The organism is Microbacterium sorbitolivorans, assembly GCF_003327285.1.
Taxonomy (GTDB): Bacteria; Actinomycetota; Actinomycetes; order Actinomycetales; family Microbacteriaceae; genus Microbacterium; species Microbacterium sorbitolivorans.
The window spans coordinates 507339-565009 of sequence record NZ_KZ848475.1 but is presented as its reverse complement, the minus strand read 5'-3'; the positions used below and the strand labels follow the sequence as shown (position 1 = coordinate 565009).

Annotated in this window: 42 protein-coding genes (1 of these 42 only partly in view); 20 read left to right on the top strand and 22 right to left on the bottom strand. The window is 69.5% G+C overall.

All coding sequences use genetic code 11. The features are described 5' to 3' along the window. On the top strand, nucleotides 1-3567 hold the 3' portion of the coding sequence (gene pulA, locus DTO57_RS11420) for a pullulanase-type alpha-1,6-glucosidase (protein ID WP_222843262.1). It extends 2856 nt beyond the left edge of the window; the window shows 3567 of its 6423 coding nt (coding positions 2857-6423); its start codon lies beyond the left edge, outside the window; the stop codon is at nucleotides 3565-3567. Between the two features lie 99 nt (nucleotides 3568-3666). On the opposite strand, the gene DTO57_RS11415 is transcribed toward pulA, so the two are convergent. After that, the gene (locus tag DTO57_RS11415; RefSeq protein WP_114118345.1) at nucleotides 3667-4014 is read right to left on the bottom strand and encodes a hypothetical protein; all 348 of its coding nucleotides are present in this window, start codon (nucleotides 4012-4014) and stop codon (nucleotides 3667-3669) included. A 102-nt stretch (nucleotides 4015-4116) separates the two neighbouring features. Between DTO57_RS11415 and dcd the strand changes: the two genes are divergently transcribed. The 4 genes from dcd to DTO57_RS11395 all read left to right on the top strand — a co-directional run bounded on the left by dcd (nucleotide 4117) and on the right by DTO57_RS11395 (nucleotide 6878). Then, nucleotides 4117-4716: a dCTP deaminase gene (gene dcd, locus DTO57_RS11410; RefSeq protein ID WP_114118344.1), complete on the top strand. Its 600-nt coding sequence runs from the start codon at nucleotides 4117-4119 to the stop codon at nucleotides 4714-4716. Between the two features lie 125 nt (nucleotides 4717-4841). After that, on the top strand, nucleotides 4842-5150 hold the full coding sequence (locus tag DTO57_RS11405) for a TfoX/Sxy family protein (protein WP_114118343.1): 309 nt from the start codon (nucleotides 4842-4844) through the stop codon (nucleotides 5148-5150). A 46-nt stretch (nucleotides 5151-5196) separates the two neighbouring features. Beyond that, entirely contained in the window at nucleotides 5197-5979 is a 783-nt protein-coding gene (locus tag DTO57_RS11400) for a siderophore-interacting protein (RefSeq protein WP_114118342.1), read from the top strand. A 77-nt stretch (nucleotides 5980-6056) separates the two neighbouring features. Further along, entirely contained in the window at nucleotides 6057-6878 is an 822-nt protein-coding gene (locus DTO57_RS11395; RefSeq protein WP_114118341.1) for a PhzF family phenazine biosynthesis protein, read from the top strand. A 74-nt stretch (nucleotides 6879-6952) separates the two neighbouring features. On the opposite strand, the gene DTO57_RS11390 is transcribed toward DTO57_RS11395, so the two are convergent. Continuing rightward, nucleotides 6953-8323, bottom strand: a complete 1371-nt coding sequence (locus DTO57_RS11390; RefSeq protein ID WP_114118340.1) for an LLM class flavin-dependent oxidoreductase — start codon at nucleotides 8321-8323, stop codon at nucleotides 6953-6955. 148 nt (nucleotides 8324-8471) lie between these two features. Here DTO57_RS11390 and DTO57_RS11385 point away from each other — a divergent pair, with 148 nt between their 5' ends. The 3 genes from DTO57_RS11385 (at nucleotide 8472) to DTO57_RS11375 (ending at nucleotide 14994) form a co-directional block, all read left to right on the top strand. After that, complete coding sequence (locus DTO57_RS11385) at nucleotides 8472-9416, top strand: aldo/keto reductase (protein ID WP_114118339.1); 945 nt, start codon at nucleotides 8472-8474, stop codon at nucleotides 9414-9416. Next, nucleotides 9413-12367, top strand: coding sequence for a glycoside hydrolase family 2 TIM barrel-domain containing protein (locus DTO57_RS11380; RefSeq protein ID WP_114118338.1), 2955 nt, complete (start codon nucleotides 9413-9415; stop codon nucleotides 12365-12367). The genes DTO57_RS11385 and DTO57_RS11380 overlap by 4 nt, the downstream gene beginning before the upstream one ends. Nucleotides 12368-12504: 137 nt before the next feature. Then, nucleotides 12505-14994 carry a glycosyl hydrolase gene (locus DTO57_RS11375; RefSeq protein WP_114118337.1) on the top strand — a complete coding sequence of 830 codons (2490 nt, stop codon included), beginning with the start codon at nucleotides 12505-12507 and terminating at the stop codon, nucleotides 14992-14994. A gap of 54 nt (nucleotides 14995-15048) precedes the next feature. Here DTO57_RS11375 and DTO57_RS11370 read toward each other — a convergent pair whose 3' ends face one another. The 3 genes from DTO57_RS11370 to DTO57_RS11360 are packed head-to-tail and all read right to left on the bottom strand — an operon-like array spanning nucleotide 15049 to nucleotide 19872. Then, on the bottom strand, nucleotides 15049-16641 hold the full coding sequence (locus DTO57_RS11370; RefSeq protein ID WP_162785758.1) for a four-carbon acid sugar kinase family protein: 1593 nt from the start codon (nucleotides 16639-16641) through the stop codon (nucleotides 15049-15051). Beyond that, nucleotides 16634-17896, bottom strand: a complete 1263-nt coding sequence (locus DTO57_RS11365; protein ID WP_114118383.1) for a RuBisCO large subunit C-terminal-like domain-containing protein — start codon at nucleotides 17894-17896, stop codon at nucleotides 16634-16636. The genes DTO57_RS11370 and DTO57_RS11365 overlap by 8 nt, the downstream gene beginning before the upstream one ends. Further along, nucleotides 17896-19872: a glycoside hydrolase family 127 protein gene (locus DTO57_RS11360; RefSeq protein WP_114118335.1), complete on the bottom strand. Its 1977-nt coding sequence runs from the start codon at nucleotides 19870-19872 to the stop codon at nucleotides 17896-17898. Before DTO57_RS11360 ends, DTO57_RS11365 begins: the two co-directional genes overlap by 1 nt. A 107-nt stretch (nucleotides 19873-19979) precedes the next feature. Here DTO57_RS11360 and DTO57_RS11355 point away from each other — a divergent pair, with 107 nt between their 5' ends. The 4 genes from DTO57_RS11355 to DTO57_RS11340 all read left to right on the top strand — a co-directional run bounded on the left by DTO57_RS11355 (nucleotide 19980) and on the right by DTO57_RS11340 (nucleotide 23795). Continuing rightward, nucleotides 19980-21302 carry an ABC transporter substrate-binding protein gene (locus tag DTO57_RS11355; RefSeq protein ID WP_114118334.1) on the top strand — a complete coding sequence of 441 codons (1323 nt, stop codon included), beginning with the start codon at nucleotides 19980-19982 and terminating at the stop codon, nucleotides 21300-21302. Between the two features lie 63 nt (nucleotides 21303-21365). Then, nucleotides 21366-22247: a carbohydrate ABC transporter permease gene (locus DTO57_RS11350; RefSeq protein ID WP_114118333.1), complete on the top strand. Its 882-nt coding sequence runs from the start codon at nucleotides 21366-21368 to the stop codon at nucleotides 22245-22247. 1 nt (nucleotide 22248) lies between these two features. Then, nucleotides 22249-23151 carry a carbohydrate ABC transporter permease gene (locus tag DTO57_RS11345; RefSeq protein ID WP_229730409.1) on the top strand — a complete coding sequence of 301 codons (903 nt, stop codon included), beginning with the start codon at nucleotides 22249-22251 and terminating at the stop codon, nucleotides 23149-23151. 2 nt (nucleotides 23152-23153) lie between these two features. After that, nucleotides 23154-23795: an aspartate/glutamate racemase family protein gene (locus DTO57_RS11340; RefSeq protein ID WP_114118332.1), complete on the top strand. Its 642-nt coding sequence runs from the start codon at nucleotides 23154-23156 to the stop codon at nucleotides 23793-23795. A gap of 136 nt (nucleotides 23796-23931) precedes the next feature. Here the strand turns inward: DTO57_RS11340 and DTO57_RS11335 are convergent, their stop codons facing one another. Continuing rightward, complete coding sequence (locus tag DTO57_RS11335; RefSeq protein ID WP_229730408.1) at nucleotides 23932-24906, bottom strand: sugar-binding transcriptional regulator; 975 nt, start codon at nucleotides 24904-24906, stop codon at nucleotides 23932-23934. A 163-nt stretch (nucleotides 24907-25069) separates the two neighbouring features. On the opposite strand from DTO57_RS11335, the gene DTO57_RS11330 reads away from it, so the two are divergent. The 3 genes from DTO57_RS11330 (at nucleotide 25070) to DTO57_RS11320 (ending at nucleotide 29240) form a co-directional block, all read left to right on the top strand. After that, nucleotides 25070-26746, top strand: coding sequence for an acyltransferase (locus DTO57_RS11330; protein ID WP_114118331.1), 1677 nt, complete (start codon nucleotides 25070-25072; stop codon nucleotides 26744-26746). Between the two features lie 140 nt (nucleotides 26747-26886). Beyond that, entirely contained in the window at nucleotides 26887-27714 is an 828-nt protein-coding gene (locus DTO57_RS11325; protein WP_114118330.1) for an NAD-dependent epimerase/dehydratase family protein, read from the top strand. 20 nt (nucleotides 27715-27734) lie between these two features. Then, complete coding sequence (locus tag DTO57_RS11320; protein WP_114118329.1) at nucleotides 27735-29240, top strand: apiosidase-like domain-containing protein; 1506 nt, start codon at nucleotides 27735-27737, stop codon at nucleotides 29238-29240. 101 nt (nucleotides 29241-29341) lie between these two features. Here DTO57_RS11320 and DTO57_RS11315 read toward each other — a convergent pair whose 3' ends face one another. The 4 genes from DTO57_RS11315 to DTO57_RS11300 all read right to left on the bottom strand — a co-directional run bounded on the left by DTO57_RS11315 (nucleotide 29342) and on the right by DTO57_RS11300 (nucleotide 35103). After that, nucleotides 29342-31900, bottom strand: coding sequence for an alpha-L-rhamnosidase (locus tag DTO57_RS11315; protein ID WP_114118328.1), 2559 nt, complete (start codon nucleotides 31898-31900; stop codon nucleotides 29342-29344). 5 nt (nucleotides 31901-31905) lie between these two features. Further along, nucleotides 31906-32808 (bottom strand): carbohydrate ABC transporter permease, encoded by a 903-nt coding sequence (locus tag DTO57_RS11310; RefSeq protein WP_114118327.1) that lies wholly within the window; start codon nucleotides 32806-32808, stop codon nucleotides 31906-31908. Continuing rightward, nucleotides 32805-33704 (bottom strand): carbohydrate ABC transporter permease, encoded by a 900-nt coding sequence (locus tag DTO57_RS11305; RefSeq protein ID WP_114118326.1) that lies wholly within the window; start codon nucleotides 33702-33704, stop codon nucleotides 32805-32807. Before DTO57_RS11305 ends, DTO57_RS11310 begins: the two co-directional genes overlap by 4 nt. 73 nt (nucleotides 33705-33777) lie before the next feature. Further along, nucleotides 33778-35103 (bottom strand): ABC transporter substrate-binding protein, encoded by a 1326-nt coding sequence (locus tag DTO57_RS11300; protein WP_114118325.1) that lies wholly within the window; start codon nucleotides 35101-35103, stop codon nucleotides 33778-33780. Nucleotides 35104-35283: 180 nt separating this feature from the next. Here DTO57_RS11300 and DTO57_RS11295 point away from each other — a divergent pair, with 180 nt between their 5' ends. Together DTO57_RS11295 and DTO57_RS11290 are read left to right on the top strand one after the other, a co-directional pair. Then, on the top strand, nucleotides 35284-37908 hold the full coding sequence (locus DTO57_RS11295) for an alpha-L-rhamnosidase (RefSeq protein WP_114118324.1): 2625 nt from the start codon (nucleotides 35284-35286) through the stop codon (nucleotides 37906-37908). Nucleotides 37909-38039: 131 nt separating this feature from the next. Continuing rightward, a complete protein-coding gene (locus DTO57_RS11290) occupies nucleotides 38040-39092 on the top strand; it encodes a LacI family DNA-binding transcriptional regulator (RefSeq protein WP_114118323.1) in 1053 nt (350 codons plus the stop codon). A gap of 235 nt (nucleotides 39093-39327) precedes the next feature. On the opposite strand, the gene DTO57_RS11285 is transcribed toward DTO57_RS11290, so the two are convergent. From DTO57_RS11285 to DTO57_RS11245, 8 genes are all read right to left on the bottom strand, one after another. After that, nucleotides 39328-40212: a nucleoside hydrolase gene (locus DTO57_RS11285; RefSeq protein ID WP_114118322.1), complete on the bottom strand. Its 885-nt coding sequence runs from the start codon at nucleotides 40210-40212 to the stop codon at nucleotides 39328-39330. A 223-nt stretch (nucleotides 40213-40435) separates the two neighbouring features. Further along, nucleotides 40436-42133, bottom strand: a complete 1698-nt coding sequence (locus tag DTO57_RS11275) for a D-apionate lactonase family protein (RefSeq protein ID WP_114118321.1) — start codon at nucleotides 42131-42133, stop codon at nucleotides 40436-40438. 159 nt (nucleotides 42134-42292) lie between these two features. Beyond that, entirely contained in the window at nucleotides 42293-43048 is a 756-nt protein-coding gene (locus DTO57_RS11270) for an SDR family NAD(P)-dependent oxidoreductase (protein WP_114118320.1), read from the bottom strand. Further along, nucleotides 43048-43902 carry a phosphogluconate dehydrogenase C-terminal domain-containing protein gene (locus DTO57_RS11265; protein WP_114118319.1) on the bottom strand — a complete coding sequence of 285 codons (855 nt, stop codon included), beginning with the start codon at nucleotides 43900-43902 and terminating at the stop codon, nucleotides 43048-43050. The genes DTO57_RS11270 and DTO57_RS11265 overlap by 1 nt, the downstream gene beginning before the upstream one ends. Next, nucleotides 43899-44669 (bottom strand): sugar phosphate isomerase/epimerase family protein, encoded by a 771-nt coding sequence (locus tag DTO57_RS11260; protein ID WP_114118318.1) that lies wholly within the window; start codon nucleotides 44667-44669, stop codon nucleotides 43899-43901. Before DTO57_RS11260 ends, DTO57_RS11265 begins: the two co-directional genes overlap by 4 nt. Beyond that, entirely contained in the window at nucleotides 44666-45403 is a 738-nt protein-coding gene (locus DTO57_RS11255; RefSeq protein WP_114118317.1) for a triose-phosphate isomerase family protein, read from the bottom strand. The genes DTO57_RS11260 and DTO57_RS11255 overlap by 4 nt, the downstream gene beginning before the upstream one ends. Beyond that, nucleotides 45403-45873: a ribose-5-phosphate isomerase gene (locus DTO57_RS11250; RefSeq protein ID WP_114118316.1), complete on the bottom strand. Its 471-nt coding sequence runs from the start codon at nucleotides 45871-45873 to the stop codon at nucleotides 45403-45405. The genes DTO57_RS11255 and DTO57_RS11250 overlap by 1 nt, the downstream gene beginning before the upstream one ends. Then, the gene (locus DTO57_RS11245; protein ID WP_114118315.1) at nucleotides 45866-47587 is read right to left on the bottom strand and encodes a dihydroxyacetone kinase family protein; all 1722 of its coding nucleotides are present in this window, start codon (nucleotides 47585-47587) and stop codon (nucleotides 45866-45868) included. Before DTO57_RS11245 ends, DTO57_RS11250 begins: the two co-directional genes overlap by 8 nt. Before the next feature lie 84 nt (nucleotides 47588-47671). Between DTO57_RS11245 and DTO57_RS11240 the strand changes: the two genes are divergently transcribed. After that, nucleotides 47672-48406: a FadR/GntR family transcriptional regulator gene (locus tag DTO57_RS11240; RefSeq protein WP_114118314.1), complete on the top strand. Its 735-nt coding sequence runs from the start codon at nucleotides 47672-47674 to the stop codon at nucleotides 48404-48406. Nucleotides 48407-48979: 573 nt separating this feature from the next. On the opposite strand, the gene DTO57_RS11235 is transcribed toward DTO57_RS11240, so the two are convergent. The 4 genes from DTO57_RS11235 to DTO57_RS11220 form a co-directional block, all read right to left on the bottom strand. Continuing rightward, nucleotides 48980-50395 carry an NAD-dependent succinate-semialdehyde dehydrogenase gene (locus DTO57_RS11235; protein WP_114118313.1) on the bottom strand — a complete coding sequence of 472 codons (1416 nt, stop codon included), beginning with the start codon at nucleotides 50393-50395 and terminating at the stop codon, nucleotides 48980-48982. A 27-nt stretch (nucleotides 50396-50422) separates the two neighbouring features. After that, complete coding sequence (locus DTO57_RS11230; protein WP_114118312.1) at nucleotides 50423-52843, bottom strand: LuxR C-terminal-related transcriptional regulator; 2421 nt, start codon at nucleotides 52841-52843, stop codon at nucleotides 50423-50425. Between the two features lie 280 nt (nucleotides 52844-53123). Beyond that, a complete protein-coding gene (locus DTO57_RS11225; RefSeq protein ID WP_114118311.1) occupies nucleotides 53124-53960 on the bottom strand; it encodes an HAD family hydrolase in 837 nt (278 codons plus the stop codon). 30 nt (nucleotides 53961-53990) lie between these two features. Next, nucleotides 53991-55385 (bottom strand): MFS transporter, encoded by a 1395-nt coding sequence (locus DTO57_RS11220; RefSeq protein WP_114118310.1) that lies wholly within the window; start codon nucleotides 55383-55385, stop codon nucleotides 53991-53993. 57 nt (nucleotides 55386-55442) lie between these two features. On the opposite strand from DTO57_RS11220, the gene DTO57_RS11215 reads away from it, so the two are divergent. Further along, on the top strand, nucleotides 55443-56633 hold the full coding sequence (locus tag DTO57_RS11215; RefSeq protein WP_222843261.1) for an MFS transporter: 1191 nt from the start codon (nucleotides 55443-55445) through the stop codon (nucleotides 56631-56633). After that, nucleotides 56630-57568, top strand: a complete 939-nt coding sequence (locus DTO57_RS11210; RefSeq protein WP_114118309.1) for an NAD(P)-dependent oxidoreductase — start codon at nucleotides 56630-56632, stop codon at nucleotides 57566-57568. The genes DTO57_RS11215 and DTO57_RS11210 overlap by 4 nt, the downstream gene beginning before the upstream one ends. Nucleotides 57569-57671: the final 103 nt, after the last annotated feature.

Sequence of the window (57671 nt, the reverse complement as noted above, 5' to 3'; positions counted from 1 at the left end):
ACGCTCATGCATGACGGCGACCACGATGGCGTGTACGAGTTCACGACCGACCGGATCCCCGCCGGAAGCTACGAGGGGAAGGTTGCTCACGGGCTGAGCTGGACCGAAAACTACGGCGTGGATGGCGCGCTGGACGGCGCGAACTACGCCTTCTCGGTGGCCGACGGCGAGCCCGTCGCGTTCCGCTACACCCTCGAGACGCACATGCTCGAGATCGCCGCCGAGGGTCCCGCTGTCGCGGGCTTCGGCGAGCTGAGGGCGCACTGGATCGACGAACAGACGTTCGCCTGGCCCGCCGGCTTCGGAACCGACGACGAGGGCGCGCGGTGGGAGCTCCTCGCGAGCGACGACGCGCAGATCGCTCTCGACGAGGGTGCCGTGTCGGGCGGATCCGCGACCGAACTGACGCTCGTCGACGGCGGGCTGACCGACGCTCAGCTCGCGCGGTTCCCCGCGCTCGGCGGATCCACCGCCCTGCGCGTCGACGCGGGTGACGGCGTCGCCGACCTCCTGCGCGGCCAGCTGGCCGTCGCGGAGTACGACGCCGACGGCACGCTCGTCGCCCTCACGGGCGTGCAGCTGCCGGGCGTGCTCGATGACCTCTATGCCGACGAGGCTGCGGACGCCGAGCTCGGCCTGACGTTCGACGATGAGCAGCCGACGTTCCGACTGTGGGCGCCGACGGCGCAGAGCGTCACCCTGCTCACGTGGGGCGAGGGGTCTGCGGATCCGGCCCGCCACGAGGCCGTGCGAGATGATGCCTCCGGCGCGTGGGCGGTCGAAACCCCCGATGGCGTCGCCGTGGGTGACGAGTACCTGTGGGAGGTGCGCGTCTATGCGCACGACACCGGCAAGATCGAGACGAACCTCGTGACGGATCCGTATGCCGCCGCGCTGACGACGAACTCCGAGCGATCGGTCGTCGTCGACCTCTCGGACGCGTCGCTGCAACCCGAGCTATGGCGCGAGGCGGAGGCGCCGGAGGTGGAGCGGTCGGTTGACCGTGCCATCTACGAGCTCCACATTCGCGACTTCTCGATCTCGGACGAGACCGTGCCCGAGGCCGCGCGGGGAACCTACCTCGCCTTCGCCGAGGACAGCGACGGCACCCGCCAGCTGCAGGAACTCGCCGACGCGGGCATCACCAGCGTGCACCTGCTGCCATCGTTCGACATCGCCACGATCGAGGAGGACCGTGCGGCGCAGGCCCGCACCGAGTGCGACCTCGAGCAGATGGCCCCCGATTCCGACGAGCAGCAGGCCTGCGTCGCCGAGATCGCGGCCGGCGACGGCTTCAACTGGGGCTACGACCCGTACCACTTCTTCGCGCCCGAGGGCTCGTATGCGACGGATCCCGAGGGCGGATCCCGCGTCGCGGAGTTCCGCACGATGGTGGGCGCACTGCACGACACCGGCCTCGAGGTGATCCTCGACCAGGTCTACAACCACACCGCGGCATCCGGCCAGGCCGAGCGCAGCGTGCTCGACAAGGTCGTGCCCGGCTACTACCACCGCCTCGACGCGAAGGGCGTCGTCGAGACGTCGACCTGCTGCGATAACGTCGCCACCGAGCACGCCCTCGCGGGAAAGCTCATGGTCGACGCGGTCGTCTGGTGGGCGAAGGAATACCACGTCGACGGCTTCCGCTTCGACCTCATGGGGCACCACTCGCGCGAGAACATGCTCGATGTGCGCGCCGCGCTCGACGAGCTGACGCTCGAAGACGACGGCGTCGACGGATCCGGCATCTTCCTCTACGGCGAGGGCTGGAACTTCGGCGAGGTCGCCGATAACGCGCTCTTCGAGCAGGCCACTCAGGGCCAGCTCGGCGGCACGGGCATCGCGACCTTCAACGACCGCCTTCGCGACGCCGTGCACGGCGGCAGCCCCGTCGACTCGTCGTCGACGCGGGTGCAGGGCTTCGGAACCGGGCTCGGCACGGATCCGAACGGGGATCCGTCGAACGGCACCGACGAGGAGGCGCTCGCCGACCTCGCGCACCAGACCGACCTTGTGCGGCTCGGCCTCGTGGGTAACCTGCGCGACTACACGTTCGTCACCTCCGACGGCGAGATGACGCGCGGCGAAGACATCGACTACCGCGGCGCGCCCGCGGGCTACGCCGACGAGCCCGACGAGGTCATCAACTACGTCGACGCTCACGACAACGAGACCCTCTATGACATCGGCGTGCTGAAGCTGCCCGTCGACACGTCGATGGCCGATCGCGTGCGCATGAACACGCTCTCGCAGGCGACCGTGACGCTGTCGCAGGGCGTGCCGTTCTGGCACGCCGGCACCGAGCTGCTGCGCTCGAAGTCGCTCGACCGCAACAGCTACGATTCGGGCGACTGGTTCAACCGCATCGATTGGTCGGGCCAGGAGTCGACCTTCGGATCAGGCCTGCCGCCTGCCGCCGATAACAGCGAGAAGTGGGACATCATGGGGCCGCTCCTGGCGGATCCGGCGCTGAAGCCCGACGCCGACGCGATCGCGACCGCGGAATCGTCGGCGATGGATCTCTTGCGGATCCGTAACGAGGTCGACCTGCTGCGGCTCGGCAGCGCGGAGCTGATAACCGAGAAGGTATCGTTCCCGAACAGCGGGCCGGACGAGGCCCCCGGCGTGATCGCGATGCTCATCGACGACCAGAAGGGCGAGTCGTTCTCGGAGGAGTTCGACGGCGCGCTCGTCGTCTTCAATGCCAGCCCCGACGCTATCACCGAGCAGGTCGCCGGCCTCGAGGGGCGCGAGTTCCACCTGACGCAGGCGCAGCAGGACGGCGCGGACGACGTCGTGCGCTCGACGAGCTACGACGCCTCGACGGGGACGGTGAGTGTGCCGGCGCGTACCGTTGCAGTGCTCGTGGAGGACGCGCCGGAGGTTGATGGCGGGGACGATGGTGGCTCTGACGAGGGGGCGCAGGGGGACTCCGATGACGCGTCGCAGGGTGGCTCTGACGACGGATCGCAGGGTTCCGAGGGTGACACCGATGGTGGTTCCGATGACGGTGCCGGTTCCGACGGTGGTGCCGATTCGGAGGACGGTTCCGACGACGGCGCCGGACCCGACGATGGTGCGGACTCCGAGGGCGGTTCGCAGGGCGGGTCCGAGGGTGACACCGATGGTGGTTCCGACGATGGTGCGGATTCGGAGGACGGTTCGCAGGGTGGACCCGAGGGCGATACCGATGGTGGCTCCGACGACGGCGCCGACTCCGAGGGCGGTTCGCAGGGCGGGTCCGAGGGTGACACCGATGGTGGTTCCGACGATGGTGCGGATTCGGAGGACGGTTCGCAGGGTGGACCCGAGGGTGACACCGATGGCGGTTCCGACGACGGCGCTGGATCCGACGACGGTGCGGACTCCGAGGACGGATCGCAGGGCGGATCCGAGGGCGACACCGATGGCGGATCCAACGCGGATCCGGGCGACGGCGCCGAAGAGCAGGACGGGTTGAACCCGACCGGCGGATCCACGCCCGTGCCGACCGCGATCGCGCTCGCGGCGCTCGTTGCGGGCGCGGGGATCCTGGTGATCCGGCGCCGCGCGCGCTCGGACGCCTAACGAGAGACGACGCCGCGGATCCTCGGGAAATTCCCGGGAATCCGCGGCGCCATCGTGCCCGGCAAGCGCGGACGACTTGCGGGATCCGCCAGAGAGTTTTTACGATTGGTGCCAGGTGACGACGCCGTACCAGAGGTTGCGATCGTTTGCGCCGACGCCCCGGGCACACGACGACTTCACGTTAGTGCCGCCGCTCTTGATCACGTGTGCCTTCTTGGCGGAGACAGCCTTAGAGCAGACCGTAAAGTACCGCGTCGCTCCGGTGCCCCAGAACTTGTCGGAGGCAGTGTAGCCGCCGATGGCCGTGTTTCCGTTGGCAGAGGTGGTCGGGGCCGCGTGAGCGGCGGAACTCGTGGCGACGCTGCCGCCAATGATCAGAGCGGCCGCGAACGCGACGCTGGCGAGCTTCTGTGTGAACTTCTTCTTTGTATGGGTCTGGCTAGTCATCGTATTTCCTTTCGTTCTCGTCAGTGCGTGGCCAGGATTGCGAACCCGCAGGCGGAAGTCAACCGTGCGGTGCTTTCGGAGTGGCGCCCGTAGAATCATTACGTGCTGCTCTCCGACCGCGATATTCATGCCGAGCTCGATGCCGAACGGATCGGGCTGGATCCGCTTGATCGCGCGATGGTGCAGCCGTCGAGCGTCGACGTGCGCATCGACCGCTACTTCCGGTTGTTCAGCAACCACAAGTACCCGTTCATCGACCCGGCCGAGGATCAGCCCGATCTGACGCACCTCATTGAGGTCGAGCCCGACGAGGCGTTCGTGCTGCACCCCGGCGAGTTCGTGCTCGCGAGCACATTCGAGAAGGTCACGCTGCCCGACGACGTCGCTGCGCGCCTCGAGGGCAAGTCATCGCTCGGCCGCCTGGGCCTGCTGACGCACTCGACGGCGGGCTTCATCGACCCCGGATTCTCGGGGCACGTGACGCTCGAGCTGTCGAACATGGCGACGCTGCCGATCAAGTTGTGGCCGGGCATGAAGATCGGTCAGCTCTGCTTCTTCCGCCTCTCGTCGCCGGCCGAGAAGACTTACGGCGCGTACGGCAACCGTTACCAGGGTCAGCGCGGCCCGACCGCGAGCCGCTCGCACCTGCGCTTCGCCCGCGCTGACGTCTCGACGACCGACGCCGGCTCGGCGGGGGAGTAACCCCGCCCGTCGCTGTCCCGGTCGCCGCCTCCTACCCGGCGGCCACTCGGTTCCGGTCGCGCAATCTGCTGTTCCCCGGCGCGGGGAAGCGCAGATTGCGCGACCGGAACGCGGATAATGGGGGCATGGCGTACAACCCCGAGCTTGCCGATCGCGTGCGCGCGATCATCGAGGTCATGGGCGACGTCGACGAGAAGCGCATGATGGGCTCGCTCGCGTTCATGGTTAACGGCAAGATGGCTGTCGGAGTCTCGGGCGACGAGGTGTTCTTCCCGATGGGCGGCGGCGAGGCGCTCGAGGTCGCGCTGCAGCAGGGTGCGCACCGGCTCGCGCTCGCGAGCGGGCGCTCGGTGCCGTTTGCGGCGCTGACGGATCCGGATGACGACCTGCTCGCCGACTGGATCGGCGACGCGGTCGAGCGCGCGCTCGGCTGATCCGCGCGCCGCTTTAGGGTAGCCTTACCTGAAAAGGGGGAGGGCTGTGTCGAACATCACTGTCACGCACGCCGAGTCGGGCCTGGTTCACGCCGAGGTCGTGCGGAGTGCACGCGTCACGCCGAACATGGTGCGCGTCACCCTCGGCGGCGAAGACCTGCGGCGCTTCACGTACCGCGGTTTCGACCAGTGGTTCCGGCTGGCCCTGCCGGTGACGGCCGACGCCGACCTCTCGCGCATGCCGCAGAAGTTCGGCATCGGCGGGTACCTCTCGTACCTGCGGATCCCCAAGGGGCACCGCCCCGTCGTGCGCAACTATACGGTGCGCGACTTCCGCGGCGACGAGCTCGATATCGACTTCGTATCGCACGGCACCGAGGGCGTCGCGGGGCCGTGGGCGGCCTCGGCCGCCGCCGGCGATCCCGTCGCGTTCATCGACCAGGGCTGTGGCTGGCTCGGGAAGCCCGCCGACTCGAACCTTATCGTGGCCGACGAGAGCGCGCTGCCCGCCGCCCTCGGGATCCTGCGCGACATGCCGCGCGACGCCGTCGGTCACGCGGTCATCGAGCTGTTCGACGAGCGCGACCGGCAGGACATCGACGCACCCGCGGGCATGGAGATCCACTGGCTGACCCGCGAGGGCAACCCCGGATCTGCGGCCCTGCCGAAGCTTCGTGAACTGCAGTTCACGGGCACGCCGTACGCGTTCGCGGTGGGGGAGCAGGCGCTCGCCGCGGGCGCGCGCCGCTACCTTGTGAAGGAACGCGCCGTGCCGAAGGACTTCATCACGTTCTCGGGCTACTGGCGCATGGGGCGGGCGGCGGGCTAAATCTGCAATTCTCCGCGCGGTCGTATGCGAATCGCATACGACCGCGCGGAGAATTGATGACTTGGTAGCGTCGGGGGATGACGCGCACCTTCCGCCAAGTCGATGTATTCAGCTCCGAGCCGCTGCTCGGTAACCCCGTCGCCGTCGTCCACGACGCCGACGGCCTCACGGAAGACCAGATGGCGGCGTTCGCCCGCTGGACGAACCTTTCCGAGACCACCTTCCTCCTGTCGCCGACGGATCCGGCCGCCGACTACCGCCTGCGCATCTTCACCCCGGGCGGCGAGCTGCCCTTCGCGGGCCACCCGACGCTCGGATCCGCGCACGCGTGGATCGAGGCCGGCGGATCCGCGGGCGACGAGGTGATCCAGGAGTGCGCGATCGGGCTCGTCACGATCCGCCGCGGCGCCGGCGGGCTCTCGTTCCGTGCGCCCGAGCGGATCCGCGCCGGCGCCGTCGACGAGAGCGTCGTCGCCGAGGCGGCCGCCGCCCTCGGCGTCGCGCGCGCCGACGTGATCGACGCGGAATGGTGCGACAACGGGCCGGGATGGCTCGGGATCCAGCTCGCCGACGCCGCGAGCGTGCTCGCGCTGCGCCCCGACCAGGCGGCGCTCCCGACGAAGATCGGCGTCGTCGGCGCCTACGCCGACGGCGAGTGCGCGATCGAGGTGCGCGCGTTCTGCCGCCCGGAGCAGGGGGTGTTCGAGGATCCGGTGACCGGATCGCTCAACGCCGCCCTCGGCCAGTGGCTCGCGGGCACGAAGCTGCCCGACGAATACGTCGCGAGCCAGGGCACCGCGCTCGGCCGCCGCGGCCGCGTGAGCGTGCGCCGGATCGGCGACGAGGTGTGGGTCGGCGGCGCGACGAACACCACGATCGTGGGCGAGGTCGGGCTCTAACCCGCGCAAAACTGCAATTCTCCGCGCGGTCATCTGCGAATTGCAGATGACCGCGCGGAGAATTGCAGAGTTAGTTACGCGTTGTACTTGTACTGAGCCGCGCGGTGCGTCGACTTCACGCGGTCGCCCTCGCCGGAGAGCTTGTGGCGCAGGGTGCCGGGCACGTACTCCGTCGGGTAGATGCCGCGCTCGCGCAGAACCGGGATGACGTACTTGATGACGTCTTCCCACGTCTCGTGCGCGACGGCGTACGCGAGGTTGAAGCCGTCGACGTCGGCCTCCTCCTGCCAGCGCTGCAGTTCGTCGGCGATCTGCTCACCGGATCCGACGATCGTGGGGCCGAGGCCGCCGATCGCGTTCTTGCGGGCGAGGTCGCCGACGGTCCACTCGCGGCCGAGGTCGGCCTCCTCCTGCAGGTGCTGCAGGGTCGACTGGATCGCGTTCGATTTGACGTTGCCGAGCGGCTCGTCCCAGTCGTAGGTCGAGAGGTCGACGCCCATCCAGCCCGACGTGAAGACCAGCGCGCCCTCGGTCGAGGCGTACTGGTCGTACTCGGCCTTCTTCGCGAGGGCCTCCTCCTCCGTGGCTCCCGTCACGATCGTGAGGAGGGTGTAGATCTTGGCGTCGTAACGGTCGCGACCCGCGGCCTCGAGGCCGTCGCGGATCCGCTTCACGGTCTTCGCGAGCACCTCGGTCGACGGGGCGCCGACGAAGATCGCCTCGGCGTTACCGGCGGCGAACGCGACGCCGCGGGGCGATGCACCCGCCTGGTAGATGACCGGCGTGCGCTGCGGCGACGGCTCGGAGATGTGGATACCGGGCACGTCGAACCACTTGCCGTGGTGGCCGATCTCGTGAACCTTCGACGGATCCGTGAAGATGCCCGCCTCGCGGTCTTCGATGACGGCGTCGTCTTCCCACGAGCCCTCCCACAGCTTGTAGAGCACCTCGAGGTACTCGTCGGCGTGGTCGTAGCGCTCGTCGTGCTCCATCTGGTCTTCCGCACCCATGTTGCGGGCGGCGCTCGGTAGGTAGCCCGTCACGACGTTCCAGCCGATGCGGCCGTTCGTGAGGTGGTCGAGCGTCGACAGGCGGCGCGCGAAGGGGTAGGGGTGCTCGAACGCGGTGCCGGCGGTGATGCCGAAGCCGAGGTTCTCGGTGACCGCCGCCATGGCGCTCGCGAGCAGGATCGGGTCGTTCACGGGAACCTGCGCGCCGTTGCGGAGGGCCGCCTCGTTCGTTCCGCCGTACACGTCGTACGTGCCGAGCACGTCGGCGATGAACAGGCCATCGAAGGTGCCCGACTCGAGGAGCTGCGCGAGATCCGTCCAGTACTTGATGGTGTTGTACTCGCGCGAGCGGTCCCGCGGGTGGCGCCACATGCCCGAGGCCTGGTGCGCGACGCAGTTCATGTCGAAGGCGTTGAAGCGGATCTGACGTGTCATGGAATGAGACAACCGTAACGCGCGCGTGCGCGCAAGGCGGCGCGACATGAACGGTCATCTGACTAGCCTGGACGCGTGGCTCACGTGCCATAATGAGAGTGCATTCGTCTTTGCATGAATATGCACGCCGATTCAACGGAGAATTCACATGACCAGCGCGCACATCCCGGACCTCACGCCCCTCACGCTCGGAACCTCGCCCCTCGGGCAGGGGACGACCCCCGGATCCGCGGAGGAGGCGGCCGCGGTCGAAACCGCGATCGCGCTGCTGCGTTCCGGGCACTTCGTCGACACCGCGAACATGTACGCGGACGGGCGCTCCGAAGAGGTCATCGGCATCGCGCTCGGCGAGCTGAGCGCCGAGGAGCGCGAGGACGCCGCGGGCCGCCTCATCACGAAGGTCGACCGCGACCTCGAGACGGGCATCCTCGACGGCGACCGCGTGCGCCGCTCGTACGAGGAGAGCCTCACGAGGCTCGGCCTCGACCGCGTGCGCTACCTGCACCTGCACGACCCGTACCGCACCCCGTTCGCGGAGGCGAGCGCGCCCGGCGGATCCATCGAGGCGATGGTCGCGCTCCGCGAGGCGGGCGCGACCGACGTCATCGGCATCGCGGCGGGCAAGGTGCCCGTCGTCTCGCAGTACGTCGCGACCGGAGCCTTCGACCTGCTCCTGCTCCACAACCGCCTGACCCTCGTCGACCAGAGCGCGACCGGGCTCATGACCGAGGCGAAGAACCGCGGCATGACCGTCTTCAACGCGGCCCCGTTCGGCGGCGACCTGCTGGCGAAGGGATCCGCCGCCGGCACCTCGTACGCGTACCGGCCCGTGACCGACGAGCTACGCGCGTGGACGGCGCGCGCCGAGGAGGTCTGCGCGCGCCACGGCGTCGCGCTGAACGCCGTCGCGCTGCAGTTCTCGCTGCGCTCGCTGCTCGTCGACTCGACCGTCGTCGGGATCAGCTCACCCGCCCGCCTCGAGGAGGCCCGCGCGCTCGCCGCGGCCGCGATCCCGGACGCCGTGTGGGGCGAGATCGAGGCCCTGGGCGCCGCGCCCACGACGGTGAGGGATGAGTGGGAAGAGGTCTTGTGAGCGACTATTGGCAGTCGTTCGCCCCGGGCGAGGGACGCCGTGCCCCGCGCGCCGATGCCGTGACCGACGCGCGCACGATCTCGCTTAACGGCACGTGGGCGTTCCGGCTCTCGCCGACCGCGGCCGGCACGGGCGAGGCGTTCCTTTCTGACGACTTCGACGCTGCCGGCTGGGACTCGATGCGCGTGCCGAGCCACTGGGTGCTCGAGGAATTCACGCCGCTCGCGGGCGGCGCGGCCCGGTCGATGCGCGGCACCGCCGAGGGGCCGCTCTACACGAATACGGCCTACCCGATCCCGATCGATCCGCCGTACGTACAGCGCGAGAACCCCACGGGCGACTACCGCCTCGAGTTCGACGTGCCCGCTGACTTCGGCGACGCCGTGTTGCGATTCCAGGGCGTCGACTCGTGCGCGAAGGTGTGGCTCAACGGGGTCGAGCTCGGATGGTCCACCGGATCCCGCCTGCCCTTCGAGTTCGACGCACCCGTGCGGCCCGGCCGCAACGTGCTCGCCGTGCGCGTGCACCGATTCTCGGCGGGCACGTATCTCGAAGACCAAGACATGTGGTGGCTGCCCGGCATCTTCCGCGACGTCGAGCTCATCGAGCGGCCCGAAGCGTCCATCGACGACCACTTCGTGCACGCCGACTACGACCACGTCACCGGCGTCGGCACGCTCCGCGTCGACGCGACCTGCGCGGCCGTCGTCGAGATCCCCGAGCTCGGGATCCGGATCCCGGCCGGGGACACCTGGTCCGGATCCGTGGATCCGTGGAGCGCGGAAAGCCCGCGGCTGTATCGCGGGACGCTGCGCTCGGCGGGCGAGGCGATCTCGCTCGCCGTCGGCTTCCGCCGCGTCTCGATCGACGACGGCGTCTTCCGCGTCAACGGGCGCCCCGTGAAGCTGCGCGGCGTGAACCGGCACGAGCACGACGCCGACCGCGGGCGCACCCTCTCGCTCGACGACATGCGCCGCGATATCGAGCTGATGAAACGTGCAAATGTCGATGCCGTGCGCACGGCGCACTATCCGCCGCACCCCGATTTCTTGCGGCTCTGCGACGAATACGGGCTCTGGGTGCTGCTCGAGAACGACCTCGAGACGCACGGGTTTATCTACTCCGGGTGGGAGGGGAACCCGCCCGCGGTGCCCGAGTGGCGCGACGCGATCATGGACCGCATGCGTCGCACCCTCGAGCGAGACAAGAACCACCCGAGCATCGTCATCTGGTCGATGGCCAACGAGTCGATGACGGGCGACGCGTTCGCCGAGCTGCGCGCCTATATCGACGAGCGCGACGGATCCCGCCCCGTCATCTACGAGCGTGACCCCTCGTATCGCGATAGCGACTTCTACTCGGTGATGTACCCGTCGCTCGAGGTGCTCGATCAGATCGGGCGGCACGAGGAGCCCGCGTCGCGCAAGGTCGGCATGCACGGCATGGAGTTCGACGCTGCGTCCTCCGAGCCGGATCCGTTCGATGAGCGTCGCCGCGGCCTACCGTTCCTGCTCATCGAGTACGCGCACGCGATGGGCAACGGCCCCGGATCGCTCAGCGATTACTGGGAGATCATGGCCCGGCACGACCGCATCTGCGGCGGCTTCGTGTGGGAGTGGATCGACCACGGCTTCCGCGGGCCCGAGGGCGGGTTCCTTCACGGATCCGACATCGACTACGAGCCGAACGGCGGGCGCTTCAACCTCGACGGGCTGCTCTTCTCCGACCGCACGCCGTCGCCTGCGGTCCGCGAACTCGCGAAGGCGTATGCCCCGATCGGCATATCTGTGACTTCCTCGGTCATCACGGTGACGAACACGCGCCACTCGCGCCCCACCGACGACGTGGTGTTCGAGTGGCGGTGGACGAGCGGGGCGACGGTTGTGGCCTCGGGGGCGTTCGATCTGCTCGTCGACGCCGGATCCTCTGGTGTCGTTGACGCGCCGGCCGCGCCCGCGGGCGACGACCTCGTGCTGACGGTGTCGGCCGTGCTCGCTGCGGATGAAGTATGGGCGCCCGCCGGGCATGTTGTGGCGTGGGGGCAGTTTGTTGTGGTGGGCGGTCCGGAACTTCGGAGTTGGCCCCAAACTGCGGACCGCGCCGCGGGGGTGGATCCGCAGTTCGGGACCGTCTCCGCAGGAACGGACCACAGGATCCGGCTCGGCGACGCCCTCTTCGAGGGCGGCCGGCTCGTGTCTCTCGGCGGGATCGACATCGCGGGCCCCGTGCTCGACCTACATCGCGCGCCGACCGAGAACGACCACGGGCAGGGCGGCAACAATAACCTCGCCCGGATGTGGCAACAGGTGGGGCAGAACCGGCTCATCGACACGGTGATGTCGATCGATCCCGGGCCGGACGGCCTCGTCGTGCGGGGCCGAACGGGCGCCGCCACCCGCAATCACGCCGCCGAGTGGGAGATGAGGTGGCGCTGGGTCGACGCGGCGCTCGAGCTCACGACGACGGTCGACTTCGTGGGTCCGTGGGGAGATACCCCCTATCAGCACCACGACGTCTGGATCCCGCGGATCGGGCTGCTGTTCTCCCTCGGATCCGCGGACGAGGCCACCTGGTTCGGGCATGGACCGGACGAGACATATGCCGACTCGCGCATGGGATCTCAGGTCGGCGTGTGGACACGTACGGTCGACGACATGCAGACGCCGCACGAGGTGCCGCAGGAGAACGGCAACCACGTCGACACGCGCTGGCTCGAGATCGGGGGGATCCGCATCGACGGAGGCTTCGACTTCACCGCCCGCCGGTGGACCCCCCTCGACCTCGAGCGCGCCGCGCACCTGCGTGAACTTCGGGATAGCGGTCGCGTGTGGCTCAACATCGACCACGCGCAGATGGGCATCGGCTCGGCCTCGGTCGGGCCCGCGCTCCCCGAGAAGTACCGCGTGCCGCGCGAGCGCACAAGCTGGACGGTGCGGCTGCGCGCGGCGTGACCCGTGCACGAATGTCGGAGAAATCACGGGGATCGGAGGTCTGGCCCGGATTTGTCCGAGTTTCGTGATTTCTCCGAGTCTCGTGCCACGCCGCCCGCCCCACTATCCTGGCTGAAACGTTTCGAAACGAGGATCCCGTGACAGAGCTGTCCGAGAAGTTCCGCACGCCGCCGCGCGAGGCCGCTCCGATGATGCGCTGGTGGTGGTTCGGGCCGGCGCAGACGCCGGAGCGGATCCGGCGCGAGCTCACCGCGATGCGCGACGCGGGGCTGCGGGGCGCCGAGGTCTCCTACGTCTACCCGATGGCGGAGGAGGGCGACCTGTTCCTCAGCGAGCCGTTCCTGCAGAATCTGCGCCACGCCGGAGAGGTCGCCGACGAGCTCGGCCTGCGCCTCGACATCACGCTCGGCAGCGGCTGGTCGTATGGCGGCGCGCACATCGGCCCCGGGCATGCCGCGCGCACGCTGCACTGGGAGAGGTTCGAGATCGCGCCGGGCGCGCAGCGGATCCCGATCCCGGCCGCGTGGCCGGGGGACGAGCTCGTCGGCGCGTACCTCGGCGACGGATCCATCCAGGAGGCCCCCGACGACGTGCGGCCGCTCGCGTGGGACGCGGACGGGATCCGGATCCCCGCGGGCGCGGGCCCGCGGGTCGTGCTGTTCGCGATCTCACGGCTCACCGGGCAAAACGTGAAGCGTGCCGCCCGCGGCATCGAGGGGCCGGTGCTCGATCACTATTCCGAGGCGGCGATCCGGCACCATATCGACGTCGTCGCGGAGCCGCTGGTGAACGCGGTCGCGCGGATCGGATCCGTGTTCTGCGACAGCCTCGAGGTGTATCACGGCGACTGGACGCCGCTCTTTCCGCAGGAGTTCGAGGCGCGGCGCGGGTACCCGCTGCTTCCGGAGCTGTGGAAGCTCGATGTCGACGACGCGGGCAGCGCGAGACTGCGCGCCGACATGGGCCAAACCCGCACCGAGCTTTACGAGGATCGATTCCTCATGCCGCTGCAGGCATGGGCCCGGTCGAAGGGCGTGCCGCTGCGCGTGCAGGGCTATGGCGAGCCGCCCGCCGCCGTGAGCAGCTACCGTTTCGTCGACCAGATCGAGGGCGAGGGCTGGGGCTGGCGCGACATCACGCAGACTCGCTGGGCGTCGTCGGGTGCGCGGGTGTGCGGCGTGACGGTGGTGTCGTCGGAGACGTGGACCTGGAACCACTCGCCCTCCTTCCGCGCCACCCCGCTCGACCTCGCGGGCGAGGTGCACGAGCACATTCTGTGCGGCATCAACCAGTTCTTCGGCCACGGCTGGCCGTCGACGCCGGCCGATGGGCCGGGCGTCGGCAACGTCTTCTACGCCGCGGCCGCGCTCGACGACCGCAACGCGTGGTGGCCCGTCGCCCCGGATCTCTGGAGCTACATCGCGCGCCTGTCGTGGATCATGCGCCAGGGCACCCGCATCGCCCGCGTCGGACTCTACGTGCCGATCCGCGACATCGACGCCTCGCTCGAGGGCCTGGATCTCTCGCGCCGTGCCCGCACCTGGATCGGATCCGCCATCCCCGCCGCGATCCGCGACGCCGGGCACGATTTCGACCTCTTCGACGACGCCTCCACCGCGTTCCTCGCACCCGACGCCTTCGACGTGATCGTGCTGCCGCGGGCGAGCGAGGTGCCGTCGGCAGAGTGGATCCGCCGGGCCCGCGCGGCGGGCGCTCTCGTGATCGCGGTGGATCGCGCGCCGGGTGATGCCATCGCGGACCTCACCGTCCCCGAGGCCGACCTCCGCGCGGCGCTCCAGCGGCGCCTCGCCTCCGACCACCCGCTCGTCGTGCCCGAGCGGCACCGCGCGGCGGTCGGTGTGACCCATCGCCGCTCGGACGACAACGACATATTCTTCGTCGCGAACACGGCAGCGACACCGGCTGTGATCGCGTTCGCGCCGACGGGCGCGCACGAAAACTGGGCGCTCGCGGATCCGCGCACCGGCGACATCCGCGCCCTCGCGGCGGGTGAGATCGAGCTCGCGCCGTACCAGGCCATCGTGATCGTGGGCGGTGTCGAGGGGGATCGGCGGGTTTACAAGGCGGACCGCGAGGTGCGGGCCGAGAGGTGGAGCGTCGCGTTCCCGGGCGAGGTGCAGGAGCCCATCTCGTTCCCGCACCGCTGGGAGGATTCGCGCACGGGCTACTCCGGATCCGCAAGCTACCGTGCCGCATTCACCCTCGACCGCGCGGGCGACGTCGCGCTCGACCTCGGCGGCGTGGAGGCGCTGCCGAGCGAGCTCGCCGACCGCGGGATCCGCGGGCCGTCCTTCCGCGCGAAAATCGTCTACCCGGTGGGCGTCGCGGCGGAGGTGTTCGTCGACGGGCGCAGGGCCGGATCCGCGTGGTCGGCCCCGTTCCGCGTCGAGCTCGGCGCGCTCGCCGCGGGCGACCACGAGATCGAGGTCGTCGTGCACAACACGACGGCGAACCGGCTCGCGGTGGACGAGCACCTGCCCGCCGTCGCGGAGGCGGCCGAGCGCGCGCACGGCCGCCGATTCCGGATCCAGGATCTCGACCTCGCGCTCGAGGGCGTCGAATCGGGCCTGCTGCAGGAACCGCGGCTGCGGGTGCACACCCGGTAGGGTCGCCATGAATTGTCGCGTCGGTGTGGCTTGAGGCGACGTTTTGTGGCGACCCTATAGGGTGCGTAGGGCCTCGAAGAGGTCGTCGTCGCCGACCTGACCTCCCTTGAGGAGAAGCTCGATGCCGTCGATCTGCGGATCCGTGGCGTGGGTTTTGAGTAGCACGACGTTCGCACAGGGGTTCGCCGCGATCGACAGCGATGCCACGCCGAGCAGGCTCGTGACGCGGCTCGACGTGTCGCCGCCGGCCACGATGATCCGGCGCGTGTGGGGGAGGGCGGCGCGGATCGCGTCCGCGCTCGCTGCGGCGATCCGGGGTAGCACATCGGCGGCGCCCGAGGTGTCCGCGTCGTCCGATGTCAGCACGACGCTGCGCCCCGACGCGAGCGCCGCGATCACGTCGTCGAGCGGCCCGCCGGTGAGCGAGAGCGGTCGCACGAGCCACCCCGCGCAGGCGGCGTGGTCGGCCTGGCGTCGCGTCGCCGCCGACCGGCTACCCGAGACGACGAGCACGGGCCCGGTCTCGGATCCGCGGGCCGGGATCGGCGCCGCATCCCGCGGATCCGCGGCTGCAATCGCGTGGCTGAGGCCACCGGATCCGATCGCGAAGACCGGGCGCGGGAGGGCGGAGACCGCGGCCCCGACCGCGAGCAGATGCGACTCGTCGAGCGCGTCGAGCACGACGCCCGCGGCGTCGGACGCGCGGATCAGCGCGGCGAGCGCGTGGCCCGGTTCTTCGGAGTTGGCCCCGTTCTGCGGAGCGCCACCCGGGTCTGGATCCGCAGTTTGGGGCCAAGTCCGTAATTCGGGGTCAGCGCCCTGCGCGGCACCCGCGTGGTCCGTAACTTCGGAGATGACCCCATTCTGCGGAGTGCCTTCGAGGTGGGGATCCGCAAATCTGGGCCAACTCCGCAGTTCGGGCACCGGGTACTGCGTGAATGGCAGGCTCGCGATGGGCAGGGAGGTCTGCTGGCGCAGGTGCTCGGCGAGATCCGACTCGTGCATCGGGGTCGACGGGTGCTGAGACATCGTTGGCTGCCGATCGAGCCGATAGACGGTGCCGCGTTCCGCTGCGAAGTGGTGCCCGAACGCCGTGTATCGCCCGAAGTCGGGCTGCGCGAACAGCATCGGCACCACCCCGGAAAAGCGCGAGCGCGATACCTCGAGCACGCGTCCCAGGCTCCCGACCGTCGGCGACGAGTCGGCGGTCGAGCAGGCCTTGTACTGCACGATGTCCGGATCCACCGACAGCAGCAGGTCGAGCGCGGGGCCGACCTCCGCCTCGATCTGATCCGTCGGTAGCGATCGCGCGACGCCCGCGATGCCGACGACGTCGTTCGTCGCGGCCGCGTCGGCGAGGTCTCGCGGAGTCGGCCTTCCCACGAAGAGCCGTGCCGACCAGCCGCGCCGCGCGAATTGCAACAACACGTCGACGCTGCCCGTGAAGTCGTCGCCATAAAACGCGACGCGCGGCCGCGCGCCCCCCGCACCGGATCCGCTCGCCAAGCCGCCCGAACCCGCGGATCCGCCCGCGGGTCGGCCCGCGCCGGCCCGGCCCACGACGAAGCCCGCGCCGGCCCGGCCCACGACGAAGCCCGCGCCGACCCCGCCCACTACAAAGCCCGCACCAGACCCTCCATCACCCATGCGCACCACGGTAGGCCCCAAACCGCTCGGCCGCGCGGCGCAGGGCCGACGACGAGGCGTACGCCTCGTCGAGGGTCTCGCCCCGCTCGGCCGACGCCCACGCTTCGCGCATGCTCGCGACGCCTCCGGCGGGGCCGTCGGGGTGTCCGTGCACGCCGCCACCCGAGAGCACGAGCAGGTCGGAGGTGCCCGTCGCGGCGTGGGTCGCGTGCGCGAGGCCCGCCCACTGCCCGCTCGAGAGCACGGGCACGGTCGGGATGGTGCCGAGCAGGGGCTCGCGCACATCGGAGATCGCGGCGAGCACCTGCTCGTCCGACTCGTAGAACTTGTTGCTGATGCCGTTCGTGTGCAGGTGATCGGCGCCGGACAGGCGTGCGAGTTTCTGCCACGCGCGGAAGGCGATGCCGACCTGATCGCTGCGCCCGATGGATCCGAACATCGCGCGGTGCCCGTGAATCGGCACCTCCGCGCGGCGGGCGAGGTATTCGAGCCCCGACAGCCCGACCATGTTGATGCACGCCATGACGCAGGTTCCGCCGGCGGCGACGACGAGGTCGTGGTTCGCCTCGAGGCGGTCGATGTCGTCGGTGATGTTGAACGCGTACATCGGCATCTTGCCGGTGCGATCGGCGTGACGCTTCAGCACGGGCATGACCGCGCGAACGCGCTCTTCGAGCGGCGAGGAGGGTCCGTTGCCCTGGAGCTCGTCGTCCTTGATGAAGTCGATGCCGGCCGTCGCGAGCTCGTCGACGACTTCGGCCAGCTCGTGCGGGGCGAGGCCGATGCTGGGCTTGATGATCGTGCCGAGCATCACCCCGCTCGGCGCGTTCATGAGCAGGCGCGTGCCCGAGAGCCCGAAGCGCGGGCCGGGGTATCGCACCGCGAACTCGGCCGGCAGGTCGAGGTCGACGAGGCGGATCGCCGCGAGCTCCTTGATCTCAAAGAGGTTTCCGGCGACCGCGGCGAGAAGGTTCGGGATCGACGGGCCGAAGTTGTCGAGCGGGTACCGGATCACGAGCCGCGCGCGGCGCCGGAGGGCCGGATCCCCGACCGCACCCGGCAGGGGAGCGGATCCGGTCAGCGGCAGCTCGTCGAGGCTCGCGACCTGCGCCGCGAAGCGCGCGCGGACGTCGTCGGTCTCGCGCTCGACGCGCACGAAGGTGCCCGTCGACTGCTCGCCCGCGAGGATCTCGGCCGCCTGCTGCAGCGGCAGCGACGTCTCGATCTCGTAGGTGGCGTGAACGTACGCGGTCATCACCACACCACCGGCATCCACACCGACATCTCGCCGACGCCGCGGTTTCCCCACGCGTAGTAGGGAACGAGGCGCACGGGCGCCGTCTCGAGGTTGCCGTCTTCGAGGTCCTCGTAGAGCCCATCGGATCCGGAGAGCGGCAGCACGGCCGCCTCCGTGTCGAGGGCGAGCAGGCGGGCGCCCTCGATGGCGATCTCGCGGGGCTCGAACGCGGATCCACGGCGCAGCGCGATCTGTTCGAGGCGCGCGCCGGCCGGCAGGTCCATGCTCTCAACGGCATAGACGACCGGGCCGCGTTGCACGGCGACCTGCCCCGTGAGTTCTTCGGCGAGGCGGTGGCCGCGCACGAGGCGCGTCGGCATGGGCAGCTCGAGCACGATCTCGTCGCCCACGGCCCATGCGCGCTCGATCGGGGCGTAGCTCGACGGCGCCGTGACGGCGACCGGCTCGCCGTTAACGGCGAGGGTCGCCCCGCGGGCCCAGCCGGGGATCCGCAGGTGTACGGGGAGGGATCCGGTCGCCGCCGTCACGGTGAAGGCGATGCGGCCATCCCACGGGTAGTCGCTGTCTTCGCGCAGCGAGACGCTCGCGTCGCCGACGTCGACCGAGATCTCGCTGCCGCCGTACTGGTGGATGAACAGGCTCTCGTGCGAGGTCGAGGCGACGCGCGTGTGGAAGCTCGCGAGGGCGCGCGCGATGTTCGGCGGGCAGCAGAAGCACGACATGAACTCCTGGCGCACGCGCTCGTCGGACGGCGGCGGGGCCGGCACGTCGAGCTGGCCGGTATCGCCGGGGCGGCGCAGCTCGTAGGGGAGGCCCCGCACCTGACGCAGCGCGTTCGTGTAGAAGTAGGTGCCGCCGTCGAGGCCGATGCTCGCGAGGAGCACGTTGTAGGCAATGCGCTCGATGACGTCGGCGTACTTCGCGTCGCCCGTGAGGGCGAGCATGCGCTCGCTCCAGAAGATCATGCCGATGTTGGCGCAGGATTCGGCGTGCGCCGTCGTGTTCGGCAGCTGATACGCGTAGCCATAGGCCTGGTGGACCCGGCTGATCTCGCCCTGCCACTGGTGGCCGTAGGGCGAGGCGCCGTCGTAGAGCGCGCCGCAGCCGCCCGTGACGTACAGCTTCGTGTCGTTGACGTCGTCCCAGAGGCGCTCGAGCACGGTGCGCAGCTCGGCGTCGCCGGTCTCGAGCACGAGGTCGGCGAGGCCCGCGTAGAGGTAGTTCGCGCGCACGGCGTGGCCCGCGACGACGACCTGGTCGCGCACCGCGAGGCGATCCTGGTTGTCGTCGCCGCCCTCATCGAACTCGTCGCGCACCCGCAGGAATGCCTGCGCGAGCTCGAGGTACTGGCGATCGCGGGTCACGCGATACAGGTCCATCACCGCCATGTAGTGCGACGGGCAGATCGCGCTGCGGGCGAGCTCGAGCGGCTTGTCGTTCGCGAGGTGGGCGAGGAATCGCGCGGCACCCTTCGCGGGGCCGAGGAGCGCCTCGCTGCCCGTGACTTCGTAGTGGCGCACGCCCGCCGTGATGAGGTGGCCGAGGTTGTACGTCTCGAAGTTGAAGCGGTCGGCGAGCGCGGTCGCCGCCTCGCCGTTCACCTCCGAGATCGTCGTCGGGGTGTGCACGTAGCCGTCGTCGCGCTGCACCTTCGCGATGAGGCCCGCGAGGTGCTCGATGCGCTCCGCGAGCTCCGGATCCGGGCGGGTCTCGAGCGAGTCGATCGCCGCCTCCATCCACTTGTAGAGGTCGCCGTCCATGAACGGCGGGCCGAGGTGCACGCCCTCCTTCTCGCCCGTGGCGATGAGGAAATTCGTGAGGCCCTGGCTGACGGCGGGATCCGCGAGCGACCCCCAGATCTGCGGGATCGTCACGTCGCGCGTGCGGGCGTGGATGCCGCCCCAGAAGCCGTCGGCCCAGCGGGCGCTGGCGGCGGTCACGGGAGCGAGGAGGGCGGAAGATGCAGGGTGCATGTCTCGATTCAGACACAAGTTGCATAAAATTTCAACCCCGAGTGTTGACACAGAGCGAAACTTTTCCTACTGTTCTGGCGTACCCACACCTCGTCAAGGAGGACGACATGACCATCCACAGCACTTCGCGTCGCTGGGCCCTCACCGGCTTCGCGGCGCTGACCGTTGCCGCGCTCGCCGGATGCGCGGGCGGCAACGGCGGATCCACCGACGGATCCACCGGCGGCAGCGACGAGCCGGACAAGTTCACCGTCCTCACCGCCAACGAGAACCAGGCGCTCGAAGACCAGCTGCAGATGCTCGCCGACGGCGCGTGCGCGGAGGAGAACGCGGCGATGCCGATCGAGCATCAGAAGACCGCGCAGGCCGACACCGTGCAGAAGGTGACGCTGCTCGCGAGCCAGAACGCACTGCCGCAGCACTTCATTGCCGGAACCGACATGGTGCGCCCGACGGGCGACCTCGGCGCCGCGGGCCTCGTCGCCGACTACGAGGACGTGCTGGGCGACGCCTTCAGCAACATCCTTCCCGCGGCGGCCTCGACTGTGAAGAACGTCTACGGCCAGATGGTTTCGCTGCCGTACCAGTACAACCTTGAGGGCATTTGGTACAACAAGACGATCTTTGACGAGGTCGGCATCGACGAGCCCCAGACCTACGACGAGCTCCTCGCCGCGGCCGACGCGCTGCAGGCCGCGGGATATCAGCCGCTGACGACCGCCGGCGCCGACGGCTGGCCGATGACGCGCCTCATGGGCATGTACATCTTCCGCAACGCGGGCCCGGACGCGATGGCGAAGATCAAGGACGGATCCGCGAAGCTCACGGATCCGGAATACGTCGCCGGCGCGGCCGCGCTGCAGGATCTCGCGACCGCGGGGTACTTCGGCACCGGCTTCCAGACGATGGACGGCGGCACCTCGACCGCCCAGTTCCTGACCGGTAAAGCCGCCATGAAGTACGACGGCTCGTGGCTGCTCAGCGCCATCAACGACGACAGCCAGGATGAGATCGGCGCCGAGAACATTGGCTTCATGCCGTTCCCCGCCGTCGAGGGCGGCGCGGGCGATATCAACCAATGGGCCGCCAACGCGGGCGCCGCCATGGCCGCGAACGCCAAGACCATCGGCCCCAAGACCGAGGCCTGGTTCAGCTGCATCGCCGAGAACTACGGCACGCAGGCGCTCGAGACCGCTGGCATCGTGTCGGGCTTCCAGGTCAACGGCGACGTGGCCGACGTCGCCCCCGCGACCAAGATGGTCCAGGAGAAGGTCGCCGACATCGACGAGACCGTGCTGTGGTTCGAGGCGCTGTTCGACGCGAAGACGAACTCGCTCGCCTCGACCAACGGAAGCCTCCTCGTCTCGGGCGACATGAGCCCCGAAGACTACATGACCGCGCTCCAGTCGAGCATCGACGCCGCCCAGTAATGCCGTCCGGGCGCCGGCCTTCCGCGGAAGGCCGGCGCCCCTCTTCCGTGTAAAGGGGTCGCGATGTCACGCGTCTTCGGGGACCGCAAGACCGTCCTCATCCTGCTCGTGCCGGTGCTGGCGGTGTACGTTCTGCTAAAGATCGTGCCCGTCCTGTGGTCGTTCGGGCTGTCGTTCTTCCAGGGCAACCTGCTGCGCGGCTTCACCTTCGTCGGCGTCGACAACTTCGCGACCTTCTTCACCGACAAGGACGCGCTCCACGCGCTGTGGATCACGATCCTGTTCGCCGTCATCATGACGGCCGCGCAGGTGACGGTCGGCTACCTGCTGGCGCTGCTGTACGTGTTCGTGCTGCGCAAGGGGAGCGCGTTCATCCGCACCGTCGTGTTCTTCCCGATGGTGCTGCCCACCGTCGCGGTGTCGATGCTGTTCAAGAGCCTCGTCGCCGTCGGCGACAACCAGGGCCCCGTGAACGACATCATCAACCTCTTCGGCGGCGAGAGCGTCGAGTTCCTCGCGACGACGTGGGGCACGATGCTCGTCGCGATCCTCATGACGCTGTGGACCTCGATGGGCTTCTACGCCGTGCTCCTCTACACGGGCCTCCTCGACATCCCCGACGAGGTCATCGAGTCGGCGCGCATCGACGGCGCGAGCGGGTTGCGCCTCGTGCGCCACATCATCCTGCCGCTGTCGGCGCCGATCCTGCTGTCGTCGGTGATCTTCAGCTTCAACGCGACGCTCAAGGTGTTCGACAGCCTGCTCGCCCTCAACAACGGCGGCCCCGGCACCTCGACCTCGCCGCTGACCCTGTACATGTACCGCACCGCGTTCGAATACGCCGAGTACGGCTACGGATCGACCATCGCCGTCATCCTGACCCTGCTCTGCATGGTGTTCACGCTGACGGTGTTCCGCTCGTCGTCGAAGCGCACGGAGGACTGACGTGACCGCCACCCAGACCCTCATCCAGGCCAAGGCACCCTCTCGCAAGGTGCCCACGAAGCGCGGGCGCGCCGCCAAGCGCGCGCTGAAGCGGATCCCCGTGTGGATCGCCGTCGCCCTCTTGCTCATCGTCGTGATGTACCCGATGCTCTGGATGATCCTCGGCTCCTTCAAGACGCAGGGCGAGTTCTTCTCGAACCCGACGTGGGCACTGCCCGAGAGCTTCAACCTCACGAACTACATCGAGGCGTTCACGCGGGGCAACATCCTCGTCAACTATCGCAACAGCCTCATCGTGACGATCCCCTCGGTCGTGCTCATCATCTTCCTCGGCGTCGCCGCCGGTTACGCGCTCGAGGTCATGATCTGGAAGGGGCGTCGCCAGACGCTGCTGCTGATCATGGCGGGCATCATGGTGCCCGGCCAGATGATCCTTGTTCCGCTGTTCACGACCTACTTCAAGCTCGGCATCACCGACAGCCTGTGGCCGCTGATCCTCACCTACACGGCGATGGGCATCCCGCTCACGACCTTCCTGATGGCCGCCTACTTCCGCGCCGTCCCGCGCGAGATGTTCGAGGCCGCCACGATGGACGGATCCAGCCCGCTGCGTTCGTTCTTCATCATCGGTATCCCCATGATGAAGAACGCGATGCTCACGATCGGGCTCGTGCAGTTCTTCAGCGTTTTCAACGACCTGCTGATCGCGCTGACCTTCACGACGCGGCCCGAGCTCGCGACGATTCAGGTCGGGCTGCTGAGCCTGTCCGACCAGTACGGTGGAACCAACTACGGCGCGCTCTTCGCGTCGGTCAGCATCAACATCATCGCGCTGCTGATTGTCTTCATCTTCCTCAACAAGAAGATCATGGCGGGCATGGCCGCCGGATCCGTGAAGGGCTGATCATGACCCGAATCGCATTTCTCCATACGGGAGCGGTCGTCATCCCGCCGGTGATGGCGCTCGCCGGAGAGCTGCTGCCGGATGTCGCGACGGTCAACTACCTCGACGACAAGATCGTCGCCGACCTGCGCGACCCGCGGCTCTCCGGATCCATCGAGGGCCGCCTCGAGAGCCTCGCGCGCGCGGCGAAGGACGGCGGCGCGGACGCCGTGATGTTCACCTGCTCGTCGATCTCTCAGCTCGCGGCGCCGATCGCGGAGCGCGTCGGCATCCCGGTGCTGCGCATCGACGAGGCGATGGCCGACGTCGCGGTCGCGACGGGGCCCCGCATCGCGGTGATCGCGACGCTGCCGACGACGTGCGAGCCGACGACCTCGCTGATCCGCGAGCGCGCGGAGCTCGCGGGTCGGGATCCGCAGATCGTGAGCGAGGTCGTCGAGGGCGCGTTCGAGGCGGTCGCGGGCGGGGATCGCGAGACCCACGACCGGCTCGTCGTGGCGGCGATCGAGCGGCTCGCGCCCGACGCCGACGTGATCGTGCTGGCGCAGGCATCGATGGCGTCGGCCGCTGACGCTGCGACGGTCGACGTGCCGGTGCTCACGAGCCTGCGCCCGGGCATCGAGCGCCTGGCCGCGTCGCTCTAGCCCGTCTTAAGGGTCGCCACAAAACGTCGCCCGAGCGCACGCGCAGGCGACATTTTGTGGCGACCCATTCCTCCATACTGGGTCGCCATGAATTGTCGCCTCGGGGTGGCTTGAGGCGACGTTTTGTGGCGACCCTCTACTCCGCGACCAGCGCCTCGGCGGTGTGGACGTCGGTGATGAGGGTCGTGATCCACCTACCCTCGAGGGCGCCGCGGATCGCGTCGCGCTTGCGCGGGCCGCCCGCGAGGCCGACGCGGCGCGGGATCCGCAGCAGGTCGTCGGTCTGGATCGCGATGATGCGGTCGTCGTGGTCGCCCTCCACGAGCGATCCGTCGGCGCGGAAGATGCGGTGGCAGATGTCGCCCGCGGCGCCGGCGTCGGCGAGCCTCTGGATCTCGCCGGACGAGAACGCGTTGCCGCTCGTCGCGAGCACGGCCGACGGCTCGATGCTGCCGATGCCCATGATCGCGACCGTGAGGTCCCGCCAGTGCCGCGTGATCTCCTGCATCGGCGCCTCCTGCATGAGGCTCGCGTGGATCTCGCGCGTCGCGACGATTCCGGGCGCCGGCACGTAGACCGCCTCGGCGCCGATCATGCGGGCGAACTCGCCCAGGATCCGGTTGGAGTGGCTCTGCGCCTCGGGCGCCCCGACGCCGCCGAGCAGCTGCACGACCTCCTCGGCCCCGCGCGGGTTGAGGGGGCGCATGCGGTCGACCATCGCGAGCACCGTCTGGCTCCACGACGAGACGCCGATGCGGTCGCGGCCCGAGAACGAGGCCTCGAGATATCCGGCCGCGCCCGCGCCGATCGCGGCGAGGATGTCCTGCTCGCTCGCCTCCGGATCCACGTCGACGACGACGGCCTCGTTGAGGCCGAAGCGCTTCTCGATCTCCTCCTCGAGCTCGGCGTAGACGCCGGGTGCCGCGGTCACGATCGTGCGGATGATGCCCGCCTGCTCGGCGCGCTTCAGCAGGCGCGAGACCTTCGCCTGCGAGATGCTCAGCTGGCGCGCGATCTCGGCCTGACGCAGACCGTGCTCGTGATACATGCGCGCGATCTTCGTCATCAGCCGCGTCTGGCCATCGGCCTGACGGATCGTGTTCTGGGTCACCCTGGTCTCCGTTCCCCTCGCAAAGCGATCGGGTCTGAATCTTTATTCATACCCTAACCCGTGTCGGCCGATGATCGAATGCGATCGTTCGTGCAATTCGCGGCGCGGAGACTGCGTAACGTCGGATGTATGCCCGCCCACGCGGGCCCTGAAAGGGAAGACGATGACGACCTCTCCGTTCGATAAGAACCACTTCGACTACTCGCCCTGGTTCTTCTGGGAGCACTCGAGCGCCGACGAGCGGGAGCGGCAGCTCGCCCTGCAGGCCGAGGCGATGCGCCTGAACCCCGAGGTCTCGATCGGCGAGCGGTGCTTCGTGTCGGAGATCGCGGCGGTGCAGATGGACCGCATGGTGCTCGGCGATAGCTCGTACGTCGCCGGCCACGCCTACGTGACAGGCACCCTCGTCACCGGCGCGAACTGCACCATTAACCCCTTCACCGTCGTACGCGGTGAGGTCACGCTCGGCAACGCCGTGCGCATCGGCGCGCACACGTCGATCCTCGCGTTCAACCACACGATGGCGGATCCGGACACCCCCGTCTTCAAACAGCCCCTCACCGCGAAGGGCATCACGATCGGTGACGACGTGTGGGTTGGCTCGCACGTCATGATCGTCGACGGCGTGACGGTCGGCGACCGCGCGATGATCGCGGCCGGATCCATCGTCACGAAGGATGTGCCCGCCGGCGCGGTCGTCGCCGGAAACCCCGCGCGCGTGCGCAAGTGGCGCGTGAAGCCCGACGCCCCCGAGGGCGATGTCGCGAGCCGCCTCGCCGCGTTCGCGGACGAGGCGCGCGCCAGCGCGCCCCGGATCCTCGACCGCGCGTGGGATAGCGCGGGTTACCTCGATAAGCCGGGCGCGGATCCGACCGTGCGGGCGCACTGCGATGCCGTCGAGATCGCGGCGTACCTGCTGGGCGACGTCCCGCCGCAGCTCCCCGCGGACGAGCACGTCGCGCGCCTGCGCGCGCTGCAGGATCCGGAAACGGGTCTCGTGCCGCCGTTCGATTCCGCCGGCAACCCGGATCCGTCGGGTATGGCCCTCGTCGACAGCGAGTCGCCGTATTCGGTGCTGAGCGTCGGCTACGCGCTCGACGTGCTCGGTTCGGAGTTCGCGCACCCGATCGCGGCGTTCGACGAGCTCGGCGCCGACGGCACGCTCGACTACCTCGCGGCGCTGCCGTGGGAGGGGCGGCCGTGGAACGCCGGCAACTATGCCGACGCGCTCGGCACGGCGCTGCTCTGGAACCGCCGCAAGAACACCCCGGGCGCCGAGGCGACCGCGGTCGCGCTGTTCGGCTGGTTGACCGCGCACACGGATCCGCGGACCGGCATGTGGGGAACGCCGTCTCCCGCAGACGGCGATCTGCAGATCGTGAATGGCTTCTACCGCGCCTCGCGCGGCAGCTACGCGCAGTTCGGGGTGCCGCTGCCGCGGCCGCAGCGTGTGATCGACACGGTCCTGGCGCACGCCCGCGAGGGGCGGTTCTTCGATCGCGAGAACCAGAACGCGTGCAACGTGCTCGACGTCGCGCACCCGCTGTGGCTCGCGCGGCAGGGGGCCCCGGATTACCGCGCCGACGAGATCCGCCGCACCGCGAGCCTGCTGCTCGAGGATGCCCTGACGCACTGGGTTCCGGGGGAGGGCTTCCCCTTCGCGGCCGCGAAGGCCGGGCCGCGGCGCGACGCGCAGGTTCCGGGGCTGCAGGGCACCGAGATGTGGCTGGCCATTATTTGGCTGTTGGCGGATCTGGTGGGGGTGTCGGGGGCGCTCGGGTATCGGCCCCGGGGCGTGCATCGGCCCGAGGCTGCCGAGGTGTTGGGGGCGGCTCGGTGAGATTCTGACGATCGCGTGAGAATCGGCGTATTCGCGATAATCGCCAGAATCTCGAGCGATCGTCAGAATCTCACCGCCCGCAAAACGCCCTGCTAGACTAATCAACAGTGAATAATAACTCACTCGCAAAGGAGCGGCGAATGATCATCGGCGTCACGGGAAGCAGCGGCAAGCTCGGCCGCGCCACGGTCGAGCGGCTGACCGCGGAGGGCCACGAGGTCATCGGCTTCGACCTCGTCGGATCAGCAGGTGCCGGCTTCACGCGGGTCGACCTCGGCGACTACGGCCAGACGCTCGACGCGCTTTTCGGCGTCACCGCCCGCCACGAGGGGCTCGACGCGCTCGTGCACCTCGCGGCGATCCCGGTCAACGGCCTCGTGCCCGACGTGACCACCTTCCACACCAACGTGACCGCGACGTTCAACGTGCTGCACGCGGCGCACCGCGTAGGCATCGACAATGTCGTCTTCGCCTCGAGCATCACGGCGATGGGCTTCCCGTTCGACGAGGCCCCGCCGCAGCTCCCGGTCGACGAGACCTATACAAGCGCTAGCAACACTTACGGCCTCGGCAAGGTCGCCGAGGAGGCGATCGCCGCGCAGCTCGCGCGCTGGGGATCCTCCGCGTACACCGCCCTGCGCTTCACGAACGTCGTCGCCGAGGGCGAATACGACACGTTCGCGCGCGCGGCGGATCCGGGATACCGACGCGACCTCATCGGCAGCTGGGTCGACGCGCGCGACGGCGCCCGCGCCGTCGCCCTCGCGCTCGCGGATCCGGTGCCCGGCTTTCGCGTCTATAACGTCGCCTCCCCGACGTCCGGCACCGCGGATCCGTCGCGGGCCGTCGCCGCGCGATGGTTTCCCGGGACGCCCGTCGCGAGCGACCTCGGCGAATACGAATCTCTGATGTCCACCCGCAAGATCCAGGCCGAGCTCGGCTTCGTCGCCGAGCACGACTGGCGCTGAACCCCGATCGACGAGGATCCATGACGCACGCCCTGTACCAGCTCATCGAACTCTCCTTCCGCGGCGAGAGCGCCCTGCCGGTCATCGCGACGGCGCCGTTTACGGTGCGGCTGCGGCACGCCGACGGCGACGAGGTGACGGTCGCCGGTTTCTGGGACGGCGGCCGCGATTACCGCGCCCGTTTCCTGCCCGAAAAGCCCGGATCCTGGAGCTGGGCCGTCGAAAACGCGCGCACGCCGCTCGACGTGCTCGGCGGATCCGTCGACGTCGGCGAGGCGCGCGGGCGCGGCCCCGTGCGGGTCGCGCACACCTTCCACTTCGCGCACGCCGACGGCACGCCGTTCCGGCCCGTCGGCGGCACCGCCTATAACTGGCTGCACCAGGACGAGCCGCTCTTCGGCGACACGATCTCGTCGTTCGTCGAGGCGCGGTTCAACAAGCTGCGCTTCATGGTGTTCCCGCAGGCGGGCGGATCCGTGGAGCACGCCCCCGAGCTCATGCCGTTCGAGAAGACCGACGGGCGCTGGGACGTGACGCGGCCCGTGCCCGCCTTCTTCCAGAGGCTCGACGGGGCCGTGCGCGCGCTGGGCGAGGCGGGGATCGAGGCCGACGTGCTGATCCTCAACGCCTACGACCGCGGCGTCTTCGGCCTCAACGAGCTGAGCGAGGAGGAGGACGCGATCTACGCGCGCTATCTCGTCGCGCGCCTGGCAGCCTTCCCGAACGTGTGGTGGTCGCTCTGCAACGAATACGACCAGCTGCTGCGCCCGGAGGAGCGGTGGGATCGTCTCGGGCAGCTCATCGCCGACATCGACCCGTCGCAGCACCCGCGCTCCATTCACAACTGGATGCACATCTTCGACAACAACCGCCCCTGGGTGACGCACGCGTCGATCCAGAACGGCTTTGCGACCGAGAAGCCGGGCCGCGCGCGCATCTACCGCGACGCCTACTACAAGCCGATCGTGCTCGACGAGATCAAGTACGAGGGCAACGCGGCGGCGCGCTGGGGCCAGCTCTCGGGCGAGGAGCTCGTCGATCGCTTCTGGAACGTCACGATCGACGGCTGCTACGCCTCGCACGGCGAGAGCTACGAGACCGAGAGCGGCAGCCTGCAGATCGTCGAGGGCGGGAGGCTCCGTGGATCCTCGCCCGCCCGCATCGGCTTCCTGCGCGGCATCCTCGACGACCTCGTCGTGCCCGGCCTCGACCCGATCGACAAGTGGGACGACCCCGAGCTCGGCGTCGGGTGGGGTCGCCGCCAGTACCTCATCTACTTCGGGCGCACCGCGCCGGCGTCGTGGCGGGTGCGGATCCCCATCACCCACTACGAGGGCGAGGCCCCCGTCGAAGACGACCGCTTCGTCGTCGACATCATCGACACCTGGAACATGACCATCACGCGCGCGGGCGAGTTCGAGATCGACGAGGTGCACCGCGACTTCGCGTTCGCGGGGGCGGACCCGGTTGCTTTGCCCGAGGGGGAGGCTATTGCGGTGCGGGTGACTCGGGCCGATTTGGTCTGACGCCCCGGCCCCGGCGGCGGCGAGATTCTGACGATCGCGTGAGATTAGGCGTTATCGCGATAATCGTCAGAATCTCGACCGATCGTCAGAATCTCGGCGCGCTACGCGAACCGATGCGTCCCGGATCCGACCTCGTGGCGCCCGGAGGGAAGCTCCACGATGCCTGTGGCCCCGGTGGGCACGGTGACCTCCACCGAGAGTTCCCCATCCGCCGACGTCCACGAGATCGCCGCCTCGCCGTAGGGGGTGAGGTGCCGCGCCGACGCGGAGGCGAGCGGGCCGGGCGTCGGCGCAAAGCGGATCCGCCGGTAGCCCGGCTCGGCGGGCGACAGCCCCGCGACCTCGCGGTGCAGCCAGTCGGCGATGGATCCGAGCGCGTAGTGGTTGAAGCTCGTCATACGGCCGGGATTGACGGTGCCGTCGGGCATCTGGCTGTCCCAGCGCTCCCAGATCGTGGTGGCGCCCTGGTCGACCATGTACATCCACGACGGGCACTCTCGCTCGAACAACAGGTCGAACGCGGCGTCGGCGTGACCGGTGGAGCTCAGCGCATCGGCGACGACGTTGACCCCCGCGAAGCCGACGGCGATGCGGTTTCCTCCCTCGGTGACGAGCTCGGCGAGGCGGCGCCCGGCAACCTCGCGAAGCGGGGCGGGCAGGAGTTCGAAGCGGATCGCGAGCGCGTACGCCGTCTGCGCATCGCTCGTGAGACGGTCGCCATCCCAGTATTCGTCGACGAACGCCGCGCGCACCTCCTCGGCGAGTGCCCGATACCGGGCCTCGTCGGCAGAGAAACCGAGAACGGCAGCCGCGTCGGCGAGGCGCCGTGCCGACCACGCGAAGTACGCCGTCGCGACGAGGTACCGATCGGTCTTGGCATCGGCGGGGTCGTCCGGCGGCGCGGCCGGATCCAGCCAATCGCCCAGTTGGAACCCGGTGTTCCACAGCCGCGACGGTCCGGCGAGCGCCTCGATCTGATCCACCCATCCGCGGGCGGACTCGTATTGCGCGGCGAGGACTCCCTCGTCGGCGAAGCGCTCGAAGAGCGTCCACGGCGTGAGCACGGCGGCATCGCCCCAGACGGCACCGGGACGCGTCGGCGTCCACATCGGCCCGCCCGGGATCACCGGAACGTACCAGGGCACGGTGTCCTCACGGCGCTGCTCGACCGCGAGGTCCTTGAGCCAGCTCGAGAGGAAGCCCGACACGTCGAAGAGGAACGACGCCGTCGGCGCAAACACCTGGATGTCACCCGTCCAGCCGAGGCGCTCGTCGCGCTGCGGGCAGTCGGTGGGGATGTCGACGAAGTTGCTACGTGTGCCCCACACGACGTTCTCGTGCAGCTTGTTGAGCGACTCATCTGACGAGGTGAACCAGCCGGTGCGGGGCATGTCGGAGTGATAGACGCGGCCCACGATGTCGCCGGCGTCGAGGGATCCGGGCCAGCCGGTCACCTCGACGAAGCGGAAGCCGTGCGTCGTGAAGCGGGGCTCCCAGGTCTCGGATCCGCCGCCCCGAAGCGTGTAGACGTCGGTCGACTTCGCCGCGCGCAGTGGCCTCGTGTAGATCTCGCCGCCCTGCAGCACCTCGGCGGTGCGCAGCGTGACGGTATCGCCCGCGTTGCCCGACACCGTGATCCGGAGCCGCCCCGTGAAGTTCTGGCCGAAATCGAGGACGGTGCGACCGGCGGGCGAGGTGAGGACCTCGACGGGCGTGAGCTCCTCCGTGCATCGCACGGGAGGCCCCTCGGGCGCGACGAAGCGCTCGGGGCGCGCGGGCCGCACCGCGACGGGCGTCCAGCCGGCAGTGGCGGATCCAGGCGCCGACCACCCGTCGACCTCCTCGCGGGCATCGTAGACCTCGCCGTTATAGAGCCCGGAACGCAGGATCGGCGACGGGTGCGCCTCCCACGAGCCGTCGGTCGCGATCGTGGTCACGGATCCGTCGGCGTGCGTGATCTCGAGCTGCGCGATGAACGAGAGATCGTCGCCGTAGAGGTCGAAGGTGTGGCCGTGGTGCGTGAAGCCGAGGCGGCCGCGGTACCAGCCGTCGCCGAGCCACGCGCCGATGACGTTCTCGCCGTCGCGGAGCAGCGCCGTGACGTCGTAGGCGTGCACGCGGAGGCGCTCGGAGTACACCGTCCAGCCCGGGTTCAGGGCGTCGAGCCCGACGCGGCGGCCGTTGATCTCGGCCTCGTAGACGCCGTGAGCGGTGGCGTACAGGCGCGCGCTCGCCACGTCCGACGCCGCGAACGCGCGGCGCACGAGCGGCGGGCGGCGCAGGTCCTTGTCCTCGTTCTCCTCCCACGCGGCCCCGACCGCGTGCGCGATCCAGTCCGATGGATCCAGCAGGCCCGCCTCGGCGGCGGCCCACTCGCCGAACTCGGACGCGGATCCGTCGGATCCCCAGAGCCGCACGCGCGCCTCCGCGCGCTCGCGGCTTTCCAGCGGATCCGCCGGCCACGGCACGAGGATCTGCTCGGCGGACTCGACGCGGCCGCTCGTGGCGGTCGCGGATCCGCGGCGGATCTCGATCTCGTAAGCGGCCTGCGACCACCCGGCGGGTGCGTCGGTCGTCCAGCTGATGCGGGGAGCGGGGACCCCGATGCCGAGGGGCTCGGCGAGGTGCTCGAAGCGGGGAGCGGAGGCGGTGATCGTCATAGTCCTTAGCCCTTCACCGCGCCGCTCGTCATGCCCTCGACGATCTGGCGGTTAAAGAAGATGTACATGATGAGCGGGGGAATCGTGATGAGCAGAATGTTCATGAAGAGCAGGTTCCACTGGTTCAGCGTCTGATCCTGGAAGTTGTACAGCGTCAGCTGCAGCGTCACGTTCTCGTCGCCGGGGAAGAAGTACAGCGGGTTCGTGAAGTCGTTGAACACGCTGACGGCCTGCACGACGATGACCGTGATGGCGATGGGCTTCAGTAGCGGCAGGATGATCGTGAAGAACAGCCGCAGGGGGCCCGCGCCGTCGATCACGGCGGCCTCGTCGAGCTCGCGAGGGATCGTGCCGATGAACGAGCGGAACAGCAGGATGCAGAACGATAGCCCGAAGGTGACCTCGATCAGGATCATTCCGGGCATGGTCTTGAAGAGGCCGATGCCCTGGAGCACCCAGATCGTGGGGACGATCGCCGGCGGCACGATGAGGCCCGCGAGCACGAAGAGGTTGAGGACGGCGTTCCACTTCGACTGGCGGCGCTGCATGATGTAGCCGACCATCGCGGCGAAGATAACCATGATCGTGACGGACCCGACCGTCAGCGTCGTCGAGTTGATGAACGCGCGCAACACCATGAAGTTGCGGGTCTGCAAGACCTCGAGCATGTTCTCCCACGCGTGCCAGCCCTGCTGCGGCAGCGAGAACTCGAGCAGCGACGCCTCCTGCGGGTTCTTGACCGCGGTGAGGATGATGAAGAGGAACGGCACGATAAACACGACGATCGAGACCAGGATCGCGATGATGCCGACGAGGTAGCGGCTCGTGAAGCGGCGCAGCGTGAGCGGCCGGCGGTGGGTGAGGCGCTTCGACGCGCCCCTCGTGGTGATGGCCTGGGTGGCGCTCATGCCTCGACCTGCCTCTTGTTCAGCACGTACTGCACGGGAATGACGATGGCGGTGACGACGAGGAAGAGCACGACGTTACCTGCGGTGGACAGGCCGAAGAAGCCCGACTGATACTGCTTGTAGATGACCGAGGCGATGACGTCGGTCGTGAAGCCCGGGCCGCCCTTCGTCATGGCCCAGATCAGCTCGAACGAGCGCAGGCCGCCGATGAGCGAGAGCAGTACGACCGTCGCGGTCGCGGGTTGCACGAGCGGGAGCGTGATGTTGCGGAAGCGCTGCCACGCGCTCGCGCCGTCGACGCGCGCCGCCTCGTAATAGTCCTTCGGAATCGCCACGAGACCGGAGATATAGATGAGCGTCGCGATACCGACGCCCTTCCACACGTCGACGAGCGCGACGGAGAACAGGGCCCAGGAGGTATCGGTCAGCCAGGCAGGTCCGTTGATACCGACGAGCGCGAGTGCCTGGTTGATCAGGCCGTCGAACGGATCCATCAGCACCTTGAACGTGATGCCGATACCGATCGTCGACACGAGCACAGGGAAGAAGATCGTCGAGCGCAGGTAGCCGCGGCCGAGGATCGAGCTCGTCAAGAGTAGCCCGAGCGCGAGGCCGAGCACGACCTTGAGGGCCGACGTGACGAAGCCGTAAATAAAGGTGTTGATGAAGCCCTTGAGCAGGCGGGACTCGGTAAAGAACTGCACGTAGTTCTCAAAGCCGATGAACTCGGCGTTCGTGAGATCCCAGCGCGTGAGGCTGAAGTAGAAACCGGCCAGGGTCGGCACGCCGAAGAGCACGACGTACAGCACGGCCGAGGGGATATAGAACCAGGTGGGGTAGGAGGCCGCCATTCCCTTGCGGGAACGCCGGCGGGGCGCTGTGGCCGTCGTTGTCATCTCGCACTTCCTCGTGAGGGACAGAGGGGGAGCGCGGGCCCGCCGAAGCCGCGGGCCCGCGCAAAGGGGCGGCCTACCAGCCGTCGATACCGAGCTGCTTGGCCTGCTTGACGACGTCGGCGTCGTACTCTGCGGCTGCCTTGTCTGCCGTCGTGATGCCGGATCCGACCTCGACCGTGAGCTGCTCGAGCGCCGGGCCCTTGATCGGCGAGAGGAACTCGAGCGCCGGCGCCGCGAGGTCGTTATCGACGTACTCCTGCATGTCGGCGATCATCGGCGCGGCGTCGTCGGGCAGCGTGCAGGCGCTCGTGGCGTAGGGGCCGCCGGGCGTCATGTACTCGTTCTGGATCTCGCAACCATCGGGGGAGTTCACGAACTCGAGGAACTTCTTCGCAGCGTCGAGCTCGTCGCCCTCCGTCGAGGTGGGGATGTAGAGCGCGTTCGGCAGCCAGATCGACAGGCGCGTGTCGGCGGCGTCCTGAGCCGGTAGCGCGAACACGCCGATGTCGTCGACCTTGTCGGGGTTGTTCTGCGCGATCGCCGAGATCGCGTTGGTGAGGATCGGGTAGTGGGCGCCCTCGCCGTTCGCGAGCTTCGCCAGCGCATCGTCATACAGCACCGACGCGTAGTCCTCGTTGAACCAGCCCGACTCCGCGGCCTCCTGCTGGTTCAGCAGCCCCTGCAGAGCGGGCTGCTCGGTGTAGGAGCGGTTGTTGGCCGTGTACTCGGCCGCCCACTCCGGATCCTGCGCCGAGACGTTCGCGAAGTCGCCGAGCACCCAGAGCTGGCTCGTCCACGGGTCGCCGTACGACTGGATGACGGCGTCGAGGCCGGCCTCCTCGATCGCGTCGTTGTTCGATGCGAAGGTCGCCCAATCCTGCGGAACCTCGAGGCCGAGATCGGCATAGATCGCCTTGTTGTAGAGCACAGCGCCGCCGAAGGACGCGCCGAGCGGGGTGCCGTAGAGGCCGTTTTCGCCCGAGACGACGGTCTTCATGTCTTCCGTCAGGTCGGCGACCCAGCTCTGGTCGCTGAGGTCGACGAGGTTGTCGTCTGGCTTCAGGCCCTGAAGCTGCGAGCCCGAGTTGTACCCGAAGATCGTGTTCATCTCGCCCGTCGAGAGCTTGGTCTTCATGAGGTTGTCGCCCTCGCCGCCGCCGGGCTGGGTTTCGACCGTGACGGTGATGTCGGGATTGGCGGCGGTGAAGGCCTCGCCGAGGGCTTGGATCGTTTCAGCGCCCTCGCCGGACGAGGCGATAAGCACGCTGATCTCGAGGCCGTCACCGTCGCCACTGCCGCCGCCGCCGATGCTGCCCACGCTGCACGAAGCGAGCGGAAGGGCGAGCGCCGTAATGCCGACCGTGCCGAGCAGGATCCTCCTGGTGCGGGAGTTCTTCATCTCTTACCTCCATGTAAAAGCTGATCCGAATCGGCCTCACCGATGAGTCCGACGTGGTTGAATGTACTTGAAGTTGAAACCATTCAACGCACGCAACTTTCGCAGAGTCCGCGACGAGAGTCAACGACAGTTACACAATCGAGTCCGGCGCGACGACGCGCCGACGAAAGGACATGAGCCATGGTGGCCATCCCCGATTCCTCCCTGATCGACCCGTCGACGCGGGTTTCCTCGCTGCGTTCCCAGCACGGCGCGGGCCTCATCGGCGTGCCCGGCGAGGGCGTGCGCCTGACCTGGCGCGTGACGGCCGAGCCCGGCGTGTCGCAGCTCGCCTACCAGCTCGCGACCGCGCCCGCGGGGCGCGAGCTCGTTCCCGGATCCGTGATCGCCGGATCCGCGCAGGTCGCCGTCCCCGCGGGGGACGTTCCAGCGGGTGCGCGCCACGGCTTCGCCGTGCGCATCGCGACCGAGAACGGCTGGTCGGCCTGGAGCGACGAGCTCGTCGTCGAGGCCGGGCTCGACGCGTACGAGGCCGCGGTGATTGGGATCCCGACCGAGATCGAGGGCCCCGTGGCGCTCCTCCGGCGCGAGTTCACGGTGTCGACGCTGCCGGAGCGCGCACGCCTGCGCCTCTCGGCGCTCGGCCTCGTCGACGCCTGGATCAACGGCGTGCGCGCGAGCGACGCGCACCTCACACCGGGCTGGACGTCGTACGGCACCCGCGTGCTCGTCGACACCCTCGACGTGACGGGCCTGCTGCGCGAGGGATCCAACACCATCGTGCTCGAGGTCGGCGACGGCTGGTACCGCGGCCGCATGGGCTTCGCGGGCCGCACCGGAATCTACGGCGACCGCTCGGGCGCGCTCGCGCAGATCGACACCGAAGACGGCGTGCTCGTGGCGACCGACGCGTCGTGGCGCGGCGGCTTCGGATCCACCCGCGGGGCGAGCATCTACGACGGCTCCGACCTCGACCTGCGGCTCGCTCCGGAGGGCCTGCACGAGCGGGGCTTCCGCGACGAGGCCTGGACGAACGCGGAGGTCATCGAGGCCGATCTCTCGCGCTTCGAGCCGCGCTCGGCGCCGCCCGTCCGCACCGTCGCCGAGCTGCCGATGAGCCGCACCGACCGCGACGGATCCGCGCAATTCAACGCCGGTCAGAACGTGACCGGCTGGGTGCGCCTCGTGGTGCGGGGCAAGGAGGGCGACGTCGTCACGATCCGCCACTCCGAGATCCTCGAGCCCTCGGGCGAGCTGCACACCAAGGCGCTGCGCAGCGCGAAGGCGACCGACACGTATGTGCTCGCCTCGTCGGAGGAAACGGCGCTCGAGCCGCGCTTCACGTTCCACGGGTTCCAGCACGCCGAGGTCACGGGTGCCGAGGTCGTCTCGGCCACGGCGATCGCAATCTCGTCCGACCTGCCGGCGAGCTCGAGCTTCCGCTCGTCGTCGGAGGCGCTCGACCAGTTCCACTCGAACGTGTTCTGGTCGCAGCGCGACAACTTCGTCTCGGTCCCGACCGACTGCCCGCAACGCGACGAGCGCCTCGGCTGGACGGGCGACGCGCTCGCCTTCGCCCCGACCTCGTCGACCCTGATGGACTCGGAGGCGTTCTGGCGTAACTGGCTGCTCGATCTCGAGGCCGACCAGACCGACGAGGGCGGCGTCGCGAGCGTCGTGCCCGACATCATCCGCCGCGCCGACATGCTGATGGGCGGCGTCGACGTCGACAACATGGGCCGCGCGGCCTGGGCCGACGCCGCGACCTTCGTGCCGTGGGCGGTGTACACGGCCGGCGGAAGCGACGAGGTGCTCCGCCAGCAGCTGCGATCGATGCGCCGCTGGGTCGAGCACCTGTGCCGCCGCGCCGGCGACGACGTGCTCCTGCCGACCGAGCCGTTCCAGTACGGCGACTGGCTGGATCCGGACGCCCCGGGCGAGCGCCCCTGGCAGGCGAAGGTTTCGAGCGACTTCGTCGCGAACGCGTTCTACGCGCGATCCGCGCGGATCCTGTCGCTCGCGGAGCAGGTCGCCGGATCCGCCGAATCGGCCGCGGCCTACGGCGCGCTCGCCTCGCGGGTCGCGGAGGCGGCGTGGGAGAAGTGGGGCGAGGAGGCGATCCAGACCCAGACGGGCGCGGCGCTCGCGCTCGAGTTCGATCTCGCTCCCTCCTCGGAGCGGGCGCGGGTCGCCGACCTGCTCTCCGCGAACGTGCGCGCCGAGAACGGGCGCATTGCGACGGGCTTCGTCGGCACCGCCATCATCCTCGACGCCCTCTCTCGCAATGGCCACCTCGCGGAGGCCTACCTGATGCTGCTGCGCCGCGAGGCACCGAGCTGGCTCTACCAGGTCGACCGCGGCGCGACCACGGTGTGGGAGCGGTGGGACGCGATCCGGCCCGACGGATCCATCCACTCGGGCGACATGGACGCCGGATCCACCGAGGAGGGCGGCGGCATGCTCTCGTTCAACCACTACGCCTACGGCGCGATGATCGACTGGGTCTACCGCAACGTCGCCGGCCTCGCACCCGCCGAGCCCGGCTATCGCGTGACCCGCGTCGCCCCGCGCCCCGCCGCGGGCCTCACCCACGCGACCGCGACGATCGAGACGGGCTACGGATCCGTCGGCATCGATTGGAAGCTCGTCGGCGGGACGCTCGAGGCCAATCTGCACATCCCGTTCGGGGTCACCGCCGAGCTGGATCTGCCCGTGACCGAGCAGTCGATCGTGAACGTGGGCGGGGTGCTGGGGCACGGGACGCATCGCGTGACGGTGACGAACGCGGCTGTCGCCGCTGCGTAGGCGTCACGGATCTCGGAGAAATCACGAGTCTCGGAGACTTTCGGGGTTATCGCCCGAGTCTTGTGATCTCTCCGACTTCTGTGCCACCCGGGATCGAGTAACGTCGATCTTTGATCTACGGAGGAGGCGCGATGCGGCGGGGGACCCCCAATATCGGCGCGGTCGCGCGGGCGGCAGGGGTGTCTGTCGGCACCGTCTCGAACGCGCTCAATAACCCCGAGCGCCTCGCGCCCGAGACCCTCGAGCGCGTGCACGGCGCGATCGAGAAGCTCGGCTACATCCGCAGCATGGCGGGGCGCACGCTGATCCAGAACGCGTCGGAGGACCTCGGCCTCATCGTGCCCGACCTCATCAACCGGCTCTTCGTCGAGGTCGCGCGCGGCGCGCAGCTGACGGCGCGAGAATCCGGCAAGCGCGTCGTCATGTCGAATAGCGGATACAACGCGCACGACCTCGCGAACGGCATCGAGCAGCACGACGCGCAGGACGACCTGCTCGGCTACTTCGCCGAGGCGCGCGCCGGCGGCGTGATCGTCTGCTCGATGCGCGAGCCGAGCGCCGGCATCGAACGGATCCGCAACCACGTGCGCCCGATCGTGCTCGTCAACTACGATGTGCCGGGCGCCGATTGGTGCACCGTGCTCATGGACAACGAGCAGGTCGGCCGCGCGGCGGTCGATCACATCGCGGACCTCGGGATCCGGCACGCATATTTCTTGTCGATCGGCGACATCGTGCAGCCGGTGGGCGAGCGCCGCCGCGGCGCTCGTGAGGCCGCCGCGCGCCGCGGGGTCCACCTGACGGAGACGACCACGGCGGGCCTGTCGCAGGATGCGGGAGCCGAGATCATCGGCGAGCTCCTCGAGCCGATCCGCGCGGCGAAGGCCCGCGGCGAACGCGTGGCGCTGCTGTTTCTCGCCGACGATCTCGCGATCGGCGCGATCCGGGCGCTGCGCGCGGCGAGCGATCTGCGGATCCCGGACGACGTCGCGATCGTCGGCCTGGACGGCGACCACCGCCCGAACGGCAACGACTGGATGTCGATGACGTCGATCATCCTGCCCGGCTACCGCATGGGCGCCGAGGCGGTGCGCCTCCTCGGCGTCGAGGCCCAGCCCGACCACGTGCACGAGCGCGTCGTCGTCCCGGTCGAGATCCACCCCCGCGCGACAACGATCGGGTAGGGCCGCCACCCCGCGAGGTCTCACCCATCTCGCGAGATCTCACCGAATTGAGTGAGGCCTCACCGAATTGAGTGAGATCTCGCGAAAAAGGTGAGACCTCGCGGACGAGGCCCCGGGATCCTCGAGGCCCAAACCCCGCGAGATCGCACTCTTTTTCCGAGATCGCACCGAATTGAGTGCGACCTCGCGAAAAGAGTGCGATCTCGCGGAAGGGGCGGGGCGGAAGCGGAAGGGGCTAGCGGGTGGCGTGGAAGTGGCGGAGCTTCTGGAACATGTCCTCGAGCAGCCAGCGGATGTCCATCGACTCGCACACCGGGATCTCGCGGCGGCCCGGGGCGGGCTCGATCATCTTGCCCTCGGCGTCGTAGAGCGGCGCCGGGAAGCTGCGCCACACGCCGCCGCGCGGGTTCATCACGGCGCCGATGCCGGGGCTGTCGCCGAGCGAGCGGAAGTCCATCGCGAGGTTCTCGACGGTCGCGTTGAAGTCGATCACCTGCTGTGTCAGGTAGGCGCCGAGCTCGCCGAGGGGCGCGACGCGATCCTCGAGCTCGAGGTGCGTCACCGACACCATCGAGTACACGGTGCTCGGGATCTGCCAGACGGGGATCCGCGAATTCATCACGACGTTCGCCGACTCGATGTCGTTCGAGAGGTTGAACTCGATGCTCGACGGGGCGATGACGCCGCCGTGCGGCGGGCCGCCGATCCAGACCACGACGACGTCGCGATCCTGAATCTCCGGATCCTCGAGGATCGCCGACGCCATATCCGTCAGCGGCCCGAGGAACGCGACATAGAGCGTGCCCTCGCTCTTCTTCGACTCCTCGATAATCAGTCGGGATCCGTCGGACGGCACCGCGGTCTGCTCGTCGGGGAGCTTGTGGGGCGCGCCGTCGGCGACGACGTACTGACCCTCGCGGCCCATGAGCCGCAGCAGCAGGTCGACCTCCTCGCGCGATTCGCGGAGGCTCTCGGTCGTGCGGCGGGTTCCGAAGTGGGCGGGAACGATGCCGCGCACGTCGAGGGTCGGCGAGAGGAGGGCGTGCACGATCGCGAACTGATCGTCGGCCTCGTTCTTCGCATCGGTGTTGATGATGATGCGGCGGGGAGCGGCAGTCATTGGCGTTATCCCTTCACGGCGCCGGCGAGGGCGCCCTGGACGAAGTACCGCTGGAACAGCAGGTACACAATGAGAACGGGGATCGCCGACATGAAGATGAAGGCGTTAAGGGGACCATAGTCGGTGCCGTGCTGGGTCGGTCTGTTTCGGCGGAGATGGCCCGTATCTGCGGAGGAATAACCCCCATGGATCCGCAGTTCGGGGTCATCTCCGCAGGTACGGCTCACCGGTCGACCGACACCCACCCCTTCGCGGGCACATCGACCTCCCCCTCGGCCACCGAGAGCGCGCGCGACGCGTCGCCCAGGTTCGCCACCAGCAGGGTGTTCTCCGACGCGATCGCCCAGACGGATCCGTCGTGCGCGGTCGCGAGCGGGCCCGCGAGGGCCGCGAGGGCGCGGATTGCATCGGCGACGGGGTACTCGGATCCGTCGGCCGCCCGGATGCCGCGCGGTCCCCACCCCTCGAAGAACGACACCGTCGACACCCCGGGAACGGCGAGGGCGGCGGCGCTCGCGATCGTCCACGCGGCGAGCTCGGGCGCCGTCTGCCGGTCGTCGTCTGCGTTCAGCAGCTCGGGCCCGTAGCCCTCGGAAAGATCGGCGACGCCGGGCCGCTCGGGTGACGTCGTCGCGACGTTATTGAGGTGCGCGCGCAGGGTCACGGGCCCCACGTGCACGGGAGCGCCGTCCGCGATGCGCACGGCCTGCTCGGCGACGAGGCGCTGCATGCCGATCGCCTGCTCGAGCTGCAGGGTCTCGAGCGTGTGGAACATGGGCGTCGTGCTGAATGCGATGCCGTCGAGCCCCTCGGGCACGAGGTGCTGGCCGCGATTCAGCTCGGTGAAGTGCGAGCGCGTGCCGCCGATGACGGGCACGTCGCGGTCGCCGAGGGCGGCCCGAAGGATCCGCACAGCCGCGTCGTCGGACATGTGCTCGGCGGGGTGCGTCGGGGGCTGGATTGCCGCGATCCGCGCGACCGGCAGCTCCGCGAGGGCGGCGACCGCCTCGCGCACCCGCGGATCCGGATCCTCGAGCGGCAGCACGAGACGCACATCGAGCGGCAGGCCGCTCGCGGCCGCGCGCTCGATGACGGCGGGCCACCCGTCCCAGTCGAGGTCGACCTCGACGAGCGTGTCGTGCCCGATCGGATCCGTGGGCCCCTCGCCCGGGGCGGTGGACGCCCCGACGGAGAAGCGCACGGGGCCGGCCTCGGTGAGCGTCAGATTCTGACGATCGCTCGAGATGGGGCCCATTTCCCCGGAATCGTCAGAATCTCGGCCGATCGTCAGAGTCTCGGCGAGCTCGGAACTCACCGAGATCGTCACGCTCTGCCGCACGGGCCCGTCGAAAAGGTAGGGGAACGGATCCGCGAGCGCCCGGCTGTACGTCTTGAACGACGCATCGGTCCAGTTGCGTTGGTCCTCCATCTCGAACGCATCTCCCTCGAACGCCACCGTGACGCCCTCGGCCTCGAGCGCCCGGATGTCGAACGCGGGCTGGTGGGGCGAGATGTCGGTGGGGAAGTGGGTGCGCGATACGAGGCCCGAGGTATGGGTGATCGTGAGCGGTGCCCCCGAGAGCGCGGCAGGGTGCAGCACGACGAGGCCCGTGCGGTTCGTCCAGAACTCGCGCTCGGCGTCGACCTCGAACGAGATCCGCAGCGACGAATCGTCGGCGACGAGGCTGAGGGATCCGTCGAATTGGTTGTCGAAGGACGTCGACGAAAGCGCGATGGAGTCGTCCGCGACGGACTCCACCGTCCACACCGCGGTGTTCCAATCGCGGTCGCGCACGACGGCGCGCACCGATCGCAACACCTCGTGTCCGCGGAAGCGGATCTGCGCGAGGTCGTCGTCGCGAAGCTCGAGGCTCCACTCGCCGAGCGCAATCTCGCGCACCTGTTCACGGATCCAGGTCATTCTGCCCCCTCAGGAAACTCGCGCCCCATCGCGCGATATGGCTCTATCTTGCCCACCCCGCGTACACAACGACGCAAATTTTGCCGCGACATGGGCGACACGCCGGTGTTCCGGCGTCCATGGCGCAAAATTTGCGTCGTTGTGTACAGACAGGGAGCGCTACAGGTTAGTCATCCCGCCATCGACGGTGAACATGGCCCCGGTCGCGAACGCCGAGTCGTCGCTCGCGAGGAACGTCATGACGCCCGTCAGGTCGTCCGGCGTCGCCGGGCGGCCCATCGGGATACGGCTGGTGATGGCCGCGCGCTCGACGGGGTTGTTCTTGATGGCATCGACCAGCGGCGTCTCGACGTACGACGGCACGACGGTGTTGACGCGTATGCCCTGCGTGGCATATGCCGCCGCGACGGTGCGACCCATGCCGTGGATGCCGGCCTTAGTCGTGCTGTACGCGGTGAAGTCGTTGCCCTCGCCCGTGACGCCCGTCGGGCTTCCGGTGAGGATGATGGATCCGCCGTCGTGGGCGAGCATCGCGCGCACGGCGTGCTTGACCGTCAGGAACGTGCCCGTCAGGTTGATGTCGACGGTGCGGCGCCAGACGTCGAGATCGAGGTCGGCGACCTTCGCGTCGTGCCCGAAGAGCTGCACTCCGGCGTTGGCGACGACGACGTTCGGGGCCCATCCGTCGGCCTCGAGCGACGCGAATGCGGCCGAGACCTGGGCCTCGTCGGAGATGTCCATCGTGACGGCGCGGGCCGCGTCGCCGAGCAGCGCGGCAACGCGCTCAGCGGCCGCGGTGTCGCGGTCGGCGATCACGACGCGGGCGCCCTCCGCGGCGAACCGGGTCGCGACGGCTTCGCCGATCCCGGATCCGGATCCGGTAACGAGCGCGGTCTTGCCTGCGAGCCGGGCCATCAGCGCTTGATCTCGTCGAGGTGGAGCATGGCGGCGAGGTTCTTGTCGAGCTCGTCGTCCTGGAAGATCTTCTTCCAGTCGTCCTTGATGATGGTCTCGCGGCCGTACTTCATGGCGATGAGGCAGGCGTCCGAGAACGGGTTGTCGCCGCGCAGGCCGTTGGCGAGGGCCACCTGGGTGTGGCCGTACATGATGCTGCGAGCGGCGGCCTCGGGCACGCCCATCGTGTTGATGGCCTCGGAGAGGGCCTCGTTGAGCAGCTCGCCGATCATGCAGGCGACGGTCTCGACGAGGGTCGGCTCGAGCTGCGCGAGCTGCTTGATCGTGACGAAGTGCACGTCGATCACGGGGGCGTAGATCGAGCGCACGGTCTCCTCGACGAGCGCCTTCATGGCGGGGTCATCGCTCTCGACGGCGGCGATGGCGTCCTGCGGGGCGGCGATGCCGCCGAAGGTGTCGGCCCACTGCTCGGGGGTCTCGCGCTGCAGGAAGATCGACGGGTGGCAGGGGTGCGCGACGGCCTGGATCACGTCGTCGCGCGTCGTGAGGAGGCCCGCGTAGGCGGCGGCCGGGTCGAGCGTCAGGCAGACGGCGCCCGACTTCATCTGCGGGACGAGGTCGGCGGTGACGGCGCCGAGGGCGAGGTCCGGCACGGCGAGCACGACGATGTCGGCGTCGGCCACGGCGACGGCGGCGTCGGTGAGCTCGCGGCCGGCCTCGCGCGTGCGCTCCTGGCCCGCGGGGGAGTTCTCGACGTAGAAGACCGTGTGCTCGGTCTTGACGAGGTTGTTCGACACGCGCATGCCCATCTTGCCGCCCGCGCCGATGACGGCGATCGTGTACTTCTCGCTCATAGTGTGCTCCTGAGGATATCGAGGGTTCTGCGGGTCCATTCCCGCTCGGTGGTGATGGTCGTCTCGGCATCCGACTGCCACGGCAGCCAGTGCTCGACGATCTCGTTGATGCCACGCTCGCGCGGCATCACGGTCTGGAGGAGGTGGTCGTAGTCGTGCAGCCCCTCGCCCATGGGGGCGCCGCTGTACGTGAATCCGACCCAGCCATCCTGGCGCGCGAAGGCGAAGTCCTTCACGTGCACGTTCTTGACGTACGCCGAGGTGGCCTCGACGCAGCCTCGCGGGCTCTCGAGCTGCGCGACGACGTTGGCGGGATCCAGGCAGATCCCGATCGCGTCGCTGCCCACCTCGTCGATGATGCCGAGCAGGGTGCGGGTGGGCACCTGCTCGTAGGTTTCGAGCGCGAGCGAAACGCCCGCGCGCTCGAAGGATCCGGCGACCTGGCCGAGCAGGCCGGCCGCGTTCGCGGCCTGGTCGCGCAACACCATGCCGCGGACAAGTCGAGCATCGAAGATCTCGGCGAGGTCGAGGAAGCGCCGCAGGTGATCCGGATCCACGCCCTTCGTGCCGAGCTCGATCGTCAGACCGAGCCCGCGCGCGACGCCCGCGGCCTCGCGCAGCTGGGCGCCCGTCATCTCGAGGAGCGGCGCGTAGTCGCAGATCTGGAAGAGGTCGACGCCCTGCGCCTTGGTGTCCTCGAACGCGCCCGCGAGGGAGAGGCCCTCGGCGTGCTGCCAGAAGTAGGCGTAGGTTCCGAGGCCGATCACGATGCGGCCTCGTTGATCACCTGCATGAGCGCGTCGGGGTCGTGCGCGAAGCGCCCGAGGAAGACGCCGTCGACGGCGTCGCCGAGCCGCGTGAGGAGGCCCGGCTTTGCGGCGCCCCCGTAGATCACGGCGGATCCGGGGCGCCCCGCGAGCGCGGCCCGCAGCGCGCCCGCGACGACGCGGACGTGATCCTCGCCCGCGGGCTCGGGTGCCCCGATCGCCCAGACGGGCTCGTAGGCGACGATGACGGATCCGTCAGGCGCGCCCGCGAGGGAGGCCTCGAGCTGCGCGACCGCGACCTTCGCCGCGTCTTCGGGTGACTGCTGCTCGCTCTCGCCGATGCACAGCAGCGGCTCGAGGCCCGCCTCGAGCGAGCGGGCAACCTTGCGGGCCGCGTCGGCGTCGTTCTCGCCGAAGAGGCGGCGCCGCTCGGCGTGCCCGATCTCCGCGAGCCCCGCGCCGACCTCGGCGAGCTCGGAGGCCGAGACCTCGCCGGTGTAGGCGCCCTCGGCCTCCGCCGCGACGTCCTGCCCGCCGACCCGCACGGGGGTGCCCGCGAAGGCCCGGACGGCGGCGGGAACCTGCAGGAACGTCGGCGTGACGAAGACCTCGACGGCGCCGTTCATAACCGCGGGCTGCGCGCTCGCGAGCGACGCGACCCGGTCGAACCAGTCGGTCGCGCGGGCATGCCCGAAGTACATTTTCAGGCTGATGCCGACGATGCGCCTCGCCATCAGCAGCTGCCGGTGGTCTCGTATTCGGTGAGCACGGCGACCTTGTCGGCCGACGCGCTCGACTCGTCGAAGCGATACGTCAGCCACTCGCGCACGAGCCGGCGGGCGAGCTCGATGCCGATCACACGTTGGCCCATGCAGAGCACCTGCGCGTTGTTCGAGAGCACCGCCCGCTCGGCCGAGAAGCTGTCGTGCGCCGTGACGGCGCGGATCCCCGCGACCTTGTTCGCCGAGATCGCGACGCCCAGGCCGGTGCCGCAGAAGATCAGCGCGCGGTCGGCCTCGCCGCGCGCGATGCGCTCGGCGGCCTCGATCGCGACCTTCGGGTACGCGGTGTGGCCGTCGGCGTTCACTCCCACGTCGACGACGCTCGCGACGCCGTCGTTCGCCTCGAGATCCTTCTTGAGGATCTCTTTGTAGTCGAATCCGGCGTCGTCGGATCCGATCACAATACGGAGCTGGTCAGTCATCGTCGTGCCTTTCGAGGAGGGCTTGCGCGAGGAGCGCGAGGGAGTGGGCACCCGGATCCGGGATCCCGAGGGCCTTTTCGTGGTGCGCGCGGGCGCGCCCCATCTGCGGGAGCATGTCGGTCGTCGCGGCGGCGGCCGCCGTCGCGGCGTCTGCGGCGGCGCGCCAGGCGTCCGCGATGCTCGCGCCCTCGCTCACTCGTGCCGAGAAGGTCTCGACGAGCGGGTTCAGCGAGTCGACGAGGGTCTTGTCGCCCGGAACGGCGCCGAAGGTGGCGACGCGGGCCTTGGCGGCGTCGAGCCCCTCGGCGACCTGTTCGTTGGTGGGGCGGCCGGCATCGCCGAGGCGCTGCGAGACGGTGTCGAGGATCGCGCCCCAGATCGCGCCGGACGTGCCACCTGCCCGGTCGGACCAGGCGTCGGCCGCGCGGGCGAGCGTGGTCGCCGCCCCCGCGCCGCGGTCCGCGGCGTCGCGGGCGGCGGCCTGGGCCGCGTGGATCCCGCGCTGCATGCCGATGCCGTGGTCGCCGTCGCCGGCGATCGCGTCGAGGCGGCCGAGCTCGTCGACGTTCTCGTCGATTGTGGTGCGCCAGACGTCGAACGCGTCGGCGATGGTCTTGGCGATGGCTCGGGAGTCGTCGTCGGCGTCGCCGATGAGGTCTTCGCCCTGCTCCTCTGCGGTGTCGATTCTTTCGAGGCGCGAGGCGTCGATGGATCCGCGCCGGTACGCGGGGGTGTCGACGCCCGTGTCCCAGAGGTCTTCGAGCTCGTCGTCGAGCCACAGCAGGGTCAGCGAGGTGCCTGCCATGTCGAAGCTCGTGCAGTACTCGCCGACGTGCGGGTCGACGGCGGTGATACCTGCGTCATCGAGCAGCTGCGCGATGCGGCGGTAGACGACGAACATCTCCTCGTACTTCAGCGATCCGAGGCCGTTCAGCACCGGGACGACGCGCGCGCCCTTCGCCGAAGGAACGTCGTCGGGGAGCTCGTCGAGTAGGCGCTCCACGAGCATCTCGGCGAGGCCGTCGGCGGTCGGGATGTCGGCGTCGCCGAGGCCGGGCTCGCCGTGGATCCCGAGGCCGATCGCCATGTGGCCTTCCTTGACCTCGAAGAGCGGCTCATCCGCGCCAGGAAGCGAGCAGCCCGAGAAGGCGACGCCGAAGGAGCGCGTGCGGTCGTTGGCGCGGCGGGCGAGGCGGGTGACCTCGTCGAGGTTCAGGCCCCGCTCGGCGGCGGCGCCCGCGATCCGGAACACCGTCAGGTCGCCCGCGATGCCGCGGCGCTTGTGGATCTCGTCCTTCCCGGCCGACGAGACGTCGTCGGTGACGGCGACCGTCTGGCACGGGATCCCCGCCGCGCGCAGCTGCTCCTGCGCGGCGTCGAAGTTCAGCACGTCGCCGGCGTAGTTTCCGTAGCTGAGGAAGACCCCGCCACCGTTCTCAGCGGCCTTCGCGACGGAGAGCACCTGCTGGGTCGAGGGCGAGGCGAAGAGGTTTCCCATGGCCGCGCCGTGCGCGAGGCCGGGCCCGACGAGGCCGCCGAAGGCGGGGTAGTGGCCGGATCCGCCGCCCGTCACGAACGCGACCTGGCCCTCGGGCGTCTGCGTGGATCGCGCGACGCCGCCGGTGACGCGGCGCACGTAGCGGCCATTGGCCGCGACGAAGCCGTCGATCATCTCGTCGGCGAAATCGGCCGGATCATTCCACAAGCGGGTCATCGTCGAACCTTTCGTGAGGGACGTGTGAGCCTAGTTTGGCAAACCGGTTGACCAATTGCAAGTGGGGAGGGGTAAGATCGATTCATGCCAGCAGACCCCACCGGCGGATCCGACGCCATCGCCGAGGCGCTCGGCTCACTGCCCTCGGGAACTCCCGTGAGCGAGGTCGCGCGCCGCCTGCTCGATTTGTTCACGAGCGGCGACATCGCGCCGGGCACCCGACTGCCCGCGGAGCGCCAGCTCGCCACCTCGCTCGGCGTCGGCCGATCCGCCGTGCGCGAGGCGCTCGCTGCGCTCGAGATGCTCGGCATCGTCGACGTGCGTCCCGGATCCGGGACCTACCTGCGCGGCGAAGCCAGCGCGCTGTTGCCGCAGACGCTGCGCTGGGGGCTGCTGATCGGCGAGCGCAACACGGCCGAGCTGATCGAGCTGCGATCCGGGCTCGAGATCTATGTCGCGCGCATGGCCGCAACGCACGCGTCGTCGGAGGCGCGCGACACCCTCGCCGGGCACCTCGACGACATGCGCGCCGCGGGCGATGACCTGCAGGCGTTCGCGAAGGCCGACTACGCCTTCCACCTGGCCCTTGCCGACGCCGCCGGCAACGCGACGCTGCGCGACCTGCTGCACGTCGTGCGATCGCTGCTGCAGGTGTACTCCGACCGTGCCGTCCACACCCTCGAGGCCGCCCAGTTGGCCCTTGCCGAACATGAGGCCGTCGCCCGCGCCCTCGACGCGAACGACGCCGACGCCGCGGCCTCGGCGATGGCCGTGCACATGGTGACGGCGGGCGAGCGCCTCGCCGAGTCTGCCCGCTGAGGGGGCTTGGGGTTGGGCTCTGGCCCTGGCACCTGCCCTGTGCCCCTGTGCCCTGGCCCCGAAGTGCGGAGATGACCTCAATCTGCGGGTCCTGCGACTAATCGGATCCGCACTTCGGGCTCATCTCCGAAGTTCCGGCGCACGACCCCGCGCCTGAGCAGGAAGTGCGGATCTGGCCCCTATCTGCGGAGCTCCGGGCTGATTGGATCCGCAGTTCGGGGTCAATTCCGCAGTTCTGGTCTGCGGGGGAACCTGTGGTCCCGAAGTTCGGAGATGGTCCGCAATTGCGGAGTAATTGCTCGGTGTGGTCCGCAGCTCGGGGTCATCTCCGCAGTTCTGGTCTGGGGGGAGCCTGTGGTCCCGAAGTGCGGAGATGGTCCGCAAGTGCGGGGCAATTGTTTGATTCAGTCCGCAGATTGGGGTCAACTCCGTAGTTCTGGCCCGCGGGGGAACCTGTGGTCCCAAACTGCGGAAGTGAGCCGCAACTGCGGAGCAATTGCCCGATTGGATCCGCAGTTCGGGGCCAACTCCGCAGTTGCGGCCCGCGCGCCCCGCGCCCGCGCGGCCCCACCCTCACGCATCCAGCGTGATGTACTGCTCCTCCAAGAACTCGAGGATCCCCTCGGCGGAGCCCTCGCGGCCGAGCCCCGACTGCTTCATCCCGCCGAAGGGGGCCGCGGGGTCGCTCGCGACGCCGCGGTTCACGGCCACCATGCCGGCCTCGATGCGCTGCGCGGTGAGCACGGCCTCGCGCTCCTCGCCGAACACGTAGGCCATGAGCCCGAATTCGGTGTCGTTGGCCATCCGCACGGCCTCGGCGGCCGATTCCACGCGCACGATCGTCGTCACGGGGCCAAAGATCTCGTTCTTGGTGATCTCGGATCCGTGGGTCACGTTCGTCAGCAGCGTCGCGGGATAAAACGCGCCGGCACCGGAGGGCGTCGACCCGCCGATCGAAAGAGAGGCGCCGGCGCCGACGGCCCGGTCGACGAGCCCCGCGACCTTGTCGCGCTCCTTCATTGACACGAGCGCGCCGAGGTCGTTGTCCCGCGACAGCCCGGATCCCTGCGTCACCCGAGCGAGCCGCTCGCGGTACGCGGCCACGAACTCGTCGTGGATGTCGGTGTGCACGTAGAACCGGTTCGCGGCGGTGCACGCGGATCCGCCGTTGCGCATCTTCGCGGCGAAGGATCCCTCGACCGCCTGCGCGAGGTCGGCGCCCGGAAGCACGATGAGCGGCGCGTTTCCGCCGAGCTCCATCGAACAGCTGATGACGCGCTCCGCGGCCTGGCGCAGCAGCGTGCGGCCGACGGGTGTGGATCCCGTGAACGATAGTTTACGCACCGCGCGGTGGGCGAGCATCGCCTCGGTCGCGGGGCCCGGATCCACGGGCGTCACGAGGTTCACCACGCCGCGCGGGAGCCCCGCGCGAGTGAGTACGTCGACGATGTACGCCGCCGTGAGCGGCGTCTCGAGCGCGGGCTTCAGCACCGTCGTGCACCCGGCGGCGAGGGCGGGCGCGAGCTTGCGCGTCGCCATCGCGGCGGGGAAGTTCCACGGCGTGATCAGCAGTGAGACCCCGATGGGCTGGTGCGTGACGATGATGCGCTTGTCGCCGGTGGGCGAGAGGCGGTAGTCGCCCGGGATCCGCACCGCCTCCTCCGAGAACCAGCGGAAGAACTCGGTCGCGTAGGCCGCCTCGCCCGCGGCGTCGGCCCATGACTTGCCGTTCTCGCGCACGATGAGCGTCGCGAGCGTCTCGGCCTCGTCGGTGAGGATCTCGAAGGTGCGGCGCAGGATCTCGGCGCGCTCGCGCGGCGGCGTCTCGCGCCACGACGGCAGCGCCCGCTCGGCGGCATCGACCGCGTCGAGGCAGTCGCCGACGCTCGCCGCGGCGAAGCGCGCGATCTCGTCGCCGGTTGCCGGATCCGTGACCGCGAAGTCGCCCTCGCCGGCCCGCCACGCACCATCAATAAAGAGCTGATCCATACACCCAGCCTGGCACGCGAGGACCTTCTATTCCACCAGCCCCACGCGCTTTGCGGTGGCGACGGCGTCGGCCCAGCTCGACACCCCGAGCTTCTTGTAGATCGACCGCAGCTGCGTCTTGATCGTGTTGGGCGAGACGTGCAGGCGCGCCGCGAGATCCCTCGTCGACTCGGCCTCGACGAGCGCGCGCACGACGGTGCGCTCGCGGTCGCTCAGCGCGAGCGTCGAGCTCGTCGCCCGCTGCAGTTCGTCGCGCATGCGCTCGAGCTCGCGCACGAAGCGGGATCCGCCGGGGTCGAGCGCGAGCCCGCTTGCCTCCGCGATCGTCGCGTTGAGCGCGCTCATGCCCTGCGCCGCGAAGGGCAGGAGCGGGCGCGAGCGCACCGCGGCGACGATCGCGACCTGCAGGTGCTGGCGGGCGACGTCGAGCGACGAATCGGATCCGATGGCGTGGTACGCGTGGAAGAGGACGAGGTGCGTCCAGACCGCGAGCACGCCGGTGCCGTGCGCGGTCGCCGACGACGCGAGGCACGCGATCGCGCGCTCGGGCTCGCCGCCGCGCAGGTGGATGCGGGCCATGAGCAGGTCGAGGGGGACGACGCGGGCGGCGGCCTCCGGGATCCGCGAGATCGCCTCGACGGCGGCGTCGTACTGGCCGTCGCCCGCGAGGGCCTCGGCGCGCGCCCAGGACAGGATGACGAGCTGATTCGGGGCGATCTCGGCCGTGTGCGCGTCTTGCTCGAAGAGGTTGATGCTGCTGAGCGCGAGCTCGGACGTGCCGAGCAGGCCGTGCGCGATCGTGCGCAGCACGAGCACGATGTAGGCCATGATGCGCGGATCGTCGATCGGATCCGCGGGGGCGAGCGCCTCGCGCATCGCCGTCGGATCCACGACGTAGAGCGCGTTCGAGAGCTCGACGACGCGGCGAATCGGGCGCGACATCGCCTGCGCGCCGACGAGGTTATCGAGCCGCGCCTGGAAGCCCGAGGCCATCGGCAGCTCGTTGGGCGCCGTGAACAGCATCAGCTCGTGGGCGAAGCGGGCGAGCCGGTCGTGGCCGGCGCCGTGCGCGAGCGAGGCCGCGGCAGAGAGGCGGGCGGCCGCCACGTCGGGGCGCGAGGCATCGAGGGCGCTGAGGCCCGCCTGCAGCAGCATGTTGGCGCGCAGCGTCGAGGCGGCGGCGACGTCGGAGATATCCGACGTGTTCGCGAGCTCCTCGTGCAGTTCCAGCGCCTCGACGTAGTGGCCGTCGAGGCGGAGCAGGATCCCGCGCAGCAGCTCCGCGGCGATCCCGAGGTCGCCCGGCTGCTCGCCGACAGCCTCGAGCTGCTCGCGCGCGGCCTGCCGGTCGGCGAGCGGCACGGATCCGCTGTGCCCGGCGCTCGTCACCGAGACGAGCGCGCGCGCGAGCGCGACGCGGAGCGCGGGAAGCGGATCCCGCTGCACGGCCTGCTCGAGCCACGGCCGCGCGAGCGCGACGTCGACCTCGCCGAGCTGCCACCAATAGGTCGCGAGCAGGCGGGCGCGGGGGCCGGGGAGGTCTGCGACGAGGGCCCAGCCGTCGCCCGAGTTGCCCTCGTCGAGCAGCTTCGCGGCGAGCGCCGCGATGTCGTCGTCGACGGCGTCGAGCTGGCCCTCGCGGGTGATGCGCTCGACGAACGCCGACTCGAGGGCGGGGCGCAGCGCGATCGTGTCGCGGGCGAGATCCTCGACGAAGAAGCCCGACTGCATGGCGTTGTCGAGCGCGGCCCGCACGACCTCGTCGCGGCCCCACACCCGCAGCAGCGTGCGGCGCGGCATCGGCCCGATGCGGGCGGTGACGAGCGCCGCGTACCAGCCGTTCGGCCGGAAGACGCCCGCGGCGGCGGATCCGGCGAAGTGCGCGGCCTGTTCGTGGCAGCCGGTGTGGAAGGCCTCGTCGTCGAGGATCCCGCGCGCGGCCGCGGCGCGCAGCACCGCGTCGACGAAGCCCACGTGCGTGCCGACGAGCTCGAGAAGGTTCGTCGCCTCGTCCCACGCGAGGGCGAGGCCGAGCTGTTCGGCGCGGTCGAGCACCTCGTCGACGGTGAAGCCGAAGAGGGATCCGGCGAAGATGCGCTCGGGGCGGAGCCCCGCGTCGAGCAGCTCCGGCGGCCACTGCGTGCTCGAGACGGCGATGAGCGTCGCGTCGGGCCAGTGCTTCCGCACCGCGAGCGTCGCGGTGGCGTGGTCGGTGCGCATGCCCTCGAGTTCGAGCACGATGACGTCGGCGTGCGGGGCGTTCTCGGGGACCGAGAGCCTATTCGACGACCAGAAGACGAGTTCTTTTTCGGATCCCTCGAGCCATTCGCGCACGCTCGATGCGACGCCGCTCTTGTGCTGCGCCGTCACGAGCACTGTCGCGCCCGGCATGACGCGCTGCCAGAGCGCGACGAGCCGAGGCCGTGACAGGCGATCGGTCGAACTCATGCATCCATCGTCTCACGCGGGGTGATCTCGTGTGATTCGAGGGTGATCGACGGGTGAAAGGGGTGAAAACGGTGAAATCTCGTTCGGCGTCCACGTATTCTCAAAGAGTCGGGATCGCGGATAACGTGATACCGGCAGCCGAAAGGTTCGGGGCCCGGGAAGCGGTCGGGGGAGCGCTGCCCGGGCTTTCCCATGCCTTCTGGGCGCGCCAAATCTGCAATTCTCCGCGGCGTCATCTGCGAATTGCAGATGACCGCGCGGAGAATTGCAGAGTTGGGGCCTAGACCAGGCCGTGCTTCGCGAACGCGTTCCAGATGCCGTCGGCATCGACCGTGGTCGTCGTCTCGTCGGCCGCCGCGAGGGCCTCGGGGGTACCGTTGCCCATTGCGATGCCCGTGCCGGCGGCGCGCAGCATCTCGAGGTCGTTATTGTTATCGCCGATCGCGATCGAGTCCTCCACCGCGATGCCGAGCTTCTCGAGCAGCATCAGCAGCGTGGATCCCTTCGTCACGCCCGAGGGGGACACCTCGCCGCCCGCCGTGCCGAGGCCGGGCATGGTGCCGGTGATGACGTGGAAGCGCCCGCCGAGGCGCTCCTTCACCGCCGCGTACGCGCCGGGGTCGTCGCTCGAGAACACCGACTTCGCGATGCCCTCGGTCGGCGGATCCTCCGTGACGGTGACGTGGTCGAGGAGCGCCGCGCGCGTGGCGTCGGAGAGCCGGCCCTCCGCCTCGAGCGCGCCCGCGAGGCGCGCGAAGCCGCCGGGCGTCGCCCAGACCTGCTCACGGCCCTGCAGCACGAAGTCGGCGCCCACGTCGCGGTAGCCGGCGATCATCTCGGCGGCGTCATCGGCCGACATGAGCCGCTCGATCGCCCATTCGCCGTCGCCCCAGAGCTCGCCGATCCAGGCGTACGCGCCGGCGCCGAGGATCGCGCCGTCGAGCCCCATGTCGGCGACGCGGGTCTCGACCTCCGTCGGCGTGCGGCCCGAGGCGAGGAACACGAGGTGCCCGTTCGCCCGGGCCGTGTGCACTGCCCTCACGGTCGAGTCGGGGAGGTTGCCGTTTTGATCGATGATCGTGCCATCGATGTCGAGGAAGACGATGCGCCGGGTCATGAGATCAGTCTGTCAGCCCTGCCGATGCGCTTACCGCGCGGCTTTCACCGGCAGCACGAGCAGCAGACCCGCGAGTAGCACGATGACGATTCCGAGAACACCGAAGATCGTGGATCCGGCGATCGCGATGAGCGTCGCCCAGAGCGCCGACGACATCCAGCTCGCGGCGCGGCCCGTCGTGGCGTAGAGGCCGAAGATCTCGCCCTCGCGGCCCGCGGGCGTCACGCGCGCGAGGAACGAGCGGCCGGCCGACTGGGCGGGGCCGACGAAGGCGCAGAGGATGAGGCCGAAGATCCAGAACACGATCTTGCCGGTGTCGGCGAGGAAGAACACGACGAGGCCCGAGACGACCATGCCGACGAGCGCCGTGACGATGATCGCCTTCGGCCCGAAGACGTCGTCCCAGCGGCCCGCGATGATCGTCGAGAGGCCGGCGATGAGGTTCGCCGCGATGCCGAAAATCACGATGTCGATGAAGCCGAAGTCGAAGACCTGGCCCGCGATGACGGCGCCGAACGCGAAGACGCCGGCGAGGCCATCGCGGAAGACGGCGCTCGAGAGCAGGAACCAGAACGTGTTGCGCGTCGCGGGGTTGCGGTAGAGGTCCACGATGTCGCGCACGAGCTGCGCGTAGCTCTGGAAGAAGCCGACGCGGCGCTCGGGGCGGCCGAGCGGCGCGGGCTCCGGAACCTTGAGGAACACGGGCAGGCAGAACGCGATCGCCCAGATCGCGCATCCGACGGCGATGAGGCGGAACGGCACGCCGCCCTCCTCGGGGATCCCGAACCAGTCGCCCATGTAGAAGACGACGACGAGGATCAGCGCGACCACGCCGCCGACGTATCCGAAGCCCCAGCCGAGGCCAGAGATGCGACCGATGTTCTTGGGCGTCGCGATGCTCACGAGCAGCGCGTTGTAGTTGACGGCGGCGATCTCGCCGAGCACGATGCCGAACGAGATCATCGCGACCGCGAACCAGAAGAAGCTCGGCGACGGCTCGGCGAACCAGAGCGCGAACATGGCGAGCACGGATCCGACGGTGCCGATGCCGAGCCACAGCTTCTGCCGTCCCTGCGCGTCGGCCTGCTGGCCGAGCACGGGCGCGAGTGCGAGGATCAGCAGGCCCGCGATCGTGGATCCCCAGCCTAGCCCGCTCGCGAGGTTCGCGAGCGCGGCGTCCTTGACGGGATCCTTGTCGGCGAGGGACGCGATCTCCTCCGGCAAGAACGCGTCGGTCGTGAGGTAGAGCGCCGTGAAGATGAACGTCACGATGATCGTGTTGAAGGGCTGCAGCCCCCAGTCCCACAGCGCCCACGAGAGGATCGTCGATCGCTTCGTCGGCTCGGCGCTCAGGTTCTTCTGCAGGCCGAGCACCGGCAGTGCCTCGCTATCGGCCGCAGCGGGCGGCCGGGGAATCTCGCTCATGGGCGCACCTTATCGCGCGCATGTGACTTGTCGTGGTCGATCAGGGAGGATCTACTGGTGACGATCTATTCCGAACGCGCGCTGAGGCGCGGGCACATCGCCGCGGCGACATTCTTTTTCACCAACGGGGCGGTCTTCGCGAACCTCGTTCCGCGTTATCCCGAGCTCAAGGCCGAGCTCGGTCTGAACGCGACGATCTATGGCGTCGTGCTCGCGATGAACCCCGTCGGCGCGATCGTCGCCGGCGTCGCGGCGGGCGTGCTTATCCGGCGCTTCGGATCCGCGGCCGTCGCCGTCATCGGCACCCTCGGCCTCGCGTTCGGCGTGACGGCCGCGGCGTGGGCTCCCAACGTCTGGATCCTCGCCTGTGCCTTCTTCATCGGCGGCTCGCTCGACGCGATCACCGACGTCGCGCAGAACGCCAACGCCCTACGCGTGCAGGCCGCGCGGGGACGCTCGATCATCAACTCGATGCACGCCCTCTGGTCGCTCGGCGCCGTCACGGGCGGCGCGATCGCGGCCGGGGCGATCGCACTCGACATCCCCGTGAAGTGGCACATCCTCGCGTCCTCGCTCGTGCTCGTCGGGGTCGCCTTCTGGGCACGTAGTTGGTCGCTCCCCGGGTCCGAGAGCGAATCGGGATCCGGATCCGCCGAGGCGGCGACCGCGCGCCCCGCGGGCCGCGCGACGACCGCGATCGTGCTGACGCTGACGGCGCTCGTGCTCATCGCGATCGGCGGCGGGCTCACGGAAGAGGTCGCCTTCTCGTGGGCCGCGCTGTACCTCGGCGACGAGGTGGGCGCGCCGGCGCCGCTCGCCGCGGCCGGGTTCATCGGCCTCGTGGGCGCCCAGTTCATCGGCCGCATCGTGAGCGACCGGCTCGTCGACCGCTTCGGCGAGCGCACCGTCATCATCTGCTCGGGCCTGTTCATCGCCGGCGGCATCGGGCTCGCGATCGGCGTGCCGACGGTGTGGGGCGCGTGCCTCGGCTTCGCGCTCGCGGGCTTCGGCTGCGCGCCCGCGATCCCGCTCGCGATGCAGCAGGCCGACCGGATCCCGGGCCTGCGCGCCGGGACCGGCCTCACGATCGTGACGTGGCTCATGCGCCTCGCGTTCCTCGTCGCGCCGCCGCTCGTCGGAGCGATCGCCGACGCGACGAGCATCCGCGTGGGCCTCGCGGTGTCGCTCACCGGCGGGCTTCTCGTGCTGGCCCTCGCCTTTGTGATGCCGCGTAAGGTGGCCGCATGAAGATTCTGGTGCCCGAGACCATCGATGTGCCGGGCGAGCTCCACCCGCTCGTGCACGTCGAACGCTACGACCCCCACACGCCGATCCCCGCCGAACACCTCGACGCCGAGGCGATCGTCACGTGGGGCAACGGCCCCGAGAGCCTCGAGAGCATCCCGAAGCTGACGCAGCTGCGATGGCTGCAGGCTCTGAGCGCCGGCGTCGACCACGTGCTGAGCCTCGACGTGCCGGAGGGCGTAATCGTGACCAGCGGATCCGGCCTGCACGACCGCACCGTCACGGAGCACGCGACGGCGCTCGCGCTGACGCTGCTGCGCCGCATGTCCGATGCCGCGGCGGCGCAGGAGCGCCACGAGTGGTCGAGCGAGATCGGCGGCGTGCAGCCGCTGCGCCCCGCGGATCGCGTGACGAGCTTCATCGACGCGAACGTGCTCGTCTGGGGCTTCGGCAACATCGGGCAGAACCTCGCGCGAGTGCTGACGCTTCTCGGGGCGAACGTGCGCGGCGTGGCCCGCAGCGCCGGTGAGCGCGGCGGGTTCCCCGTCATCGCCGAGGGCGACATCGACGAGGCGCTCGGCGACACCGACGTGCTCGTCATGGTGCTGCCCTCGACCGACGCGACCCACCACGCGCTCGGCGCCGCGCGGCTCGCGAAGCTGCCGCGCCACGCCTACCTCGTGAACGTGGGCCGCGGATCCACGGTCGACGAGACCGCGCTCGCCGCGGCGCTGCGGTCGGGCGAGATCGCGGGCGCCGCGATCGACGTCACCGAGACCGAGCCGCTGCCCGAGTCGTCGGCGCTGTGGGACACCCGGAACCTCATCATCACGCCGCACGCTGCGGGCGGTCGCCCCGACGGCGCAGCGATGCTGATCCGCGAGAACCTCCACGCCCTGCTGGCGGGCACCCCGCTGCGCAACGTCGTCGAGCGTTAAGCACTAAGTAGGGTCGCCAAAAAACGTCGCCTGCGCGGAGCGCAAGGCGACGTTTTTTTGGGACCCAACAACTTATAAAAGGCCGGGGAAGAGGCGCGGGGCC

What these genes read in the sequence shown, in the direction of transcription:
- DTO57_RS11265 (WP_114118319.1), bottom strand. Translation starts at nt 43,902, where the DNA reads ATGAGCGAGAAGTACACGATCGCCGTCATCGGCGCGGGCGGCAAGATG.
- DTO57_RS11300 (WP_114118325.1), bottom strand. Translation starts at nt 35,103, where the DNA reads ATGAAGAACTCCCGCACCAGGAGGATCCTGCTCGGCACGGTCGGCATT.
- DTO57_RS11240 (WP_114118314.1), top strand. Translation starts at nt 47,672, where the DNA reads ATGCCAGCAGACCCCACCGGCGGATCCGACGCCATCGCCGAGGCGCTC.
- DTO57_RS11370 (WP_162785758.1), bottom strand. Translation starts at nt 16,641, where the DNA reads ATGGGTGATGGAGGGTCTGGTGCGGGCTTTGTAGTGGGCGGGGTCGGC.
- DTO57_RS11390 (WP_114118340.1), bottom strand. Translation starts at nt 8,323, where the DNA reads ATGACACGTCAGATCCGCTTCAACGCCTTCGACATGAACTGCGTCGCG.
- DTO57_RS11295 (WP_114118324.1), top strand. Translation starts at nt 35,284, where the DNA reads ATGGTGGCCATCCCCGATTCCTCCCTGATCGACCCGTCGACGCGGGTT.
- DTO57_RS11315 (WP_114118328.1), bottom strand. Translation starts at nt 31,900, where the DNA reads ATGACGATCACCGCCTCCGCTCCCCGCTTCGAGCACCTCGCCGAGCCC.
- DTO57_RS11250 (WP_114118316.1), bottom strand. Translation starts at nt 45,873, where the DNA reads ATGACTGACCAGCTCCGTATTGTGATCGGATCCGACGACGCCGGATTC.
- DTO57_RS11225 (WP_114118311.1), bottom strand. Translation starts at nt 53,960, where the DNA reads ATGACCCGGCGCATCGTCTTCCTCGACATCGATGGCACGATCATCGAT.
- DTO57_RS11210 (WP_114118309.1), top strand. Translation starts at nt 56,630, where the DNA reads ATGAAGATTCTGGTGCCCGAGACCATCGATGTGCCGGGCGAGCTCCAC.
- DTO57_RS11340 (WP_114118332.1), top strand. Translation starts at nt 23,154, where the DNA reads ATGACCCGAATCGCATTTCTCCATACGGGAGCGGTCGTCATCCCGCCG.
- DTO57_RS11365 (WP_114118383.1), bottom strand. Translation starts at nt 17,896, where the DNA reads ATGACCGCGTACGTTCACGCCACCTACGAGATCGAGACGTCGCTGCCG.
- DTO57_RS11320 (WP_114118329.1), top strand. Translation starts at nt 27,735, where the DNA reads ATGACGCACGCCCTGTACCAGCTCATCGAACTCTCCTTCCGCGGCGAG.
- DTO57_RS11285 (WP_114118322.1), bottom strand. Translation starts at nt 40,212, where the DNA reads ATGACTGCCGCTCCCCGCCGCATCATCATCAACACCGATGCGAAGAAC.
- DTO57_RS11350 (WP_114118333.1), top strand. Translation starts at nt 21,366, where the DNA reads ATGTCACGCGTCTTCGGGGACCGCAAGACCGTCCTCATCCTGCTCGTG.
- DTO57_RS11325 (WP_114118330.1), top strand. Translation starts at nt 26,887, where the DNA reads ATGATCATCGGCGTCACGGGAAGCAGCGGCAAGCTCGGCCGCGCCACG.
- DTO57_RS11245 (WP_114118315.1), bottom strand. Translation starts at nt 47,587, where the DNA reads ATGACCCGCTTGTGGAATGATCCGGCCGATTTCGCCGACGAGATGATC.
- DTO57_RS11395 (WP_114118341.1), top strand. Translation starts at nt 6,057, where the DNA reads ATGACGCGCACCTTCCGCCAAGTCGATGTATTCAGCTCCGAGCCGCTG.
- DTO57_RS11405 (WP_114118343.1), top strand. Translation starts at nt 4,842, where the DNA reads ATGGCGTACAACCCCGAGCTTGCCGATCGCGTGCGCGCGATCATCGAG.
- DTO57_RS11290 (WP_114118323.1), top strand. Translation starts at nt 38,040, where the DNA reads ATGCGGCGGGGGACCCCCAATATCGGCGCGGTCGCGCGGGCGGCAGGG.
- DTO57_RS11230 (WP_114118312.1), bottom strand. Translation starts at nt 52,843, where the DNA reads ATGAGTTCGACCGATCGCCTGTCACGGCCTCGGCTCGTCGCGCTCTGG.
- DTO57_RS11360 (WP_114118335.1), bottom strand. Translation starts at nt 19,872, where the DNA reads ATGCACCCTGCATCTTCCGCCCTCCTCGCTCCCGTGACCGCCGCCAGC.
- DTO57_RS11385 (WP_114118339.1), top strand. Translation starts at nt 8,472, where the DNA reads ATGACCAGCGCGCACATCCCGGACCTCACGCCCCTCACGCTCGGAACC.
- DTO57_RS11310 (WP_114118327.1), bottom strand. Translation starts at nt 32,808, where the DNA reads ATGAGCGCCACCCAGGCCATCACCACGAGGGGCGCGTCGAAGCGCCTC.
- DTO57_RS11270 (WP_114118320.1), bottom strand. Translation starts at nt 43,048, where the DNA reads ATGGCCCGGCTCGCAGGCAAGACCGCGCTCGTTACCGGATCCGGATCC.
- DTO57_RS11275 (WP_114118321.1), bottom strand. Translation starts at nt 42,133, where the DNA reads ATGACCTGGATCCGTGAACAGGTGCGCGAGATTGCGCTCGGCGAGTGG.
- DTO57_RS11415 (WP_114118345.1), bottom strand. Translation starts at nt 4,014, where the DNA reads ATGACTAGCCAGACCCATACAAAGAAGAAGTTCACACAGAAGCTCGCC.
- DTO57_RS11355 (WP_114118334.1), top strand. Translation starts at nt 19,980, where the DNA reads ATGACCATCCACAGCACTTCGCGTCGCTGGGCCCTCACCGGCTTCGCG.
- DTO57_RS11330 (WP_114118331.1), top strand. Translation starts at nt 25,070, where the DNA reads ATGACGACCTCTCCGTTCGATAAGAACCACTTCGACTACTCGCCCTGG.
- DTO57_RS11235 (WP_114118313.1), bottom strand. Translation starts at nt 50,395, where the DNA reads ATGGATCAGCTCTTTATTGATGGTGCGTGGCGGGCCGGCGAGGGCGAC.
- DTO57_RS11305 (WP_114118326.1), bottom strand. Translation starts at nt 33,704, where the DNA reads ATGACAACGACGGCCACAGCGCCCCGCCGGCGTTCCCGCAAGGGAATG.
- DTO57_RS11255 (WP_114118317.1), bottom strand. Translation starts at nt 45,403, where the DNA reads ATGGCGAGGCGCATCGTCGGCATCAGCCTGAAAATGTACTTCGGGCAT.
- DTO57_RS11220 (WP_114118310.1), bottom strand. Translation starts at nt 55,385, where the DNA reads ATGAGCGAGATTCCCCGGCCGCCCGCTGCGGCCGATAGCGAGGCACTG.